The organism is Schleiferilactobacillus harbinensis (genome assembly GCF_008694105.1).
Taxonomy (GTDB): Bacteria; Bacillota; Bacilli; order Lactobacillales; family Lactobacillaceae; genus Schleiferilactobacillus; species Schleiferilactobacillus harbinensis.
Genome location: NZ_CP041364.1, coordinates 1,317,078 through 1,374,748, shown reverse-complemented (window position 1 = coordinate 1,374,748; position 57,671 = coordinate 1,317,078). Strand labels below are relative to the sequence as shown.

The 57,671-nt window shown below is 52.7% G+C and carries 56 protein-coding genes and 1 tRNA gene (1 of these 57 only partly in view); 32 read left to right on the top strand and 25 right to left on the bottom strand.

Annotated features, from left to right (window positions below; translation table 11 throughout):
* From FMM01_RS07075 to FMM01_RS07065, 3 genes are all read left to right on the top strand, one after another.
* Positions 1–497, top strand: the 3' portion of a protein-coding gene (locus tag FMM01_RS07075) for an ABC transporter permease (protein ID WP_027827786.1). The gene continues 157 nt to the left of window position 1, outside the view; 497 of the gene's 654 nt are visible here — the last part of the coding sequence; its start codon lies off the left edge, out of view; its stop codon occupies positions 495–497.
* 308 nt (positions 498–805) lie between these two features.
* On the top strand, positions 806–2,062 hold the full coding sequence (gene tyrS / locus FMM01_RS07070; RefSeq protein WP_150392032.1) for a tyrosine--tRNA ligase: 1,257 nt from the start codon (positions 806–808) through the stop codon (positions 2,060–2,062).
* A gap of 4 nt (positions 2,063–2,066) precedes the next feature.
* A complete protein-coding gene (locus FMM01_RS07065; RefSeq protein ID WP_150392031.1) occupies positions 2,067–3,182 on the top strand; it encodes a VanZ family protein in 1,116 nt (371 codons plus the stop codon).
* Between the two features lie 293 nt (positions 3,183–3,475).
* Here FMM01_RS07065 and FMM01_RS07060 read toward each other — a convergent pair whose 3' ends face one another.
* Together FMM01_RS07060 and FMM01_RS07055 are read right to left on the bottom strand one after the other, a co-directional pair.
* Entirely contained in the window at positions 3,476–4,408 is a 933-nt protein-coding gene (locus FMM01_RS07060; RefSeq protein ID WP_150392030.1) for a glycosyltransferase family 2 protein, read from the bottom strand.
* 3 nt (positions 4,409–4,411) lie between these two features.
* Entirely contained in the window at positions 4,412–4,873 is a 462-nt protein-coding gene (locus FMM01_RS07055; RefSeq protein ID WP_150392029.1) for a GtrA family protein, read from the bottom strand.
* A gap of 302 nt (positions 4,874–5,175) precedes the next feature.
* Between FMM01_RS07055 and FMM01_RS07050 the strand changes: the two genes are divergently transcribed.
* The 6 genes from FMM01_RS07050 (at position 5,176) to FMM01_RS07025 (ending at position 10,199) form a co-directional block, all read left to right on the top strand.
* On the top strand, positions 5,176–6,390 hold the full coding sequence (locus FMM01_RS07050) for a C40 family peptidase (RefSeq protein ID WP_150392028.1): 1,215 nt from the start codon (positions 5,176–5,178) through the stop codon (positions 6,388–6,390).
* Between the two features lie 138 nt (positions 6,391–6,528).
* A complete protein-coding gene (locus tag FMM01_RS07045; RefSeq protein ID WP_027827793.1) occupies positions 6,529–7,119 on the top strand; it encodes a guanylate kinase in 591 nt (196 codons plus the stop codon).
* 180 nt (positions 7,120–7,299) lie between these two features.
* A complete protein-coding gene (locus FMM01_RS07040) occupies positions 7,300–8,037 on the top strand; it encodes an amino acid ABC transporter ATP-binding protein (RefSeq protein ID WP_027827794.1) in 738 nt (245 codons plus the stop codon).
* Positions 8,038–8,053: 16 nt separating this feature from the next.
* Positions 8,054–8,878 carry a transporter substrate-binding domain-containing protein gene (locus FMM01_RS07035; protein WP_150392027.1) on the top strand — a complete coding sequence of 275 codons (825 nt, stop codon included), beginning with the start codon at positions 8,054–8,056 and terminating at the stop codon, positions 8,876–8,878.
* Positions 8,878–9,540 (top strand): amino acid ABC transporter permease, encoded by a 663-nt coding sequence (locus FMM01_RS07030; RefSeq protein WP_027827796.1) that lies wholly within the window; start codon positions 8,878–8,880, stop codon positions 9,538–9,540. Before FMM01_RS07035 ends, FMM01_RS07030 begins: the two co-directional genes overlap by 1 nt.
* Positions 9,541–9,542: 2 nt before the next feature.
* Positions 9,543–10,199, top strand: coding sequence for an amino acid ABC transporter permease (locus FMM01_RS07025; protein WP_063515492.1), 657 nt, complete (start codon positions 9,543–9,545; stop codon positions 10,197–10,199).
* A gap of 79 nt (positions 10,200–10,278) precedes the next feature.
* Here FMM01_RS07025 and hflX read toward each other — a convergent pair whose 3' ends face one another.
* From hflX to FMM01_RS06995, 6 genes are all read right to left on the bottom strand, one after another.
* On the bottom strand, positions 10,279–11,580 hold the full coding sequence (gene hflX / locus FMM01_RS07020; RefSeq protein ID WP_150392026.1) for a GTPase HflX: 1,302 nt from the start codon (positions 11,578–11,580) through the stop codon (positions 10,279–10,281).
* Between the two features lie 127 nt (positions 11,581–11,707).
* Positions 11,708–11,971: a hypothetical protein gene (locus tag FMM01_RS07015; protein WP_027827799.1), complete on the bottom strand. Its 264-nt coding sequence runs from the start codon at positions 11,969–11,971 to the stop codon at positions 11,708–11,710.
* Positions 11,972–12,179: 208 nt separating this feature from the next.
* Entirely contained in the window at positions 12,180–12,845 is a 666-nt protein-coding gene (locus FMM01_RS07010; RefSeq protein WP_027827800.1) for a histidine phosphatase family protein, read from the bottom strand.
* Between the two features lie 80 nt (positions 12,846–12,925).
* Positions 12,926–13,831: a proline-specific peptidase family protein gene (locus FMM01_RS07005; RefSeq protein ID WP_027827801.1), complete on the bottom strand. Its 906-nt coding sequence runs from the start codon at positions 13,829–13,831 to the stop codon at positions 12,926–12,928.
* 54 nt (positions 13,832–13,885) lie between these two features.
* Positions 13,886–16,075, bottom strand: coding sequence for a phosphoketolase family protein (locus FMM01_RS07000; protein ID WP_150392025.1), 2,190 nt, complete (start codon positions 16,073–16,075; stop codon positions 13,886–13,888).
* Between the two features lie 32 nt (positions 16,076–16,107).
* Positions 16,108–17,112, bottom strand: coding sequence for an aldo/keto reductase (locus FMM01_RS06995; protein ID WP_150392024.1), 1,005 nt, complete (start codon positions 17,110–17,112; stop codon positions 16,108–16,110).
* Positions 17,113–17,257: 145 nt separating this feature from the next.
* Between FMM01_RS06995 and FMM01_RS16205 the strand changes: the two genes are divergently transcribed.
* Positions 17,258–17,425, top strand: coding sequence for a hypothetical protein (locus FMM01_RS16205; RefSeq protein WP_155827891.1), 168 nt, complete (start codon positions 17,258–17,260; stop codon positions 17,423–17,425).
* A 14-nt stretch (positions 17,426–17,439) separates the two neighbouring features.
* A complete protein-coding gene (helD, locus tag FMM01_RS06990; protein WP_150392023.1) occupies positions 17,440–19,734 on the top strand; it encodes an RNA polymerase recycling motor HelD in 2,295 nt (764 codons plus the stop codon).
* A gap of 60 nt (positions 19,735–19,794) precedes the next feature.
* Here helD and FMM01_RS06985 read toward each other — a convergent pair whose 3' ends face one another.
* Positions 19,795–20,361: an SGNH/GDSL hydrolase family protein gene (locus tag FMM01_RS06985; protein WP_150392022.1), complete on the bottom strand. Its 567-nt coding sequence runs from the start codon at positions 20,359–20,361 to the stop codon at positions 19,795–19,797.
* Positions 20,362–20,515: 154 nt separating this feature from the next.
* Here FMM01_RS06985 and FMM01_RS06980 point away from each other — a divergent pair, with 154 nt between their 5' ends.
* The 4 genes from FMM01_RS06980 (at position 20,516) to FMM01_RS06960 (ending at position 24,796) form a co-directional block, all read left to right on the top strand.
* Complete coding sequence (locus tag FMM01_RS06980) at positions 20,516–20,713, top strand: hypothetical protein (RefSeq protein ID WP_027827805.1); 198 nt, start codon at positions 20,516–20,518, stop codon at positions 20,711–20,713.
* 99 nt (positions 20,714–20,812) lie between these two features.
* Complete coding sequence (coaA, locus tag FMM01_RS06975) at positions 20,813–21,742, top strand: type I pantothenate kinase (RefSeq protein ID WP_223850013.1); 930 nt, start codon at positions 20,813–20,815, stop codon at positions 21,740–21,742.
* 76 nt (positions 21,743–21,818) lie between these two features.
* Entirely contained in the window at positions 21,819–23,369 is a 1,551-nt protein-coding gene (gene guaA / locus FMM01_RS06970) for a glutamine-hydrolyzing GMP synthase (RefSeq protein ID WP_223850012.1), read from the top strand.
* Positions 23,370–24,166: 797 nt separating this feature from the next.
* Positions 24,167–24,796: a TIR domain-containing protein gene (locus FMM01_RS06960; protein ID WP_150392020.1), complete on the top strand. Its 630-nt coding sequence runs from the start codon at positions 24,167–24,169 to the stop codon at positions 24,794–24,796.
* 65 nt (positions 24,797–24,861) lie between these two features.
* On the opposite strand, the gene FMM01_RS06955 is transcribed toward FMM01_RS06960, so the two are convergent.
* From FMM01_RS06955 to FMM01_RS06945, 3 genes are all read right to left on the bottom strand, one after another.
* A complete protein-coding gene (locus FMM01_RS06955) occupies positions 24,862–25,215 on the bottom strand; it encodes a hypothetical protein (protein ID WP_150392019.1) in 354 nt (117 codons plus the stop codon).
* Between the two features lie 771 nt (positions 25,216–25,986).
* The gene (locus FMM01_RS06950) at positions 25,987–27,096 is read right to left on the bottom strand and encodes an ImmA/IrrE family metallo-endopeptidase (protein WP_150392018.1); all 1,110 of its coding nucleotides are present in this window, start codon (positions 27,094–27,096) and stop codon (positions 25,987–25,989) included.
* A 125-nt stretch (positions 27,097–27,221) separates the two neighbouring features.
* Complete coding sequence (locus tag FMM01_RS06945) at positions 27,222–27,437, bottom strand: hypothetical protein (protein WP_150392017.1); 216 nt, start codon at positions 27,435–27,437, stop codon at positions 27,222–27,224.
* A gap of 156 nt (positions 27,438–27,593) precedes the next feature.
* On the opposite strand from FMM01_RS06945, the gene FMM01_RS06940 reads away from it, so the two are divergent.
* Positions 27,594–28,652, top strand: a complete 1,059-nt coding sequence (locus tag FMM01_RS06940) for an IS30 family transposase (protein ID WP_056989697.1) — start codon at positions 27,594–27,596, stop codon at positions 28,650–28,652.
* A gap of 49 nt (positions 28,653–28,701) precedes the next feature.
* Here FMM01_RS06940 and FMM01_RS06935 read toward each other — a convergent pair whose 3' ends face one another.
* A complete protein-coding gene (locus FMM01_RS06935; RefSeq protein WP_150392016.1) occupies positions 28,702–29,622 on the bottom strand; it encodes an Abi family protein in 921 nt (306 codons plus the stop codon).
* A gap of 321 nt (positions 29,623–29,943) precedes the next feature.
* Here FMM01_RS06935 and FMM01_RS06930 point away from each other — a divergent pair, with 321 nt between their 5' ends.
* Both FMM01_RS06930 and FMM01_RS06925 read left to right on the top strand, forming a co-directional pair.
* Positions 29,944–30,237 (top strand): hypothetical protein, encoded by a 294-nt coding sequence (locus FMM01_RS06930; protein ID WP_150392015.1) that lies wholly within the window; start codon positions 29,944–29,946, stop codon positions 30,235–30,237.
* A gap of 15 nt (positions 30,238–30,252) precedes the next feature.
* Entirely contained in the window at positions 30,253–31,005 is a 753-nt protein-coding gene (locus tag FMM01_RS06925) for an ATP-grasp domain-containing protein (RefSeq protein WP_150392014.1), read from the top strand.
* A gap of 85 nt (positions 31,006–31,090) precedes the next feature.
* On the opposite strand, the gene FMM01_RS06920 is transcribed toward FMM01_RS06925, so the two are convergent.
* The gene (locus FMM01_RS06920) at positions 31,091–31,810 is read right to left on the bottom strand and encodes a hypothetical protein (RefSeq protein ID WP_150392013.1); all 720 of its coding nucleotides are present in this window, start codon (positions 31,808–31,810) and stop codon (positions 31,091–31,093) included.
* 128 nt (positions 31,811–31,938) lie between these two features.
* On the opposite strand from FMM01_RS06920, the gene FMM01_RS06915 reads away from it, so the two are divergent.
* The 6 genes from FMM01_RS06915 (at position 31,939) to asnA (ending at position 38,294) form a co-directional block, all read left to right on the top strand.
* Positions 31,939–32,445, top strand: coding sequence for a GNAT family N-acetyltransferase (locus FMM01_RS06915; protein WP_150392012.1), 507 nt, complete (start codon positions 31,939–31,941; stop codon positions 32,443–32,445).
* A gap of 139 nt (positions 32,446–32,584) precedes the next feature.
* The gene (locus tag FMM01_RS06910; RefSeq protein ID WP_150392011.1) at positions 32,585–32,905 is read left to right on the top strand and encodes a hypothetical protein; all 321 of its coding nucleotides are present in this window, start codon (positions 32,585–32,587) and stop codon (positions 32,903–32,905) included.
* A 31-nt stretch (positions 32,906–32,936) separates the two neighbouring features.
* Positions 32,937–35,471, top strand: a complete 2,535-nt coding sequence (locus FMM01_RS06905) for a M1 family metallopeptidase (protein ID WP_150392010.1) — start codon at positions 32,937–32,939, stop codon at positions 35,469–35,471.
* Between the two features lie 125 nt (positions 35,472–35,596).
* A complete protein-coding gene (locus tag FMM01_RS06900; protein WP_150392009.1) occupies positions 35,597–36,019 on the top strand; it encodes a MarR family winged helix-turn-helix transcriptional regulator in 423 nt (140 codons plus the stop codon).
* Positions 36,012–36,869, top strand: coding sequence for an NmrA family NAD(P)-binding protein (locus tag FMM01_RS06895; RefSeq protein ID WP_150392008.1), 858 nt, complete (start codon positions 36,012–36,014; stop codon positions 36,867–36,869). Before FMM01_RS06900 ends, FMM01_RS06895 begins: the two co-directional genes overlap by 8 nt.
* Positions 36,870–37,286: 417 nt before the next feature.
* Positions 37,287–38,294, top strand: coding sequence for an aspartate--ammonia ligase (gene asnA / locus FMM01_RS06890; protein ID WP_150392007.1), 1,008 nt, complete (start codon positions 37,287–37,289; stop codon positions 38,292–38,294).
* A 45-nt stretch (positions 38,295–38,339) separates the two neighbouring features.
* Here the strand turns inward: asnA and FMM01_RS06885 are convergent, their stop codons facing one another.
* The 3 genes from FMM01_RS06885 to FMM01_RS06875 form a co-directional block, all read right to left on the bottom strand.
* Entirely contained in the window at positions 38,340–39,506 is a 1,167-nt protein-coding gene (locus tag FMM01_RS06885; protein WP_150393246.1) for a MalY/PatB family protein, read from the bottom strand.
* A 17-nt stretch (positions 39,507–39,523) separates the two neighbouring features.
* A complete protein-coding gene (locus tag FMM01_RS06880; protein ID WP_150392006.1) occupies positions 39,524–39,985 on the bottom strand; it encodes a DNA-3-methyladenine glycosylase I in 462 nt (153 codons plus the stop codon).
* Positions 39,986–40,125: 140 nt separating this feature from the next.
* Positions 40,126–41,184 (bottom strand): IS30 family transposase, encoded by a 1,059-nt coding sequence (locus FMM01_RS06875; RefSeq protein WP_056989697.1) that lies wholly within the window; start codon positions 41,182–41,184, stop codon positions 40,126–40,128.
* 410 nt (positions 41,185–41,594) lie between these two features.
* On the opposite strand from FMM01_RS06875, the gene FMM01_RS06870 reads away from it, so the two are divergent.
* A complete protein-coding gene (locus tag FMM01_RS06870) occupies positions 41,595–43,019 on the top strand; it encodes a sugar porter family MFS transporter (protein ID WP_150392005.1) in 1,425 nt (474 codons plus the stop codon).
* 59 nt (positions 43,020–43,078) lie between these two features.
* Here FMM01_RS06870 and FMM01_RS06865 read toward each other — a convergent pair whose 3' ends face one another.
* From FMM01_RS06865 to FMM01_RS06845, 5 genes are all read right to left on the bottom strand, one after another.
* The gene (locus FMM01_RS06865; RefSeq protein WP_150392004.1) at positions 43,079–43,945 is read right to left on the bottom strand and encodes a DNA/RNA non-specific endonuclease; all 867 of its coding nucleotides are present in this window, start codon (positions 43,943–43,945) and stop codon (positions 43,079–43,081) included.
* Positions 43,946–43,958: 13 nt separating this feature from the next.
* Positions 43,959–44,648 carry a sunset domain-containing protein gene (locus tag FMM01_RS06860; RefSeq protein ID WP_150392003.1) on the bottom strand — a complete coding sequence of 230 codons (690 nt, stop codon included), beginning with the start codon at positions 44,646–44,648 and terminating at the stop codon, positions 43,959–43,961.
* 301 nt (positions 44,649–44,949) lie between these two features.
* Positions 44,950–45,198: a GlsB/YeaQ/YmgE family stress response membrane protein gene (locus FMM01_RS06855; protein WP_027827820.1), complete on the bottom strand. Its 249-nt coding sequence runs from the start codon at positions 45,196–45,198 to the stop codon at positions 44,950–44,952.
* 104 nt (positions 45,199–45,302) lie between these two features.
* Positions 45,303–45,376 (bottom strand) — tRNA-Arg (locus tag FMM01_RS06850).
* A gap of 47 nt (positions 45,377–45,423) precedes the next feature.
* Positions 45,424–46,182: a nucleoside phosphorylase gene (locus FMM01_RS06845; RefSeq protein WP_190973477.1), complete on the bottom strand. Its 759-nt coding sequence runs from the start codon at positions 46,180–46,182 to the stop codon at positions 45,424–45,426.
* A 126-nt stretch (positions 46,183–46,308) separates the two neighbouring features.
* Here FMM01_RS06845 and FMM01_RS06840 point away from each other — a divergent pair, with 126 nt between their 5' ends.
* From FMM01_RS06840 to FMM01_RS06820, 5 genes are all read left to right on the top strand, one after another.
* Positions 46,309–46,665 carry a hypothetical protein gene (locus tag FMM01_RS06840; RefSeq protein ID WP_150392001.1) on the top strand — a complete coding sequence of 119 codons (357 nt, stop codon included), beginning with the start codon at positions 46,309–46,311 and terminating at the stop codon, positions 46,663–46,665.
* Positions 46,650–47,483: a YncE family protein gene (locus tag FMM01_RS06835; protein ID WP_150392000.1), complete on the top strand. Its 834-nt coding sequence runs from the start codon at positions 46,650–46,652 to the stop codon at positions 47,481–47,483. Before FMM01_RS06840 ends, FMM01_RS06835 begins: the two co-directional genes overlap by 16 nt.
* The gene (locus FMM01_RS06830; RefSeq protein ID WP_150391999.1) at positions 47,480–48,286 is read left to right on the top strand and encodes a hypothetical protein; all 807 of its coding nucleotides are present in this window, start codon (positions 47,480–47,482) and stop codon (positions 48,284–48,286) included. Before FMM01_RS06835 ends, FMM01_RS06830 begins: the two co-directional genes overlap by 4 nt.
* Before the next feature lie 73 nt (positions 48,287–48,359).
* On the top strand, positions 48,360–50,315 hold the full coding sequence (locus FMM01_RS06825) for a hypothetical protein (protein ID WP_150391998.1): 1,956 nt from the start codon (positions 48,360–48,362) through the stop codon (positions 50,313–50,315).
* Entirely contained in the window at positions 50,312–52,198 is a 1,887-nt protein-coding gene (locus tag FMM01_RS06820; RefSeq protein ID WP_150391997.1) for a coiled-coil domain-containing protein, read from the top strand. Before FMM01_RS06825 ends, FMM01_RS06820 begins: the two co-directional genes overlap by 4 nt.
* Positions 52,199–52,263: 65 nt before the next feature.
* Here the strand turns inward: FMM01_RS06820 and FMM01_RS06815 are convergent, their stop codons facing one another.
* On the bottom strand, positions 52,264–53,799 hold the full coding sequence (locus tag FMM01_RS06815) for a glycosyltransferase (RefSeq protein WP_190973476.1): 1,536 nt from the start codon (positions 53,797–53,799) through the stop codon (positions 52,264–52,266).
* A gap of 11 nt (positions 53,800–53,810) precedes the next feature.
* Positions 53,811–54,626 (bottom strand): lp_1002 family arylesterase, encoded by an 816-nt coding sequence (locus FMM01_RS06810; RefSeq protein ID WP_150391995.1) that lies wholly within the window; start codon positions 54,624–54,626, stop codon positions 53,811–53,813.
* Positions 54,627–54,701: 75 nt separating this feature from the next.
* On the opposite strand from FMM01_RS06810, the gene FMM01_RS06805 reads away from it, so the two are divergent.
* Together FMM01_RS06805 and FMM01_RS06800 are read left to right on the top strand one after the other, a co-directional pair.
* The gene (locus FMM01_RS06805; protein WP_027827828.1) at positions 54,702–55,157 is read left to right on the top strand and encodes a GNAT family N-acetyltransferase; all 456 of its coding nucleotides are present in this window, start codon (positions 54,702–54,704) and stop codon (positions 55,155–55,157) included.
* Positions 55,158–55,245: 88 nt separating this feature from the next.
* Entirely contained in the window at positions 55,246–55,797 is a 552-nt protein-coding gene (locus FMM01_RS06800; protein WP_146995374.1) for a hypothetical protein, read from the top strand.
* Positions 55,798–56,150: 353 nt separating this feature from the next.
* On the opposite strand, the gene FMM01_RS06795 is transcribed toward FMM01_RS06800, so the two are convergent.
* Positions 56,151–57,515, bottom strand: a complete 1,365-nt coding sequence (locus FMM01_RS06795; RefSeq protein ID WP_150391993.1) for a helix-turn-helix domain-containing protein — start codon at positions 57,513–57,515, stop codon at positions 56,151–56,153.
* Positions 57,516–57,671 lie beyond the last annotated feature (156 nt).

Here is a 57,671-nt window from a genome sequence, read left to right as displayed (position 1 = left end):
ACCGCCATCTGGCCGCATGGGTCGTCGGCGCGGCGAATGTGATTCAAACCGTACCTTCCCTGGCGATGGTCTCGATCATCATGCTGGGCTTAGGGCTTGGCGTCAACACCGTCATTTTGACCGTGTTCCTCTATTCCTTGCTGCCGATTATTAAGAATACCGATACCGGGATGCGCAATGTGAATCCGGATATTCTCGATGCTGGGAAGGGAATGGGCATGACCCGGTGGCAGATTTTGCGCCAGATCGAACTGCCCTTGTCCTTGTCGGTCATTATGGCCGGTTTGCGGAATGCGCTGGTCCTGGCTATTGGGGTCACCGCTATCGGCTCCTTCGTCGGCGCCGGCGGTCTGGGCGATATCATCATTCGCGGTACCAACGCCACCAGCGGCGGCGCCATCATCCTCGCTGGGGCATTGCCCACAGCCTTGATGGCGATCATCTCCGATGGGGTGCTGGGCTACCTGGAACGGCACTTCGCGGCGCGGACCCAGTAATTTGCACCATTCGCGGCTTTCTGGTACCATCAAGGCAACATGAATTCCAGTGCGGATCATCGCAGTAGGAATCGTTGCTCCTGATCAGAAAGCAAGCGGGTGCTGTGAGCTTGTCAGTCAACGATGCCGAAGTACAATGAACCAGCAGTGCTGGACGGTCGTTGATCGTTAATCGAACGAAGTTGGCGTCTTGGACGCAAGCTGGGTGGTACCGCGGCAATCAGTCGTCCCAATACACATTTGTATTGGGGCGGCTTTTTTGTTGCGTTACTGCCGACGACCCGTGAAGAAAGGGAGAAATGACACACATGGATTTAATTGAAGACTTGCAATGGCGCGGGGCCATTAATCAGCAAACCGATGCCGAGGGCTTACGGGAAGAACTCAAACAGCATCCCGTAAGTATATATGTTGGGACCGATCCCACGGGGGATTCTTTGCACGTCGGCCACTTGATTCCGTTTATGATGCTCAAACGGTTCCAGGAAGCCGGCAATCACCCGGTGATGCTCATTGGCGGCGGTACCGGCTCCATCGGTGATCCATCGGGGCGCAACAGCGAACGGGTGCTGCAATCCATGGACCAGGTTAAGGAAAACCAGGAAAAGCTGACCAATCAGCTGGTTAAATTGTTTGGCACCCAGGACTTCCAAGTGGTGAACAACTACGACTGGCTGTCTCAGATTTCAATCTTGGATTTCCTGCGGGATTACGGCAAATTATTCTCCGTGAATACGATGCTGAATAAGGAAGTCGTGGCCAGCCGGTTGGAGACGGGAATTTCATTCACCGAATTCACTTACCAGATCCTGCAATCCGTCGACTTTCTGCATTTGTTCCGGCACAACGCCGTGCAAGTCCAAATGGGTGGCGCGGATCAGTGGGGCAACATCACGGCCGGCGTGGATTTGATCCACCGGATCGAGGGCCCGGAGACAAAGGTCTTCGGCTTGACGATTCCGCTGATGCTCAAGGCCGACGGTACTAAGTTCGGTAAATCTGCCGGCGGGGCGGTGTGGCTGGATCCGAAGAAGACCACGCCCTACGAGTTCTACCAATTCTGGCTCAACCAGGATGATCGGGATGTGGTCAAGTACTTGAAGTACTTCACGTTCTTAAGCCATGAACGAATCGATGAACTGGCGGATGCCGTTCAGGAGGCCCCGGAAAAGCGGGAGGCCCAACGAACGCTGGCACAAGAAGTGACAAAGTTCGTCCACGGTGAAGACGCGGTGGTCACTGCCGAGAAGATCTCCCATGCGCTGTTCTCCGGCGATCTGCGGGCCTTGACGGCGGACGAAATTGCCCAGGGCTTCAAGGATGTACCCTCTGTGGACGTGCCCAGCGGCCAGACTGGCATCGTGGAGTTCCTGGTGGATCTGACCCATATTGAGCCGTCCCGCCGGCAAGCCCGGGAGGACGTCCAGAACGGGGCAATCTATGTGAACGGTGAACGCCAGCAGAGTCTGGACTTTGTGGTGGATACGGACGCGGCTTTTGGCGGCCATTATGTGATCATCCGCAAGGGGAAGAAGAAGTACACGTTGGTGAAAGTGCAGGCGTAAGACGATGAGCGTTTATGTCAACGACCTGCGCTCGGCGGTCTATGCGTTTCCGGTGTTAGCGTTTATCATCGCGCTGCCGTTTATGTGGTGGCATTATCACAAATACGGCGCGGTGTCCCGCTGGCGGGTCTTTTGGACCTATATCTTCGTTTTCTATCTGCTGTGTGCGTATTTTCTGATCATTCTGCCGCTGCCGGACCGGGCGGTGGTGGCGAAGCTGACCACGCCAAAGTATAATTTGGTGCCGCTGACGTTTATTCGGGAGTTTTTGAAATACAATCCGTTGCAGCTCGGCAACGTGCACACGTGGAAGGCAGCGCTGCTGGCGCCTACCGTAATTCAGCCGGCGTTCAACGTGGCGCTGACGATTCCCTTTGGGGCCTTTTTGCGGTATTACTTCCATCGGCCATGGTGGCAAGTGATCATCAGCAGTTTCTGTCTGTCGCTGTTCTTTGAATTGACGCAGCTCAGCGGGCTGTACGGCGTTTATCCGCGGCCGTACCGGTTGTTCGATGTGGACGACTTGCTGCTGAATACCACGGGCGGCTGGATCGGGTGCGGCTTGGCCCGGCTGGTGATGCCGATTTTGCCGACGGACGCGCAGATGGATCACAGTGCGGCCAAGCACGCAGAAAATGTCTCGATGTGGCGGCGGCTGGCGGGGTTCGTTGTGGACTGGCTGGCAGCGCTGCTTCTGGCTACGCTGATTGGCGTGGCTGTGAGCTTGATTGGGCGTGTTTCAGCACCGGGTTGGCTGACGTGGGCGGTACTGTTCCTGTGGCTAGTGGGACCGCCGACGTTTGGCCGACAGACGCTGGGGATGCGCACGGTGCGCTTGCAAATGCGGACGATGCAGGACAACCCAGTGCATTGGTGGCAGCCGGCGGTGCGGTTCCTGGTGGGGTATGGCGTGCCGGTGGGAGTGCTGTACGGCACTGCGGAGTGTGTCAATGCGATCAACGGGATCGGCTTCAGCCGGTTTACCTGGGCTGGTGTTGGGATGTTGGCGGGGTTGTTGGTGCTGTCGCTGATGTTCGGTGATTGGTTGTTGGCGTTTGTCATGCGGAGTCATTTGCTGGTGTTTGAGTGGGTGACGCGGACGAAGCTGGTGAACAAATAGGTTGGTCGTTGATTGCCGTGCCAATGCTACGCAAGCTGAAGCGCAAGCTGAAGCGCAAGCTAGTGCGAAGCCGAAGGCGTAGCTAGCCATGACGGCGTTTTGAGCCCGCTTCGCGGTCTCAAAATCGCCTAACCACATCGGCGGCAAAGCCGCCGTGTGGTTTCCATGGCTGAGCCCCATCCGCCTCCGCTTGCTTCGCATTGGCACTAGATTCGTCGAAACTGACACATTCAAAAAGAAGCATTCACGCTGAATTCATTTCAAGCGAGAATGCTTCTTTGTTTGGATTCGGATTATTTTTTCTCCTGTACAATGTAAATGGGGCGGTGTTTGACTTCTAGGTAGATGTTGCCGATGTATTTGCCGACAATGCCGAGGCAGAGGAGTTGGAGGCCGCCGACGGCGAGGAAGATGGAGACCATGCTGGGCCAGCCGGGGGTGGGGTCGCCGTTGATCATGGCCCGGACGATGATGAAGATCAAGGCGCAGACGGCGCCGACGAAGGACAGCAGGCCAACGAAGGAGGCAATGGCCAGGGGAGTCTCAGAGAAGGCGACGATGCCGTCCAGGGAGTATTTGAACAGGCTCCAGAAGGACCAGTGGGTCTCACCGGCAACGCGTTCCACATTTTCATAAGGGATGTACTTGGTCTTGAAGCCGACCCAACCGAAGATGCCTTTAGAGAACCGGTTGTATTCCGTGACGGACAGGATAGCATCCTTGACCTGCTTGGTCATCAGCCGATAATCTCGGGCACCGTCAACGATTTCTGTTTTCGAGATCTTATTGATCAGCCGGTAGAACATCCGGGCAAAGAAGGAGCGAATCGGTGGTTCGCCAGCCCGGGTGACCCGCCGGGTGCCGACGACGTCGTAGCCCTCATCAAGGATGCCGGAGAGCATCTGCGGCAGCAAATCAGGCGGGTCTTGCAGGTCCACGTCCATCACGGCAACATAGTCGCCGCCGACATTCTGCAAGCCGGCGTAAAGGGCGGCCTCCTTGCCAAAGTTGCGGGAGAAAGAAATATAATGAACGTGGTCTGGATCTTTTTCCTGTAATTGGCGCATTTCCTTCAGCGTGTTATCGGCGGACCCATCGTTGACGAAAAGATATTCGACCGCGTAGTCGGCGAGCTTTTCGTGAATGACTTTTTCCACCGTATCATAAAAAATCGGTAATGCTTCCTGCTCGTTATAACAGGGGACGACGAGACTGATTGTGGCCATTGTTTACTCCTCTTGCTTCTTTTCTGCTGATTCTTGGATATTGGTATTGGCATCACTGCTGTGGAAGATCCACTTACTGAAAACGTAATTCATTAAAATGACCACGACTTGGTCGACGATCTTTGTCAGCATCGCGCTGGCGTGGAGCAGGTCGATACCAACCCACATGATGGCCATGTCAGCCAGGTAGCTTACGCCACGTGCGGCGAAGAACCAAAACATTTCTTTGAAAAAGGCACTTGCCGTCGTGTAGGGTGACCGGAAGACCCAAGTTTTATTGGTGAAAAAGGCAAAAGTCACTGATAAAAACCAGGCGATGGTATTGGCCAGAGCCCAGCCGAGATGCAGCGACGTTTCATGCAGGACCCAAAAAGTGACCAAATTCACCAGGGTGGTCAGCCCGCCGAAGAAGGCGTACATGATGAAATCATGGTACTGGTAGTAGAGATGCCGCAGCTTATCCATAAAATCCTCCCAAATTTCTTCCTTATCAGTTTACCCGTTTAACGCCGGTCAGACAACATAGAGAGCGGCGCTCGTAAACGGGCTCAGGCCGACAGAGGCTAGGGCAGAAGGACAACCGGGCAAAAACCTCAGTGCGGGTTTGTGCCCGGTTGTCCTTCTGCCTACGCCTCTGACCGTCGGCCTTCACCCTCTGGTGACTAAGTAGTAACCTCGCCGTAACCCAACTGTAACCTTGCTCTGCTATTCTTAATCCTGTTGCCGAATCAGTGGCAAACGACAAGCATACGCGGGAGTGGACATCTTTGAAGACAAGTAAACAATTTTTGCGGGTACTGAGCGTTCTAGCATTAAGCGGCACGTTAGCCACCAGCCTGACCAGTGTGGTTCGGGCCGATAACATCAGCGATACCAAGGACAAGATCAGCAGCAACAAGAGCACAACGTCCCAATTACTGGCCAAGATTCAGGATCAGCAAAAGACGCTGGCGAAGCTGAACAATCAAGTTTCTGAAAAAATCAATGATATTGATGCCAACCAAAAAGCAATCGCGTCAGTGACCAAAGAAATCGCCGCCTTCGACACGAAGATTAGTGCTGCCCAGAAGCAGGTCACTGATCGGACCGACGTGTTGAAGAAGCAATTGGTGGCTTTGCAAAAACAAAGCAGCAATTCTATTTCCGGCAATGTTTACGTGGACTTCGTTTTAAATAGCAAGGATTTCTCCGATTTGATCAGCCGTTCCATGACGGTCAATAAGCTGAGTGCCGCTAACAAGGATGCGTTGGATGCCGTCAACGAGGCCAAGCAGCAATTGTCTGACTTGCGTCAAGACAAGGCGGACAGCAAGCAATCCTTAGAGGATAAGCAAGCGACCCTGGTCCAACAGAAGAATGATCTGGAAACTCTGAAGACCAATGCTCAGAAGCAGCAGGACGCCTTCAATAAAGAATTAGAGGACCACAAGGGTGAATTAGCCGCTCTGCAGGCCCAATTGAGCCAGCAGACTGCTGACGCCGCGAAGAAGGCCCAGGAGGACGCGGCTAAGCAGGCCGCGGCCCAAGCGGCAGTCGCTCAGGCCGCAGCCAGCGCGGCAGCCGCTTCGGCGAGCAGCAGTTCTTCGGCCAGCAGCCAAAGCAGCACGGCGACCAGTACCGTAACCACCGGTTCGAACCAAGGCAGCTTGATTGCTAACGTGCAGCAATATCTGGGTGTGCCTTACGTTTGGGGCGGCACTACGCCGGCCGGCTTTGACTGCTCCGGGTTGATCTACTATGCCGCCCAGCAGGCCGGTATGAGCCTGCCGCGGACTTCCCAAGCCCAGAGTACCCTCGGCACCCAAGTCTCCGTCAGCGACCTGCAGGCCGGCGATCTGGTCTTCTGGGGCGGCGTTGGCTCCGCGTACCACGTCGGCATCTATATCGGCAATGGCCAATACATCCACGCCCCGGCGCCTGGTCAAAATGTGACGGTCGGCAATGTGGCTTACTTCCGGCCGGACTTTGGCCGCCGCATCTAATCTGACTATTTATTAATAAAGTCCCACTTTCCGGCTCGTTTCTATTTTTAGAAACGAGCTTTTTCTTTCTCAATCCCCCGTTCCCCGGCATACTTTGGTAGAATAGACTTAGCACATTGTATGAGGAAGGGTTAACGCATGGCTAAAAAGAAGCACAATGAACTGTGGATCATCACCGGGGCGGCGGGTACTGGGAAAAACACCGTCAGTGAGTATTTGTATTCCCAATACGGCATTCCCCGGGTGCTGACCCACACAACGCGGGCTCCGCGGTCAGGGGAGCAGAACGGAGTCTCGTACTACTTCGAAACGCCGGAGACGTTTGCCCAGAAGCACCTGATCGAGCAAGTCACTTATGATGGTCATCAATACGGCTCGTCCCGGGAAGCCTTGCAGAAAGCCTGGGAGAAGCACCGTATCGTCAGTTTGGTACTGGACACCGAAGGCGCAAAGAGTTATATTGAGACCTTTGGCAATCACATCTTCTTGCTGTTTATTACGGTGCGTCATCCCGACAGCCTGCGCCAACGCATGATTGACCGCGGCGATCAGCCCGTGGCCGTTGAAGCTCGGCTGCACAGCCCGGAGTATCAGCGGGATCTTAAATTACCAGAAGAACTGGTCCCGGTCGCCCACCTGATCCACAACGATACATGGGTAGAAGCAAAGCAGGAGATTGACGCCTTACTCAAACGCGAAGCGGTGCGCATGGCGTCCGAAGAGCTCTAAAAATGAGTTTACGATGAGTTGTACTCAGGTATCCTCATCTTTTCGTTAATTGGTTCAAACCGCACCATTAAGCCATTCACATCAGTTGTCACGTATTTTTTCGACAAATTACGTGACAACTGCTTTTTTTATCATGTATTATAGTAATTGTAAGTTCTACAAGAGAAGGGGATGCTGTCCATGTCAATGATTGAGTTTCATGACGTCGAGAAGTATTATGGCAAGTTTCATGCCCTTTACCACATCAATCTCACAGTTGAAAAAGGTGAAGTGGTTACAATAATCGGACCTTCGGGCTCGGGCAAGAGCACCTTGCTGCGGACAATCAATGGCCTGGAACGAATCAGCTCCGGTCAATTGATCGTCAATAATTTTGATTTGGCGGATAAGAAAACGGACATGAACCGGACCCGCAAAAATGTTGGGATGGTTTTCCAGCATTTTAATTTATACGCCAACAAATCTGTCTTAGACAATATCACCTTGGGACCGCGGCTGGTCTTGAAGGAATCCAAGGATAAAGCCGAAGAAGAGGCACGAGCGCTGCTCGATCTAGTCGGTTTATCTGAAAAGGCCAAGAGCATGCCCAACCAGCTCTCTGGCGGCCAGCAGCAGCGGATCGCCATCGCCCGTTCCTTGGCGATGAAGCCCCAAGCGATCCTGTTCGATGAACCGACCAGTGCGCTGGATCCGGAAATGATCGGCGATGTATTGAACGTTATGAAGAAAATTGCCGAGCAAGGCATGACGATGATCGTCGTGACCCACGAAATGGGCTTCGCCGAAGAAGTGGGCGATCGGGTCGTCTTCATGGATAACGGCCACATTCTGGAAGATTCCAAGGACGTCAGAAGTTTCTTTGAGAAACCCAAGGACGAACGGGCGCAGGAATTCTTGAGCAAGGTCATCAACCATTAAGATCGGAGGGACAGGTATGCGCAAATTTAGAAACTGGCTGTGGCTCTTGCCGCTGCTGGCGCTGTCCGTTCTGTTGAGCAGTTGCGGCACCAAGTCCGTGGCCGATGAGGATATCCTGGACCGCGCCCGGGCAACGAATTCCGTCACCTGGGGAGTCAAGAATGATACCCGGCTGTTCGGGCTGATGGACATCAGCAGCGGCGAAATCAAGGGCTTCGATATTGATATCGCCAAAGAAGTATCCCGGCGGATCTTCGGCCAAAACGTTAAGATCAATTTGGTGCCGGTCACCAGTCAGACCCGGATCCCGTTGCTGAAAAACGGGAACGTGGACGCCATCATTGCCACGATGACGAATACACCGGATCGGCAAAAGGTTGTCGACTTTTCAGATACTTACTTCAACGCCGGCCAAGCGCTGCTGGTGAAGAAGGGCAGTCCAATCAAGAGTGTCAAAGACTTGAATAAGAACACGAAGGTCATTGGGGTCCAAGGATCCAACTCCGTGCAAAACATTAAGAAAGTCGCGCCCGACGCGCAGGTCCTGCAACTGAGCGATTACGCCCAGGCATTCACAGCTCTGCAATCAGGTCAGGGCGATGCATTGACGACCGATAACGGGATCCTTTACGGGATGTCCGCCGACAATCCTGATTACGTGGTGGTCGGCGGCACTTTCACTAAGGAACCTTATGCCATTGCCGTCAATAAGGGCCAACGAGATTTTCTGGACCAGATCAACGTCGCGCTGTCGTCCATGCGGACCGATGGCACATATAAGAAAATCGAAGACAAATGGTTCGGCAACATCGCGGGCTTCTCGGATGGGGGGTTGAAATAATGTGGACCATTTTTACCAATAATTTCGGCATGTTTATGGAAGGACTCGGCTATACGCTGGGTGCCAGCTTGCTGTCGCTGTTCTTCAGTTTGATCATCGGGACGATCTTTGCGCTATTGCAGATCAATCCTAGCCGGACGGCGCGCATCTTTGGCCGGATCTATGTGGAATTCTTCCGGAACGTGCCCTTGCTGGTCATCACGATGTTCTTCTACGTCGTGATTCCCCGCCTCGGCATTCCCCTGAGCGGATTTGCGGCCGGGTCCATCGGCTTGACCCTGTACACTTCCGCGTTCATTGCAGAGACCGTGCGGGCGGGCATTCAATCCGTTGACCCGGGCCAAATGGAAGCGGCGCGCAGCAACGGCATGACCTATGTCCAGGCGATGCGCTACATCATTTTGCCCCAAGCCATCAAGATCACCGTCCCGCCGCTGGGCAACCAGTTCATTAACCTGGTCAAGAACTCTTCCGTCTTGGCCTTTGTCGCCGGGTTCGACTTGATGTATCAGGGCAATTTGATTGCCTCCACCACGTTTGAAACTACCACGACGTATGCCATTGTCGGGATACTGTACTTAATCATTACCCTGCCGATGAGTTACGGTATGACTTACCTGGATCATCGCTGGTCTGGTAGAAACACGAGAGAGGAGGCTTAACCATGGGTGATTTTGCAGGTGCTTATCAATGGGTGAATATCCGCTATCTGCTCCAAGGATTGTGGGTCACCGTGGCCTTGTCCGCCGTCTCGATCGTGTTCAGCTTTATCATTGGGTCGGTGCTGGGACTGTTGCGGTACATGAAGATTCCGTTCTTATCTAAAATCGTTGGTTTCGTCATCGATATTATCCGGAACTTGCCGTTGCTGCTGATTCTGTTCTTCACTTACTTCGGCTTGCCCAGCTTAGGAATCCGACTGGATGCCTTACCGGCGGCCATGGTGGCGATGACGGTCTTTGAATCAATGATGCTGGCTGAAATCATCCGGGGCGGGATTCAAGCTGTGGATCCCGGCCAGATGGAGGCTGCTCGGAGTAATGGGCTCTCATACGGTCAGGCGATGTACCATATCATTTTGCCCCAGGCGTTCAAAAAAATGATTCCGGCCATCGTGTCCCAGCTGATTTCGCTGGTCAAGGATACGTCCTTGGCGACGATCATTGTGCTGCCGGAGTTAATGTACCATGGTCAGGTGATTTATGGGCAGAACACGAACTACATGGTGCCGATCTTTATTGCACTGACGGTGCTGTACTTCATCGTCTGCTTCTCGTTGTCGCTGATTTCGCGGTATTTGGACCGGCGATTAGCGGCGTAAGATTGGATTAATTGGACACAACAAATAAGAGGCGATCCCGAGTGGGGTCGCCTCTTGGCGTTGGTAGAAAAACTTTGCCCTACTTCGCCGCTGCTACGGCCGCCTGGACATACTCCGCAAACCGGCCGCGGTCGATGGGGCCGAGCACTGCGGTGACGGCGGTGCCGTCGTCGGTGTAGTGCTCAGACTTCACTTCCGTGTTGTCCCGCAAGTAGTTCACGACGTCGCCCTTGGTGAAGGGCACGAGGAGGTCAGTGGTGACGTAGTCCTTGTAGAGCAGCTCATTCAGGGTCTGACCCAGCAGGCGGATCGAGTTGGGGTCCGTGGCGGACAAGGTCAAGGTCATGCCTTCCCGGTCTGGATAATGGGTATCCGGGCGCAAATCGGCCTTATTGTAGACGGTGAGCATTGGGATATCCTTGACGTCAATGGCATTCAGGGTCTCCTCAGTGGTGGCCATCATTTCCCGGTAGTGGGGATCAGCGAAGTCGACGACTTGGATGAGCAGATCCGCATACCGGGCTTCGGCTAGGGTCGCCTTGAAGGATTCCACCAGATGGTGCGGCAAGTGGGAAACAAAGCCGACGGTGTCGCTGAGCAGGAAATGACGGTGATTGGGCAATTGCAGCTTGCGCACGCTGGTATCCAGGGTCGCGAAGAGCTGGTTTTTGACCATCACCTGTTTGTCGGTCAGTCCGTATTGCTGCAGCATGCCGTTCATCGTTGTGGACTTGCCGGCATTGGTGTAGCCGACCAGCGCGACGGAGGGCAGGGCCTGATGGATCCGGCGATCCCGGCGCGTGTCCTGGGCGCGCATGATCTCCTTCAACTCATTGCGCATGTGCGTGATCCGTTTGCGGATGACCCGCTTGTCCAGTTCCAGCTGGGTTTCACCAGCCCCTCGGTTAGCCGTAGCGCCGCCGCTGGCACCCCGGCCGCCGCCTTGCTGATCCAGGGGATTAGCAGACGGGTGGACTCGGGGCAGGGCGTACTCTTCCCGGGCAATGGCTACTTGCAGCTTGGCTTCCCGAGTTCGGGCCCGAGAAGAGAAGATGCGCAGAATCAATTCCGTGCGGTCCATGACAGACAGCTTGGTGATTTTTTCCAAATTTCGGGTCTGGGACGGGGTCAAATCATCATTGACGACGATGATCGGCACGTCTTCACCCCGGGCTTGGGCGGCCATTTCTTCCACTTTGCCCTTACCGAAGTAAGTGGCGGCGTCAATGTGGTCGGCCCGTTGAGTGACCTTGCTGGAGACGGTCATACCCGCGGCAGTGACCAGTTCGCCCAGTTCAGTCATGGTGTAATCAAAATCCGCCTGTTGGCGGTCTAAGCCGGCGATGATCGTCGGGATGGTTTGTATCGTTGTATCTTGCATTGAATACCTGCTTTCTTAATGCACTCAGTTTCAGGATAGCACAGTGACGCGTTTTCTGGAAAAGAAAAGACCGGGGTCCATACGTCAAGCGTACAGACCTCGGTCTAGAGCAGCCGGATAAATCAGATTAAGCGGCTAAAGGGACCATCATGTAGTGATTCTCGGGGATCAAATTGCCATTGGCGTCCATGACGTCATTCACGTCACTAACGGCCTCGGGCTTGATCATAGAGAACAACGACGTTAAGTATTCGATCACGTCACTGCCCGTAACGTGGCCGGCATGTTCCGCCGCAAAATGGTCCGTAATCAACTCTGTCATCTTGTCCTGTGCTTGCGCTTGGGTCCGTACCAGTACGAATTGTAAAAAGTCATTTTCTAAAGTAGACATCGCGTTAACTCTCCTAGTCTTTTTGTAGTGCATTCTAAGTTCTTGACTGACAGGGACTTTTTTATTCCCTTACGAAACTTCAAGAGAGATTATAGCACATGGATTTGATGTTGCAACCTTTTTTGCTTTACCCGACTTTTACTGGATTTTACCAACCGCGGGAGATAGCGCCGGTAAACGTTTTGTGACGAATTGTTAAGATTCGGTATCACTGCAACAAGCCTGCGGTATTGTTGTAGTATACGACGGTGATACCGCTATCGGTGAGCTGTAATTTGGTGATACTGGCATTCTTCGGACTTTCTTCCACTGGAAATTGGCCTTTGCCGAATTTGTCCGTAATGCTGCGGATGGTGGTGCCATGGGAAACCAAGAGTACATTGTCGCCGTGGCGGTTTTCTTCCCGCAGCATCTTGAAGCCCTTCATCAGCCGGGTCCAATAAGTAACGGCGTTCTCGGCATCATGGAAGGGGTCGGCGGCGTGCATGAAGTCTTTAGTTTCGTCCAATGAATGGTGCTGCAGCAGCGACCCGAAATTCCGCTGACCGTGGGGCATCGCGATGGCGTACCAGGTCTGCGCGGAATCGGCGCCTTCAAAGTAGCCGTAAAATTGTTCCCGGAACAGTGGTGTCGTCTTGTACGGAATGGTGGTATTCAGGTTGTGGCTGAGGATGATGTCCATTGTGTGCTGCGCGCGGGTGGTGTCCGATGAGTAAGCGTGGGTGAAGGTCATGTGGCTCAAACGCTCCCCCACGGTGTGGGCGCCGGCGATCCCTGCGGGAGTGAGGGGCGAATCGCTCCAGCCCTGCATTTTGTTGTATTTGTTGAAATAGGTCTGACCGTGGCGAATCAGATAGACGTTAACTGTTTTCATGGGTTTCCTCCAAAAAGCGGCCCAAACAAAGAAGATTGCTTGGGCCGGCCATACAAAGTGATTTTTTTTGATCCGTATGATTACATTGGGAAACGATTGTTTTCTACATCCAAGATGAATTTCTTCAAGTGGCTGAAGTATACCGGCGGATTATCCATCATGTGGTGATGTCCCGCACTTGGCGTCGTTTCCAAACGGGAATGGGGAATGTCCTCAGCCATGCGCCGAGCGGAACTCAGCGGCATCGTTTCATGTTCGCCAAAAGTCAGCAGCGTGGGCACTTGGATGTTCTTCAACTGACCGCGCAGGTCGAAATCCTTCAGCTTGCCGGTGACCACGAATTCGTTGTCGCCCTGGAAGGCGTTGTACACGGCCGTGGCCATCGTGGGGATCAGATGCTGGATCGGTGACGGGTAGCGGCGGTCAACGTATTCCCGGTTCAACACTTCGACACAGTCCTGATACCGCTTATTGTGCCAGTCGCCATTGGCCTCGCACTGTTCCATGAACTCGACGTCCTCCTTGGGCAGCGCCGCGGCACGGATCTGCTTCAAGTGCGTCAAGTACTCGTCGATGTTATCAATCATGGACGAAATGATCGCGCCTTTCAGGTGCTGACCATACTTCAGCGCGTACATCATCGTCAATGCACCGCCCCAGGATTGACCGATCAGGTAGAAATTGTCCAAGCCCAGTTTTTGCCGAACTTCTTCCACTTCGTCCAAATAATAATCATAGGTCAGGTATTTCTCAGCAATGGCCGGGTCGGAATAGTCCGGTTGATCGGAGTAGAAAGAGCCCAGCTGATCGTACATGGTGACCTGGACGCCGATATCAGAAAGCTCTTCACCGAAGTTTTCCCAGTATTCGTGGTTGCCGCCAGGACCGCCGTGGAGGCAGAGAAGATGGATGTCGCCGCTGCCTTGGGTATTGGTCCAAAGATGGTAGCCATTATCCAGGGTGATGATCGTTGTACCTTGTTTCATATACTGTTGCACCTTTCGTTTGCCAGGGCCGCGGCCCTGTTTCTGTGGATATCTTTATTTTACCTTATCCGGGAGCGGGGACAAGGCCCGTTCAGCGGAAAATAGCGCGTTGTGAGCATGGTACCAAGCGTCGTTGGGCTGACGATCCAGCTGCCGGTACGCGGCCATGGCGAGGCTGTATTGATCCAGCCCGTTCAAGGCGGTCAAAACCGCCGGCGTCGTTACGCCGCCCTGATTGTTGAAGCCATGGAGGTCGAAGGGCGCGTGGTCCCGGCCGTACAGCAGGCTGGCCAGCAAAGCGGGATAACCGGGATAGGCGGCTACCACTGGTACGCCCTGAGGGAAGAGGCTGTTGAAGGTCGCCTCGGCCAACCCGTTGGGGTCCTGCTCAGATTGGCGCAGGACGAGGGGCCGGACAAGACAGACGACGCGAATCGCCAGCGCGGGATCCGCTGTATGGAGCAAGTGGACCGCCCCGATGGTTTCGGCGAAAGGCCGCATCCCGCCAGCCAGCAGCACAATATCCGGCTTTTTCTCCGGATGGATCGTTGCCCACGGGACGGTATCGACACCATTATGCACCAGCGCAGCGGCCTCCGCCGTGGTGAACCAATCAGGCATCGCGCTCTTGCTGGCCACGATCAGGTTGACGTGGTGCTGACTGCGTAGCGCACGGTGGGCACTGGCCAGCAGCATGTTGGTATCCGCCGGCAAATAGATCGTCGCCGTGCTGGCGGGCAGTGAGGCCACAATATCCTGCATCAGCGGGTTCTGGTGGGAGTAGCCGTTATGCCCTTGTTCCCAGACATCGCCAGTGGCCAGCAGATTGAGACTAGGCTCCGTGTCCCTCCACTGGAAGCGCTGGGCCTCCTGCAGCCACTTGCCGTGCTGGGCAACCATACTGCCGACGATGGGAAAGAAGGCCTCATAACTGGTGAACAGCCCCTGTCGGCCGGTGAGGGTGTAGCCCTCCAGCAGACCTTCATCCAGGTGTTCGGACACCACATTGGCCGTGGCCGGCTGATCCAGCTTGTTCAGGTGAACGGAACCGAGTTCGTCGGGGCTGAATAGGTGCAGCCGATGTTCCGGCGCCAGACTATTGAGATAGGTGCCGAGAATAGCCGTTGGACTTTCGCTGCGGGCACCGCGCTTAGGCACCGGCCGGTCCGGCAAGTCCGGCAGGCGCCAGCGATGGAAGTGGTGGTGGGCCGCCGGGTGGTTCGTGATCCGCCGTTCTTTGGGCGGCAGCAAGTCGAGAAAGGCGGGGCTGAGGGCGCCCTCAGCGGTGAATAGAGCGGTCGGTCGATGCGGCTGGAGCCATTTGGTTAACGCCGCCAAGCCAGCCGCCGGGGCATCTGGATCAATGGCGATCGGCAGCTGATGACTAGCCGCTTCGCCGGCCTCCGGCCCCGTCCAGCCCTTGGGCGTGGTCAAGATCAATACCGGCAGGGGTTGGTCAACGCCTCTCTGCCAAGCCGCCATCTTATCCCAGGCTTGGGCGAGTGCCAGATACAGGGCGTGGTGAATGTCCTGGCCGGGGGTCAAAGAGACCCATAGCGGTGCCCAGCCTTGGCTGTCAAAGAAGGCCTCAACGGCCTCCGGCGCCATTTCGCTGAAGACGGTCCGGGACGCCATGGCAAAACCATTGCGCAGTAGGATGGGGAAAACCGCGCCGTCATGCTGCGGGTTCAAAACCCGGCTGACCTGCCAACTCGCCGCCAACGGCCCGGTCTCGGCCTCGCCGTCACCGATCAAGGCCACCGCCCGGGTCCCTGGACTGTCCAGCACGGCGCCAGCCGCATGGGCCAGCGTGTACCCCAGCTCGCCGCCGGTCTGGATCACGCCGGGCACATCCGGCCCAGGATGGGTCGCATGATGCAGGGTGGCAAACCGGCGAAACAGCGTCAGCAAGCCCGCCTTGGTTTGGGGCACTTCAGGATACGCCTTGGTGTAGCTGCCCTCTAAGAAACTGTTCAGCAGCGGCACTTGGCCGCCGTGACCGGGACCGGTGACCACCAAAGCAGAGGTGTCGTAGTTTTTAAACAGCTGATCCAGCCCGGCCCACACTAAATTCTGGGCTGGGGCGGTACCCCAATGGCCCAGCGGCGGCTGCTTCAAGTCGCTGGCAGTCAGCGGCCGGTCCAAGAGAATGTTGTCCTTTAAGTACAGAATTGCGGCACTTAGATAATTCAGCGTGTGAAAAATAGTTGCCGCGGCTTGTGTCTCGTTCTCATCAGTACGCACTATGCCATCCCACTTTCTATGACCCGAAAGACTTAACGATTCAGAATCGCCTCAATGGCTGCTAATTCATCCGCCGTAAAGGTCGTCTGGTTCCCGGCCTTAATATTGCTTTCCAAATGATCCACGCTGGTCGTGCCGATGATCACACTGGTCACCACCGGATCCCGCAGGAGCCAGGACAGCGCCATTTCGGACAGGGTTTGGTCCCGGTTTTGGGCGATTTTCTTTAAGTCGTTTAATTGGGCGACGACGTGATCTTTGCCCTTGGCGAAAGTCTCCGTATTCGACCAGTGAATCGGGAAGTCGGCAGGGATGCCGGCCAAGTAGCGGTCGGAAAGCAAGCCCTCGGATAGCGGTCCATAAGCCACGAGCCCAGCGTCCAAGTCTTTCATCGTTGCTAGGAGATTGTCCTTCTCCGCTGTGCGATTAAACATGTTGTAAGAGACTTGATTGACCACGAAGGGTGTGCCAAGCTTCTGGAACCAGCCGACCATTTCCTTGGTTTGAGCGGCGGTGTAGTTAGAAATACCGATATACAATGCTTTCCCGGCGCGAACAACGGCGTCCAAGGCCCGAGCGGTTTCTTCGAACTTCACCTTTGGGTCTGGCCGGTGGCTGTAGTAAATATCCACATAATCCAATCCCATTTTTTCCAGACTGGTATCGATGCTCTGCATCACGGCCTTGCGGCTGCCGAATTCACCGTAAGGGCCGACGCCGTATTTGAAACCGACCTTGGTGGTGATCACCAGCTCATCCCGATAAGGCTTCAGGTTGCGGCGGTAAATGTCGCCGAAGAGCCGCTCGGCACTGCCGATTTCTGGTTTGCCGTAGTTATTGGACAAGTCGAAGGAGAAAACGCCCTCGTCAAAGGCCTTCAGGATCACCTTTTCCCGGTCCAGTACAGGATCGCTGCTGCTATAGTGGCGCCACAAACCCAGGGAGACGGCCGGCAATTGCAGACCGGTATCCCCGGCACGGCGAATCGCGGTCCGATTATCGTAGCGGGTATCATCAGCCCGATAAACTTCTGTCATTTGAAAAACCTCCTATTTGTCTGTGTCTCCTTTATTCTATGGTTTACGCAAAATGTAAGCAAGGCACACCCTTGTGTAAAAATTTGCGAACAGTCTCGAAATCTGATAAACTATTTAATTAAAATTGTGCGATGGAGGGCATTGATTGAACAAAAAATCGCTATTTCTGGGCGGCATCACGCTGATTGGCTTAATCATCGGCATCATCACCCGGCATTATGCACTTTGGACCCTGGGCGCGCTTGCCCTGGGGTACGTCTTTACTTTCTGGCTGCCGCGTCTGTGGACAGCCTGGCAGCATCGTCGTCAGTGAAAGGACTGAGGTTTATGGCACAGGACGAAAAGGCGCTGGAACAGCGTCATCTGGATACGGTCTTGGAAAAGTTAGACACAGCAGAAAAAAAGCTGGAGAAACAAATTCACCGGGCCAAATCCGAAGAAAAAAATATTGATAAACATTTCAATGATGATGTCCACCTCTCCTTTGGCAGCGATACGACAACGATGGAGACAGCAATCACCATCCATCAGCAGCAGCAATTGCTCCAGGAACGGGACAACGCCTGGCGCAACTCCGATTTACAGCTGAAGACCGTGCAGCGGCTGCAAAAGTCTCCGTACTTTGCCCGGGTAGACTTCAAAGAGTCCGGCGAACCCCGCCGGGAGACGATTTATATCGGCCTGGGGTCGTTCAGCGATCGTAATGATCATTTCTTGATCTACGATTGGCGGGCGCCGATTTCTTCTATCTACTATGACGGCGGCTTGGGCCACGTGACCTACCAAACCCCGGACGGCGAACAGTCAGTGGACGTGTCGCTGAAGCGGCAGTTCATCATCAAAGGCGACCAAATCGTCAATTTGTTCGATACCACCGAAACCATCGGCGATCAGATGCTTTTGGAAGTGCTGGGGGAAAAGTCCAGCACCCAGATGAAGTCCATTGTGACGACGATTCAGCAGGAGCAGAACAAAATCATTCGGGATACCGATTCCGATCTGCTCTTCGTGCAAGGGGCCGCCGGGTCTGGGAAGACCTCGGCGATCCTGCAGCGGGTGGCCTATTTGCTGTATCGCTATCGGGGCAACCTGACCAGCAGTCAGGTGATCATGTTCTCACCGAACCAATTGTTTAATGACTATATTGAAAACGTCCTGCCAGAACTGGGCGAGCAGAACATGGTTCAGATGACTTACCAGCAATATACCAACCGCCGCCTGCCGGCCTTGGCAGCAGAGAGTCTGCAGCATCAATTCGAAGTACAACTGGATACCGATGCTAAGAAGATCCAGCATTTCAAGCAATCGCTGGAATTCTTCAAGGCGACTCGGACTTACGCGCTGCACTTGAACCATGAGGGCATGCATTTCCGCAATCTGATGTTTCAGGGCAAGCCGTTTTTCACCAAGCAGCGGATCAGCGAGATCTACTACAGTTTCAATGCCAATTACAAGCTGATCAACCGCCTGGAGGCGACCAAGGAACGGCTGGTGAACAGTTTGAACCACCGGATCGACAGCGAGACAAAGGCCGATTGGGTGCAGCAGGCAGTGCAGGATCTGGATTCCGAAGATTTGCAGAAAATGTACCGGACCGTCGACCAGGAATTTGCCAACTCCGATGACGAGTACAAGTTCCTGGCCCGGCAAATCGTCACCAATGCCTTTCAGAAAGTTTATAATGCCGTGCGCCGGAACCATTTCTTCAATATCCGGATTCAGTACATGGCCTTTCTTAAAGCAATTCCGGAGCTGGTCGATCTGGCTAAGTGGGGAATCACGCCGGCCATGTGGGACGCCCACATTGAGCAGATGCGGGCAGTCCTCAGTGACCGCAAAATCGACGCGGACGATGTCACGCCGTTCCTGTACTTATATGACCTGATCACCGGCCACCACACCGACCGCCACATGCGCTTTGTCTTCATCGATGAGATTCAGGATTACACCCCGTACCAGCTGGCCTATCTGCGCTACCGCTTCGGCAAAGCCCGCTTCACGATGCTGGGCGATTTGAACCAAGCCATCTTCACCAAGCAGAGCGATGGCGACTTGCTCGGCGATGTGGCCACACTGTTTGATCCGGAGAAGACCAACGTGGTTCAGCTGACCAAGAGCTACCGATCCACTGAGCAGATCACGAACTTCACGAAGGCATTGCTGGTCAACGGCCAGCGGATCGATGCCTTTGATCGGGCAGGGGACTTGCCGAACGTCTATATCGGCGCGACAGAAGCAGATCTGCTGGTCCGGCTGGAGAAACAAATCGGCACGAATGATAGCTCTGGGCTGACCACCGCCATCATTACCCGGACGCTGGAAGATGCCCAGGCGCTGTATGCTCAGTTGAAAGACGGCGGCGTGGCGGCCACGCTGATCAAATCCGAGAACCAGCGACTTGCTCCGGGCGTGATCATTGTGCCGTCCTTCCTGGCCAAGGGACTGGAATTCGACGCAGTCGTCATGTACCAGGCGAATACCGCCAACTACGGCAGCGAAGATGATCGGCAATTGATTTATACGATTGCCTCGCGGGCAATGCACCGGCTGACGATTCTGGCCAGTCCGGAGCTGGCACCGATTTTAGCGAATGTACCGCAGGACCTGTTTACCCAGGAATAAACGGTAAAAAAATGAGCCTCGCCGGCGGTGCTGCCGGTCGGGACTCATTTTCTGTATTGATTAGCGTTTCTCCATGGCGTGGACGCTGCTGACGATCAAGTCGGCCAGCAGGTCGTAGCCCAGGTCAGTGAAATGCTGACCATCGCTGGCTAAGAGGGCCTGGGGGTCAGGACTAGCCATCATCGCCTGGTGCAGATCCACCAGCAGAACGTTCTCTTTATCTGCGACCTCTTTGGCCGCCTGGGTGTAACCGGCGACGCTGTCCTGGTTGCGGTCCTGGAGCCGCTGGGGATCGCCGAAAGGCGGCGTGAGGAGAATGACAGAATCGGGGCCGATGATTTCAATCATGGTCCGCAGGTTATCGTAAAAATCGTCCGCGGTGACGTTAGTCGTATTGCTGGCGTCGTTGGCACCGTAGCCGATGACGACGAGGTCGTGCTCCCCGGCGGCGGTATCCTGGGTCACCCGGTTCAGCGCCTCGTCGGTGGTCTCACCGGGCACTGCCGCCATGACGATGTCATAGCGGGGCAAGCGGCCGGCTAAACGGTCTTTCAACAGAGCAGACATCTGGCCGTTGCGCCAGCCGGCGAAGATGGAGTCGCCGAGAAGAATCAATTTTGCAGCCATAATTGGACTTCCTTTCTTAACTCATCATCTCAATTCTAGCACGGCTGCGACTTTCGACTGATTTTTAACGACTTGCTTAACCCACTGGATGCTGCGAATGCTTTCGCGATATAATGGCTTTGGAGCAAGAAAGAAAAAATAAGGAGTGAAGCTGATGTTCGCGATCGGCATCAAAGTAAACAACCGGATGATGTATTTGGGCAGCCCAGACCATGAACGGTTCCGTTACGGGCTGCATCGGTTCCCAACGGACGCTAAAGCGTTCAAAACCAGTGAAGAAGCTAAGAAATTTGCGGATGATTACTTCACCCATTCTTCTCGGTGGGAAATTGTGCCGTTGCCGCAAAAGTAAGCATCAGTACTTAACGTCAAAATGCGCGTCACTGCAGCCTGTGGTGACGCTTTTTTTCTGGTAATATGGAACGTAATCTCAGTAGAATTAGGTGATCTTGTGGCAGTAACACGGAACTATTACGAATTCGATCGGGAGCAGTGGGCCAGTTTGCACGGGCCCACGAAGCGGGCCGAAATCACGGACGCCGACTTGCAGTCGGTGAAGGCCTTCAACGATAAGATCTCATTGGCCGACGTGCGGGAGATCTATTGGCCCCTGCGCCGGCTGGTTTATCTGTACTTCAAGAACTTTCGGCAAAAGCGCCAGACCCTGGCTCACTTTCTGGACACCGACGTCGGCCCGTCGCCATTCATCATCGGCATTGCCGGCTCGGTGGCGGTGGGGAAGAGTACGACGGCCCGGCTGCTGGACTTGCTGCTGCAGCGGGCGTATCCCAAGCTGACCGTGCAGACGGTGACCACCGATGGGTTTCTGTATCCCAACGCGATCTTGACGAAGCGGGGGATCCTGGACCGTAAGGGATTCCCGGAAAGCTACGACATGGGCAAGCTGCTTGAAGTATTAGATGCCATCAAAGCCGGGAATCCAGACGTGCTGGTGCCGGCGTACGACCATCAAACCTATGATGTGCTGCCGGACAGCCAAGGCATTCACGTCCGCCAGCCGGATATCCTGATCGTCGAAGGGATCAATGTCCTGCAGCTGCCCAGCAACGCCCAAATCTACGTCAGCGATTTCTTCGATTTTTCCATCTATGTCGATGCGAATCCGGCGCTGGCGGAAGAATGGTACTTGGACCGGTTCGGCCTGCTGCTGGACACCGCGTTCACGGATCCGAACAACTATTACTACCAATACGCTATCGGGGATCGCCAAGCCGCTTTCGCCATGGCCCGCCGGGTCTGGCGCGACGTGAACCTGAAGAACCTGAAAGAATTCATTGAGCCGACCCGGTCTCGGGCCGATTTGGTGCTGCACAAGACCGCCCATCACCGCATTGACGAGGTCGATCTGCGGAAGTACTAGGGTATTGGCAGAGACGGTGCGAGCCGGCGGCAAATATGGTAAAATGTGTTATCAAATCAGCAGAGGAGTGGGATTCTTGGCACCCAGCAATGTGGATGAAATCATTGTGTTGGATTACGGCAGTCAGTACAATCAGTTGATCACCCGGCGCATCCGGGAGTTTGGTATCTTTTCTGAACTTAAGTCCCATAAGATCACGGCGGCAGAAGTGAAGCAAATTGCACCGAAGGGGATCATCTTCTCCGGCGGCCCGAACAGTGTCTACGACGAAGGGGCCTTCGATGTGGATCCCGAGATCTTTGAACTGGGGATTCCCATTCTAGGGATCTGTTACGGCATGCAGCTGATGGCTTACAAGCTGGCCGGCGGCAAAGTAGAACCCGCGGATAACCGGGAATACGGCCACGCCGATATTACCGTCACCGACCCGGAGGCCGTGCTCTTCAAGGGCCTGCCCACCGAACAATATGTTTGGATGAGCCACGGCGATCTGGTTACTAAGGTGCCCGACGGCTTCAAGGACGTCGCCACCAGCCCCAATTGCCCGATTGCCTCCATCGCGGATGATACCCGCAAATTCTACGGCATCCAGTTCCACGCCGAGGTTCAAAACACCGAATATGGTCACGAGATCCTGCACCGCTTCGCCTTCGACGTCTGCCACGCCGAAGCCAACTGGAGCATGCAAGACTTCATCGACCAGCAGATCGAGAAGATCCGGCAGACCGTGGGCGATAAGAAAGTCCTCCTCGGCCTCTCCGGCGGGGTCGATTCCTCCGTCACTGGCGTGCTGCTGCACAAGGCCATCGGCAATCAATTGACCAGTATCTTTGTGGATCACGGCCTGTTGCGGAAGAACGAAGCAGACCAAGTTATGGATAGCTTGGAAGGCAAGTTCGGCCTGAACATTATCAAGGTCGATGCCCAAAAGCGGTTCCTGGATAAACTGGCCGGCGTCAGCGATCCCGAAAAGAAGCGGAAGATCATCGGCAACGAGTTCATCCGCGTCTTCGACGATGAGGCCGCTAAGCTGAACGGCGGGTTTGACTTCCTGGCCCAAGGCACGCTGTACACGGACGTTATTGAGTCTGGGACGGATACGGCCCAAACCATTAAGTCCCACCATAACGTCGGCGGCCTGCCCAAGGACGTGGACTTCCAGCTGATCGAACCCCTGCGGACACTGTTCAAGGACGAAGTGCGGGAGCTGGGCGAGAAGCTGGGCATGCCCCATAGCCTGGTATGGCGTCAGCCGTTCCCCGGCCCGGGTTTGGCTATTCGGGTCGTTGGCGCGGTCACGCCGGATAAGCTGACGATCGTCCGCGATTCTGATGCGATTCTGCGGGATGAGATCGCCAAGGCTGGTTTGGACAAAGATATTTGGCAGTATTTCACCGTTCTCCCGGGCTTCAAGTCTGTCGGGGTCATGGGTGATGGTCGGACGTATGACTACACCATTGGGATCCGGGCGGTGACGTCGATTGATGGGATGACAGCGGACTTCGCGAAGATTCCTTGGGATGTGCTGCAGAAGATTTCTGTGCGGATCGTTAATGAGGTCGCGAATGTTAACCGGGTGGTTTATGATATTACGAGTAAGCCGCCAGCGACTATTGAGTGGGAATAAGAGGTAACAGGTTTTAGCAGCAAGGGTCGCTATGTGCCGGGAGTCGTTTTCCCGCGCCGGGCGACTCTTTTGTGTTTCTTTTGCATCAATGGGGTCGCCATTTTTCTACCCAAAGTCAAGCCTATCAAGGAATTTTTTTTAGTGCATTCAAAGTGTGGATGTTGTATCCGCAATTATGCAAAATATAAGTAATACATGTACTATAGATGGTAGTTTATCCAAATAGACACGTGTGAAGAAAGCTAGTGATTTGGGCGCAAAAGCGTTGTACAACAATTCACGAGAATGTGATATAATTTCTTTCGCGGAATCTGAAGAATGTTCCGCAACGGTCGCTGACTCGCACTCAAAGGAGGTGGTAACGTGAATAAGTTATGTGCGGGAGACAACAAAAGACTTCACCTTCAAATGATCGAGGACATTATCAATCGAATGTCTTCAAATTCTTTTTTAATTAAAGGGTGGTCACTTACGGCAATTGGTGGCTTGATAACACTATTCGTTACAAATCAATCAAAGAGTTGGAGCCACTCGCTACTGTGGCTTACACTCGGATGCTGTCTCCTGTTCTGGACGAGCGATGCTTACTATCTTCGTCAAGAGCGAAGATTTCGTGACCTTTATGAATCAGTCCTTCAACAAAGTGAATCCGAGATTAACTTTTCAATGGCTTTTCTGCCGGTAAAAGAAAGATTTTGGTGTACTTTCGTTCGACCTGTTTTTTTACTATCATACGGAGCAATTCTAGTAAGCATCATTGGCATGCTGTGTGTTTTTAGATAGGAGAGGAAAAAGAGATGGCACATTCAACTTTTATTTTGTATAAGTACTCTGAAACTAAAGATCTTCGTGATCGTATTATTGATTCTCTTGGTGACGATGCACGGTATTATCGAGGTGAAAACAACGATTCAAAAGATATTTCTGATCGTTCAAACGACGCAATTCGTGAGTATTTAAAGGATATGATATATGGAACGTCAGTAACGATTGCGCTAATATCGCCTAACATGACGAACAGTGCGTGGATTAGTTGGGAGCTAGAGTACGCGTTAAAAGATATAAAACGTGGTGATCGTTCTTCACATTCAAATGGCATTGTGGGTGTGATTATGGGTATGCCTGATTCAGGATGGATTCGGAAAACATACCGCCATCCTGATGGAGATGTTTCGTCGTCTTTCTCTGAACAGTTTTTACCGAAGATAATTACTGACAATAGGCTTAATCAAAAGCCTACACAATATGTGTGTAAGCAATGTATGACGGTCGATGCACTTACCGGTTCCTATGTTTCCTTGGTAGACGAGGCTCAATTTCTTGAGGACCCCAATAAATACATCGACAATGCTTTTGATAAAAGCCAGAATTTAGATAATTACGATATAGTTAAGGTTGCTAACATCTCTCATGCTGGTATTCTGTAGACTTATTGGGTCTTTCCTCTCACCAGGGAAGGTATTTGTCTGATGATGAGAACCTGAATGTTACTTTAGTTGTCACTCTCTCTGGAATACTGATAAGCAAACTCCCTCCGATTCTCCCACCTTGTTTGCGGAATCGAAGGGAGTCTTTTTTGTTTCACAAATTGAGGTCCAGACGTTAGAGAAGTTTGACCAAGCTTGACCACAAGGTCAATGATGGCAACCGCGGTAGCAATGAGCCACTTTGTCTGACGAGATTCCAGTGCAGAAAACTTGGCGTCAATGTGTTCTGACATCGTATCGAATTTACTGTCAATCTTTGCACTGAGTGTATCAAAGCGGCCATCAACCCTTGCCGAAAAGGTTGCCACCTCTTTGTCCAAAGCATGAAGTTCATCTTTGGTCGCATATTTGGGATTCATGCTGTCACCCCGTTGGACATTGTGTTTGGTTTCGTCGCTTCAATAGTATTACTTGGTTATTTTGAGGGTGTATCTTGCGGGGCAGGTGTTTGCGGGAAAGAGCTTCCGTCCATTTTCACAACTTTGGGGTTAATCACTTGCGGTGTCCTCCATCGTCCCATGAGCAAAATGCACAGGTGATTTTAATTGTGCAAATGTCTGACTATCAATCAGCAGTTCGCGTATATCCTCCTCGGAGATGGTGGGAAATTGTTGTTGAAGGTCATTGATTGATCCCGGGACCAGGAACGAAAAGCGTATTTCAAAATACGAAGTGGGGGCCAACATCTTTGAAACGTCAGTGAAATCTGGGTTCAGATTCAAGTCGGCGTGAAATTCAAATTCTGAGATATTATCAAACGAGAAATCGTCTGAAAGGGCATATTGCTTTCGATCCGTGATCTGTTCAACCAGCGGTACTGGCCGCGATGAAGCGCCTTACTTTTCTTTGAAGGCGTGAGCAGCGTACTGGTTACGTAAAAACGGATGCGGTCCTCACCCTGAATGTTCGGTCCGAGGCCCGCCTCTCTGCCAGCATGGTACATCTTGACTAGCACAGAATCTAAGGAGAAACGCACGTAGAGGCAGTACAGGGTTGATTGGAATGAAAAACAAGTGCGGACGGATGACCGTCTGGCGAATTGGATACTTGGTAACTCAGCAGCTCAAAAACTGACGTTGAATTAGCTGTGGCCATTGGTTCACTTCCTTATCTGTGAGGATGGCGGTGTTTCAAGCTGAGCAGAAGTGTGTGTCTTGAAATGCAAGGCTATTCAGTGCTTTCAAAGCATTGTCCAGAGCTTTGTAGCTGATACCAAGTAAAGCTGCGGCCTTGGTCGGCAGCACAGTACCGTTCTCTAGAGCCGCAACCAAGGCATATATATACCGGCGGTCGTTGCAACTTAGAGCGGAGTTGTACGGGGCACCTCCTGCGCTCTGTGGCGGTACGACTTCTACATCATCTGTAAGGCCGATTGATCCCAGACCTTGTGCCCTGATGGCGATGGATCGAGGACTGACAATGAAGTATCGTGCAGTTCCGCCAATATTGTTACGATCAACATGCACTCTGAACTTAGGCGGTGGCATGAGGAATGCTGTCGCCACTTGGTTAATGTGCCGTTCTTCAACGACGTTGCAATTATTCCCACTCAATAGTTCATCGGTGCCGTGGAGGATATGGATGAACTCGTGGATCAGGGAGAAGATACGATCGGTGTAACTGTCCTTTTGATTGATAAAAATCAACGGCGCATAGTCATCGAGAAGAACAAATGCCCGGAGTTCATTGACGGCAAGCGGACGATTAGTACCTAAGCCGGCCCCGCCTTTCTGCATCACCAAGATGCCATTGTCGGCAAGCTGATTTCTGAGGTCATTGAATAAATCTTGTGGACTGGAGAAATGGGGCAGTACGAGATAACGATTCACAGCCTTCAATGTTTCGTTGACATCGTTTGCTGGGGCACTGCCAATAAATGCTAGCTTGCGTATGCCAATTTGGCTGTTCTCTTTGAACCAAGCCTGCTTCCGCTGCATCTCATAAATGACGTCCCGCACAGTGAGGCTGACTTGTGCTGGGGCGTTTTCTTGAGTCCGGAAGGCGAGGCGAATATCTTCCAGTTTTGGTGGTTTATTGAGGAGGAGATCACCAAAGGGGATGTGAAGGCGGGTCGCAAAAATGCCGAGCTGTTTGACGGTTGGCTGAAGATAGTGGGTGAAGCTTTCATGCAGCCACTTGGTGTCTTGCAACACCTTGCGCTGGGATTCTGGAGATAAATCGGTGATTTTGAAAGACCAATCAATCAGTTCTTTTTGAACAGTTACGCGATTCTCCGTCATTGCATTGTCTCCATCCTAATGAAATGAATTAGTAAGCCGGTTTGAAGGGATATTCAGGGACTGGTCCATACAAGGGAGCTCGGCTGAGACGACTGTCCGGTGATGGTTGCATCTATCCTTCCCTGTCACTGAAATCCATCCATCCAACGCTGCGATTCTTCATTGCGTTGCTTCCGGCTTTTTTCAATTTCTATTTGGCCGAGTCGTGCGACAAAGTCTTTCGGCAGATGGCAGCTTTTAATGAACTTGTAAAACGTATTGCTGCTCATCTTGGACTGTGTATTTGCCGCTTCCCACGTTTTGAGTTGGTCAATCAAATAAAGAGAGTCAAATTTGTCCATGAGTACCACTAAGGAAAGCAAGAAAGCAAACAAAGCCGGATTTAAAATTGAAGTGCAACACCGATTGAGTTAGACCAATCGACCGGGTTGATTTAACAAAATAGGCCATGAAGACCTATCCTTGAAGCGACTAAACTACCAAGAAAGGTGACCTTCATGACCCACAATCAGTCTAACAGTCTCGGCTCGTACACTCAACTCACAGAGGGCGAGCGCGGAATAATTGATGCGCTTTGGCACTCCCATGAATATTCCATTCGCGATATTGCACACATCATCCATCATTCCCCTAGTACGGTAAGCCGTGAGCTTAAGCGCGGCCGAGTCCAGCAACGGGATTCGAATTATCATTACTACAAGGATTACTTCTTTGATGCTGCCCAACGACAACACGAAGAACGACAGACCCATTCCCACGCCAAGAGCATGTTGGAGAAGTGTACCTACTTCTTTAACTGGCTGACCGCTCAGATCAAGAAGCATGCGTATCGTGAACAAAGTATTGATGGGTACGTGCATCAGTTCCAGCAACTCTGGCCTAATCGTTCGTGCCCCTCAACGCCGACCGTGTATCGCTACATTGATGCCGGACTGTTGTCAGTGACCAACATGGATCTGCCTGAGAAGTTGCGGCGTCGCGAGAAAAGGCCAGGCCGTAGTCATGCGCGTAAGAATAAACGCATCGCTGGAACGTCCATCGACAAGCGGCCCAAACAAATCAATAACCGCTGGTTTGTTGGTGACTGGGAAGGCGACCTGGTGAAGGGGAAGCGTTCTGCCGACCAACCAGCATTACTCACCCTGACAGAACGTGTCACACGTTATGAGCTGATCTACAAGATCCCAAACTATCACGCCCGGACTTGCTTAGAGGCCATGCAATACGTTCTGAACACACATGATCCTTATCTATTCCACTCCATCACCTTCGACAACGGTTCTGAGTTCGCCCTCTTGGACCAACTCAGAGGAACAAAGATCTACTACTGCCATCCCTATACACCCAGTGAACGTGGCAGTAACGAGAATGCCAACGGCTTGATTCGAGAATTCATTCCAAAGGGTCAATCACTATGGGAAGTCTCTAAGGAGAAGATTCGTAAGATCCAAGATGTCTTAAACCACCGGTTAAGGAAGTGCCTTGGATACCGCAGCGCAATCGCGGCGCTCCAGGCCTCCCCCCTGGGCCTGGAGGAATCCCTGCCCACTACCTAAACCAATTCACACTAAACCAATTCACATGGATGAGTCTTCACTGTTGCACTTAATTTGACAATTCGGGGAAAGCAAACAAATCGTTTTTCCCGAGATTGTCATTGAAAAATTCTGCGTCTGTAAAAGTTTTTTTCCCGACGAATACCCGAAGACTTTTGAAGTTCAATCGTTGACGTGCATGAAAATCAAGGACTCTATGACCGTGCGCGAACGCATTCCAAAAGTCCTTGATAATTGAAATCATATTTCGAACCAGTTCAATCAGCTCACGCACATCTTTTTGAAGCGCCTCGTGAAAATCGGTTTCAGTCTTAGTGTTCAAAACCCGTTTATCTTCCCACTCCTCCACAATGAAATGCTCTGGCTGAGTTTCCCGCCAATCAGTGGGGTCAATATGGATTGGAAGCAGCTCAGCAACCACATACTTGGTCAAATCGGACGGGAACACTGAAAACAGCATCCGTGATTGTCCCAAAGAAAGATTGCTGAACATAATCCACGGTGGAAGGTCGCCATACTCCGCTTTGTAATATGCGGTAGGGTTATCTGTGCATCTTTCAATTTCGGCACGCAAAAATCCAGTGATTTTTTGAGCTTGTTTCTTATTCCTGTATCGTAACGGATCCAGGTAATTATTCATTTTCAGCCCAAAATTCTTTGCTAATGTAAACGCCATGGCTTCTTTAAAGCGTTGCTCGAAGTTGATTGTGAACTTGAAAAGGATATTGATCAGGTCGTCTTCAACTCGATGGTAGTAGAACAGATCAACCATATGCGTACCGGGCAAATACTCAGTTGTTCCTGATACGAAAAACTCCTCTTTGTACCGATTGACCAAGTTGTAATATCCACGGGCTTTTAATAGTTCAATTGCTAGGCCATCATCATCAATAATCATTCCTTTGTTGCGCAACTTATTCAGCATTTGGGCGTACGAACTGAAACCCACTTCGTCATGTTTTTTCTGCAACGGAAAACACCTCACAGTAATTTCTTACCATGAGGTGTTTTCTCGACCTGAGTTTAGATACAGGCATTTCAACTTGGCCTCATGATATACTAAAAACTTGGGATTGTCAATTTATTCAACATGCCGGACTTTGATTTACCCGACTTGGCCTAAACAGTGTCGGAGTCTACAATGCAAGTAAGATCCTTGGCAGTTCCGGCATTATTGTTCAAATTATACAGGACGGTTAACTTGTCTGTACAGTAATGCGACTGAGACCCATGTAGAGGGAACTTGAGCAATTTGAGGGAACTTGAGCAATTTGAGGGAGGTGCAGGATCAATGATTTGGGAAAGTTATCAGTCTGGAGAGACTGTCGGGCAAACTGGGTCCGAAGGCGGCACTATTCTCAAAGATGAAGAAGTGGCGGACTATGCCCACATCACGCTGGAACAGGCGCGATACTTCGCAATCACCGTGGGACTGTATGGCGTGCTGATGCATACTGCGTTCGCAGCCAGCCTTGAAGAAGCCACTCAAAAGTACAATGCAATGAAAGCCGCCCTTGAAGCAGCCCCAGAAGACAATGACGACTTATACGCGTGGTGCGATGCATTTACTGATCGATTTCAATGACAAGGGGAGAGCTGTATGACAGTCTACGTAAAAGATACCCAGTTTCCAATTGAAGCGAATGTGAATCCGTATAACGCGGCACTTGGTTTCTATCTGCGTGGTGAAGAGGTTATCCACTACCGGGAACAGAAAGAAATTGGCACGTTCACTAAAGATGACATTCTCGTTGATTACGTCACCGAGACCCAAGCGTTTTTGGCGGCGATGGGGATTCAGGTGCCGCATTTTGACTATCCAACAGCGCTTCAGCCGTATATCGGTAGAAATGTCCATCAAGCCAAGCTGGAAGACATCATCAATAATCCGAGTTCTTGGGGCGTCTTCATCAAGCCGGTTTCTACGACGAAATGGTTTACCGGCCGGGTGATCAATCAGGCTCAGGATCTACGGGGGATTGGTATGGCAGAAGACACACGGGTTTGGGTGAGTGACGCTGTGGAGTTTGTTGCCGAATGGCGAGCATACATCCTAGATGGTACGGTAATTGATGTTCGGCCGTATGCCGGCGATTATCATTTTTCCTTTGATGCCACAGTATTGGACACCGCAGTGACTGCTTGGAACGACGCGCCCGCGGCTTACAGTCTCGATATTGGTGCCACACAGGATGGAAAAACGTTGATTGTTGAAGTGAATGATGGGTATGCGCTGGGAAGTTACGGCTTGAGTCCGTATAAGTATGCGGCTTTCTTACAGGCGCGGTGGCAGCAGCTTGTTGCGCCGTTCTTTGCAGAAAACGACGTCTTTGTTGTGCCTGATTCTCTCTGATTATCCAGCACGGAATGAATATGGTGCGGTGGCCGTGATGGTCAAAGAAAGACTGGCGTTTAAAATTTCGCCAGTCTTTTTGATTTTATTCAAATCCGCATTTGGTCAATCCTTGAGCAGTTGCATCCGACAAACTCATGGTTGATACAGAGTTGGCATTGCGCAGACCGCGACAGCCGCGATTGAAATGGTATTTTGATCCGGTGGCTGTGATGTAAACCAGTTGCTGATCGTTGGTGTTCTGCGGAACAGCTGCTTGTGATGATGACGCAGCTTCCTGTTCGGCTTGTGCAATAGATGAGCTGGCTGCAGCAGATGATTCCGCTGCGGCTTTTTCCAGACTGGAGGATTCAGCAGCTTCCGCTCGACTTGATGATTCTTTCGCGGTCAAAGATTCGTACTCGGCCTTTGCACTGCTTTCCTCTTCGGCTGCTGACGATTTTGCTTCGGCTGAGGTCTGTGTTGAGCGAGCAGCATCTTCATGGAGATTTGACGATGGACCAACCAGGGTTGTGCCCGCCATGACGAGTACAATACCGATAATGATGAGCAGCAATGATCCGCCAGCCGTTCGCTTTCTGAACAAGCGCCAGATGCCGGAACCGAGAGCTAGCATGCCGGCCACCGCAATCAGTGTCCCAATGATTGACTTGATACTGATGAAAAACAAGACAGTTGCAATCGCCGTGATGATTTTAGCAGTTCGATTATTTTGCCCAGCCCGAGCTGAGCGGATCCACTGCCAGATACCGTAGATCAGGGCAATGAGACTGACAATTGTAACCAGTGTCCAAATGATCTTCATGGTTCTTCCCCTTTTCAAAAACCGTTGTTATTGATATTCTATCGTATAGATAAAATCTTCACAATAAATTCGGCGACCCAGTATTTCGATATCTGGACCATTTCATTTAGAAAGGGGTCATCAGGAGGATGATTCGCTCAATGCAGCTCAGCGATATTGCGGCGGTCAATGCTAGTTTTGTCCAGCAAGGCTGGCCATTGCGCACGCAGGTCTTGCACCAGTACCTACATGACCAAACAACCCGTCAGCGCCGGGTCTTCATTGCAGAAGAAGCAGGAACCATTGCCGGTTACGTCACATTGCTGCCAGCGGCGCTCACCGGTCCGTTCGCGGATAAACTGCCCGAAATCAGCGACTTCAACGTCTTCACCAAGTTCCAGCGGCACGGTATCGGCAGTACCTTACTAGATGCCGCTGAACAAGCCGCCGCCCAGCTCGCCGCCGCTGTCAGCCTCGGCGTGGGTCTGCATGCTGGTTATGGTCCGGCCCAGCGATTATACGTCAAGCGGGGGTATGTCCCTGACGGCAGCGGCGTTTGGTATCAAGACAAACCGCTGCCGATGAACGCGCCGAGCCGCAATGACGACGATTTGGTGCTCTATATGAGCAAGGCACTGACTCCCGAAACAAATTAGCAGCGACCAACAAGAAGCTGATTGACCGCTTACTTAATTATTTTGCAAAAATAGTCCATTAAATACTAATCCATAATTGACGCCCGTTCGATTGTGGGCAATAATATTGTCATCCCCTTTTCAGGAAGATGGCGAGTAAATGAAGACATGCACTTTAATTAATCGAGAATTGACAGAATTGGAACTGAACGCGCTTTGGCATGCGGCGACGGGCCATACGCTGGCGGCTGGTCACGCCGTCCAGCCCTGCACACTGATTTTGGCCGGTCATGACGCAATTTTTAAACTGGCGCGGTGTGCCCGGTTGAACGGCGGCGATGCTGCCTTTTCTGTTCAGCAGGCCATGCGGGTCACGACGCCTGAATACCTCAATTCAGAGGAGGTAGACAGCATCATCGCCCGGGTCATTCGGTGGAAAAGCGGTTCCCAGGCCCCCGTTTGTAGGCCAAATGTCGTATAATGGCCTTATCCTAACGAATTGAGGGGAAAATATGGCAGAATTGAAGCATTTCTATGAAACATTCCAACCCAAACATTATGATGTCTATATCGACATCGATCGGGAAAAGAAACTGATTTCTGGTAAGACCACGATCACCGGCACCGCCCAGGCACAGGAGATCTCCGTGCACCAGAAGTATCTCAAGGTCTCTGCTGTCCAGGCTGGCAATCAAGACGTGCCGTTCACCACGGACGACCAGGCCGATGCCATCCGTATCACCTTGCCGGCAGCTGGCGACGTGACGGTGGCGATTACTTATACGGCGCCGTTGACCGACACGATGATGGGCATTTATCCATCCTATTATCAGTTGAACGGTGAGAAAAAGCAGCTGATCGGTACGCAGTTTGAAACGAATGCGGCCCGCCAGGCTTTCCCCTGTGTCGATGAACCGGAAGCCAAGGCAACTTTTGATTTGGCCATCAAGTTCGACGAACATCCCGGCGAAACCATCATCAGCAATATGCCGGAGAAATCTGAAAAAGACGGCGTGCACTATTTTGTCACCACTGTCCGGATGTCTACTTACCTGATTGCCTTTGCTTTTGGCGAAATGCAAAGCAAGCTGACCAAGACGAAGAGCGGCGTTGAGATTGGCGTGTTCGCTACCAAGGCGCACCAAGCTAATGAGCTGGACTTTGCCTTGGATATCGCGAAACGGGCAATTGAATTCTACGAAGATTTCTATCAAACGCCGTATCCGCTGCCGCATTCTTATCAATTAGCGCTGCCGGACTTCTCGGCCGGCGCGATGGAGAACTGGGGCCTGGTGACATATCGGGAAGCACTGTTGCTGTTAGATCCGGACAATACCGCGTTGGATACCAAGCAGCTGGTGGCCACGGTCATCACCCATGAATTGGCGCACCAATGGTTTGGTGATTTGGTGACGATGAAGTGGTGGGACGATCTGTGGCTGAATGAAAGTTTCGCCAACATGATGGAGTATGTCTCTGTTGACGCCCTGCAGCCGGATTGGCATATTTGGGAGACGTTCCAGACTTCTGAAGCGCCCGCTGCACTGCAGCGGGATGCCACGGATGGCGTGCAATCGGTCCATGTTGATGTGGAAGATCCGGCCGAAATCGACTCCCTGTTCGATGGGGCCATTGTTTACGCCAAGGGCGCGCGGCTCTTGGTCATGGTCCGGGCACTGATCGGTGACGATGCCTTGCGGGCCGGCTTGAAGAACTACTTTGCGGCTCATCAATACGGCAACGCTACGGGTGCTGATCTGTGGTCCGCTTTGGGGGCAGCCTCCGGTTTGGACATTGGCGCCATCATGCATTCTTGGCTGGATCAACCCGGTTATCCGGTAGTAACGGCCGCGGTCAAAGACGGTCAGTTGACGCTGAGCCAGAAACAATTCTTTATTGGTGAAGGTCAGGACGTTGGCCGGCAATGGCAGATTCCGCTGAACAGCAACTACGATGCGGCGCCAGCCATCATGAAGGACAAAGAAGTGACGGTCGGCGATTATGCTAAGCTGCGGGCCGCCGCCGGCCAACCGTTCCGGGTCAACGTGGGCAATAATTCCCATTTCATCGTGAAGTATGACGACACGCTGATGCAGGACATTTTGACGCATACCGATGAACTGGACGATATCGCCAAGCTGCAGTTGTTACAAGATCTGCGCCTGTTGGCAGACGGCCGCCAGATTTCTTACGCGACGCTGGTCCCGCTGCTTCCCCGGTTCGCGGATAGTCATGCGGCAGTGGTCAACACGGCCCTATATCGCGTCGCAAGCAACCTGAAGCGTTTCGTGACCCCCGATTCGCCGGAAGAAAACCAGCTGAAGGCTTTCTACAATCAGCTGAGTGCGGATCAATTGGCTCGTTTGGGCTGGACGCCTAAGGCCCATGAATCCAACGATGATCAGTTGACTCGGCCATTTATCTTGAGTGCGGCATTGTATGGCAAGAACGGGGCAGCCATTGCTGCTGCCCATGACTTGTTCAAGGCCAATGCGGACAAGCTCGCCAGTTTGCCGGCGGACATTCGCTTTTACGTGCTGGCCAACGAAGTCCATGACTTCGGCAGCGCCGATCTGGTCGATGAGTTGGTGGCGGCTTACCGGGAGACCACCGACGGCAGCTACAAGGGTGATTTGCGCGCCGCTGTGACCCAGACGCCGGACAAGGCGCTCCTGGCTAAACTGATTGGTCTGTTCAAAGATCCCGATACCGTCAAGCCCCAAGACTTGCGTTCCTGGTTCTACGGTATTTTAGCCAACCATCACGGCGAACAGGCGGCTTGGGATTGGCTGCGGAATAACTGGCAGTGGCTGGAAGAAAAGGTCGGCGGCGACATGGAGTTCACGACCTACATCACCGTTGTAGCCAATGTTTTCCGCACCCGGGAACGCCTGAACGAGTTTAAGGCCTTCTTCGAACCGAAGCTGAATACGCCGGGGCTGACTCGGGAGATCCAGATGGATACCAAGGTTATCGCCAGTCGGGTAGACTTGATTGAAGCGGAAAAGGACGCCGTCAATGCGGCTGTAGCTAAAGAAATTCAATAAGTGAGCGGTAATGAAGCGAGCGGTGTTGGAGAAATCCAGCACCGCTTTTTTGACGAGTGGACAAAACCAGCAACGAAGCATATAGTAAGTGTACTTACTATATTGCAAAAGGAAGCGACTCACCAATGCCGACACTAGGCTATACACTCATGGCGATTGCCAAGGACATCAAGTATCAGCTGACCACCGCCCTGGCGGTGGAAAATATTACCAGTCAGCAATGGGCGGTGCTGGCTCAGATTGCCACAGCGCCGGAGCGGCTGACCGCGGCGGCGATCGGCACGATTCTGGATATGGATCGGCCCACCGCGACCGCCATTGTCCATCGGCTGCAGAAAAAGGAATTGGTGGCGAGCCGGCGTTCTCCGGTGGATGGCCGCGCGTATGTCTTGTCCCTGACCACGGCGGGACAGACCGCGTTTCAGCGTTGTGCGACCATTGCCGAGCAGACGTTGCACAGTGTTTTACAGCCATGGACCGCTCCGGAACAACGTCAATTACAGCAGTTGCTGACGAAATTAGAAGGGAAACAACCCACGCATGGATAAAATCTTAGTATTAGGCAGTACCGGCAACATCGGCTGGCCATTGGTCAAGATCCTGCATCAGCGAACGGATTGTACTGTGGTGGCCGGAGTCTGTCATCACGTGCCCCAAACGATGCAGGACTTGGGTGTCGCCACGGTGCATTTCGATTTTCTTGCCCCCAGCACCTTTGCTCCGGCATTGGCGGGGGTGACCAAAGTCTTCTTCGTTCGGCCGCCGCAATTGGCGAATCCCGAACAGGATATGCGGCCGTTTCTGGAAACAGTCAAGGAGCACGGCATCGCCCAGGTAGTGTTTATTTCACTCATGGGGGTTGAAAAAAATCCAATGGTGCCGCACCGGAAAATTGAACAGATGATCACGACGCTTGGCTTGCCGCACACGTTCATTCGACCGAGTTTCTTTATGCAGAATCTGTGTACTACCCATCTGGCAGATATTCAGCAGCACCATGATCTCTTTATTCCCGCCGGCCGGGCCAAGACCAGTTTCATCGATACCGAAGATATCGCGGCGGTGGCCGCCGCGGCACTGACTGATCCCCAATACCTCGGCCAAGCCTTGACTATCACCGGGCCGGCGGCAATCACCTATAATCAAGTGGCTCAGATCATGAGCGAGACACTGGGGGTGCCGATTACTTACAGCCATCCCGGGCTGCTGCAATTTCGCCGGGCCATGATCCGGCGGGGTGTCAAGAAAGAGTTCGTTAATGTCATGGTGATGCTGTATGTGATCACTCGGCTGGGCAATGCCAAGGGCGTCACGGATACAGTGCAGCAGGTTCTCCAGCGCCCGGCCCGGACGGTGGCCCAATTTGTGCAAGCCAACGCAGCGCTGTTTCTTGAGTAACCGCTGCTGGCAGCTCATAAAAATTTCATCTTGGGGGCTTGACATTCTCTTTTTCCATGTTATGATTTGTTACATCAAATAAACGAACGACAAGCGGAAAGACGAGTAGGGTGCGCCATCCGGACAGTGAATCGAGGCTAGTGGGAACTCGAGACGGCAACGGTGAACCTGAATAACACTTTCCGAGTCTCGCGCTGAACGCTTTGCTAGTAGGCCGCGACGTTACCGGTACGTTACCATCCGGAGGCGTATGTTAGTACGCTGTGTGAGGCGGCCTATTTTGGATAGGCAACTTGGGTGGTACCGCGAATTGTCATTCGTCCCTTGAATTGGGGCGAATGACTTTTTGTTTGCCCCGCAAACTAAAACGACCAGAGCCCAGCCGGTGCTGGTCGTTAAAAATTAGGAGGCCGCATTATGCATCTCACGATTCCCAAAGAATACGATCCGAAGTTGTCTGTCCGCCAAACCCAAGAAGCCATCCGTTATATTCGGGAAACCTTCCAAGACGAGTTTGGTAAAGAACTGCATTTATCCCGGTTATCGGCACCGATGTTTGTGGAAAAATCCACTGGCTTGAATGACAACCTGAATGGGGTGGAAAAGCCGGTTTCGTTTGATATGGCCGATCTGCCTGATGAACGGATCGAAATCGTCCATTCCCTGGCTAAGTGGAAGCGGGTGGCGCTCAAACGTTATGGCTTCGGGATGCACCAGGGGCTGTACACCAACATGAATGCCATTCGCAAGGACGAAGACCTGGACAATTTCCACTCGATTTATGTTGATCAGTGGGACTGGGAGAAAGTCATCGACAAAGACGAGCGCAACACGGATACTTTGAAAAAGACCGTCCGGGAAATTTTCAAAGTCATCAAGCACATGGAGCACGAGGTGTGGTACAAGTATCCCCAAGCGGTCCATCATTTACCGGACGAAATTCATTTTGTTACCACGCAAGAACTGGAAGATCGCTGGCCGGACAAGACGCCCAGCGAACGGGAAGACGCGATCACCAAGGAACTGGGCTGTGTTTTTCTGATGCAGATCGGTTGGCCGTTGAAGTCCGGCAAGCGCCACGACGGTCGCGCACCGGACTATGACGACTGGACGCTGAACGGTGATATCCTGTTCTGGTATGAACCGCTGCAGCGGGCGTTGGAGATTTCCAGCATGGGTATCCGGGTGGATAAGGACGCCATGCTGGCCCAGCTGAAGTCCGTGGATGCCGAAGATCGCCTGCGCCTGCCGTATCACCAGATGATCATTAACGAAGAGCTGCCGTACACCATTGGCGGCGGGATCGGTCAATCACGGTTGTGCATGCTGCTGCTGGGAAAGGCCCACGTCGGGGAAGTACAGGCGAGCGTTTGGCCGCAAGCAATGATCGATGAGTGTGCAGCCCATGATATTCATATTTTGTAAATAAAAAAAATCCGAGGAAACGGTCGGCCGTCCTCGGATTTTTTGCTATTCCTGATACTCTTGAATTCCGGTCGCCAACCGCGCCAGCCCGTCTGCCAGCATCGTCTGCGGACAGGCAATGTTCATTCGCAGGAAATGCCGGCCGGCGGCGCCGTAATCCGTCCCGGCCGCCAAGACCAAACCGGTCTTCTCCCGCAGGAAGTCATTCAGCCGGGCACTGTTGCTGGTCACAGCCGTGCAATCCAACCACAACAGATAGGAAGCTTCCGGCACGGCAAATTTGATCTGCGGTAAACGCTGCGCAAGATAATCCTGAGCAAAAACAACATTGTTCCGCAAGTGCGCCTTCAAAGCGGCCAGCCAGGTGTCACCTTCAGAATACGCTGCGATGGTGCCTGGAATCGCCACAAGATTCGGCTCCCCCAGCCAATCCACCGCCAGACCATGCGTGACGATGGCCCGCAGCGCGGGATTGGGAATGGTCACGATGGCCGCGTGCAAGCCGGCCAGATTGAACGTCTTGCTCGGCGATACCGTGGCAATTGTGTGCTGAATCAAATCGGCCGGCAGGGAATCAATGGAGACGTAGTCATGGTCAGCCAATACCAAGTCGCGATGGATCTCGTCGCTGATCAAGGTCACTGAATTATCTCGGCACAGCGTCACGATCCGGATCAGTTCGTCGCGAGACCACAGCTTGCCGATGGGATTGTGCGGGTTGCACAGCAGCATCATGGTCGTTTGGGGATCCGCCAGTTTTTTCTCCAGATCCGCAAAATCAATGGCATAGGATAAGTCATGGGCATCATAAATGAGATTATTCGCTAAAATATGCCGCCTGTTGCTTTCCACGGCGTTAAAAAACATGTTGTATACCGGCGGCTGCAAGACGATATTATCTCCGGGATTGGTCAGCCGCCGAATAATGGCGGCAATCGCCGGCATCACACCGGTGGCAAACAGCATCCACTCCGGCGGACAAGTAAAATGATGCTGGCGCTGATTCCAAGCCGCCACGGTGGTGAACAGTTCGGCCGGCACTTTTTCATAACCGAAAATACCCGCAGCCACTTTGGTCTGCAGCGCCGCTTTGATCTCCGGCGCGGTCTCGAATTCCATATCCGCGATCCACATCGGCAGTTCTGTGTCCTGAACGTTCCATTTGATTGAATTCGTGTGGCGGCGAGGCGGGACAGTGACAAAATCATACATTGGCAAAAAATCTCCTCCTATTTCATTGGGCGCGGGGCGATTCCCGTACCGACAAGCATTAATTGGATGGTGGTTGGACCAACAAAAGTAAAGCCGCGCTGCTTCATGTCCTTGGCGACGGTTTTTCCATCCGCTCCTTGAAATGACCACAAGTAATCCGCAAAGTCTTTGAACTCCGGACTCAGCTGAACGATTGCTCGGGTATTTTGGACGATGGCCCGGATTTTACGCGGATTGCGGATCATCGCCGGGTCATTCTCGATTTCTTCGATCGTTTCTTCATCGTAACCGGCTACTTTCTGGGCATCAAAATGGGCAAAGACCCGGTCGAACTCCGGCAGCTTGCTGGCGGCGGCCTTCCAGCTCAAGCCGGGCTGGAACACGGCGACCACTAAAAATTTGAACAGCACCTGCGGATCATGGGTGGCGTGGCCGAATAATTGATGGTACTCGTTAATTCCGTTTGCTTCTTCTGCCATGATGCGGACCCTCTTTCTTCTTCTATTGTAGGATACCACGCCAGTCGCTGGGATGGGCGCGGGGCGGCAGTCAAATTACGGCTGCTTTCCCGAATTGTCAAATTAAGTGCAACAGTGAAGACTCATCCATGTGAATTGGTTTAGGTAGTGGGCAGGGATTCCTCCAGGCCCAGGGGGGAGGCCTGGAGCGCCGCGATTGCGCTGCGGTATCCAAGGCACTTCCTTAACCGGTGGTTTAAGACATCTTGGATCTTACGAATCTTCTCCTTAGAGACTTCCCATAGTGATTGACCCTTTGGAATGAATTCTCGAATCAAGCCGTTGGCATTCTCGTTACTGCCACGTTCACTGGGTGTATAGGGATGGCAGTAGTAGATCTTTGTTCCTCTGAGTTGGTCCAAGAGGGCGAACTCAGAACCGTTGTCGAAGGTGATGGAGTGGAATAGATAAGGATCATGTGTGTTCAGAACGTATTGCATGGCCTCTAAGCAAGTCCGGGCGTGATAGTTTGGGATCTTGTAGATCAGCTCATAACGTGTGACACGTTCTGTCAGGGTGAGTAATGCTGGTTGGTCGGCAGAACGCTTCCCCTTCACCAGGTCGCCTTCCCAGTCACCAACAAACCAGCGGTTATTGATTTGTTTGGGCCGCTTGTCGATGGACGTTCCAGCGATGCGTTTATTCTTACGCGCATGACTACGGCCTGGCCTTTTCTCGCGACGCCGCAACTTCTCAGGCAGATCCATGTTGGTCACTGACAACAGTCCGGCATCAATGTAGCGATACACGGTCGGCGTTGAGGGGCACGAACGATTAGGCCAGAGTTGCTGGAACTGATGCACGTACCCATCAATACTTTGTTCACGATACGCATGCTTCTTGATCTGAGCGGTCAGCCAGTTAAAGAAGTAGGTACACTTCTCCAACATGCTCTTGGCGTGGGAATGGGTCTGTCGTTCTTCGTGTTGTCGTTGGGCAGCATCAAAGAAGTAATCCTTGTAGTAATGATAATTCGAATCCCGTTGCTGGACTCGGCCGCGCTTAAGCTCACGGCTTACCGTACTAGGGGAATGATGGATGATGTGTGCAATATCGCGAATGGAATATTCATGGGAGTGCCAAAGCGCATCAATTATTCCGCGCTCGCCCTCTGTGAGTTGAGTGTACGAGCCGAGACTGTTAGACTGATTGTGGGTCATGAAGGTCACCTTTCTTGGTAGTTTAGTCGCTTCAAGGATAGGTCTTCATGGCCTATTTTGTTAAATCAACCCGGTCGATTGGTCTAACTCAATCGGCGTTGCACTTCAATTTTAAATCCGGCTTACGGCTGCTTTTTTAGCGGGTTATTCAATTTTCTGAAACCTGGATCAGTGTTATACTAGAGTTGCAGTCGGTTATTGACGGAGCAAGTATTTTTTAGTGAAAGCACCACCATGACTTATCATCTTTTTTAGATATTCAAGTATCAGATGCAATGGGTTACTTTGTGTTTTGCCAGCCGCACGCGATTTGCGGCTATTTTTGTATTCACCAAATCGACTGCTAAAAAAGCAGGAGGCGTTTGTATTTTGCAGAATCAATTGACTATTTACCATGATGTGATGCGGCGATGACTCAAGATTTGACTAAGCCCCAGAGGCGGCGCTTACGAATCATTTCGCTGATCGCCACTTGCGGCGGGCTGCTCTTCGGGTATGATACCGGCGTGATCAACGGGGCGCTGCCCTTTATGGCGCAGCCCAGTGAATTGAATATGAGCCCGCAGATGGAAGGCCTGGCAACCAGCTCGCTGACACTCGGCGCGGCCCTTGGCGCTATGGTCATTGGCCGAATCGGCGACAAGCGCGGGCGGCGCTGGACGATTCGGATATTAGCGGTTATCTTTGCCTTGATGACAACCCTCAGCGCACTGGCTCCCAGTGCTTCAGTCCTCGCGCTGGCGCGCTTGTTTCTAGGCGTCGCAGTCGGCGGGGTATCTGTCTTAGTACCAAGCTTTCTGGCAGAAATTGCCCCGAAAAGCATTCGCGGTCAGATGGTCACTCAGAATGATCTGATGATCGTGACCGGCCAGCTGCTGGCCTTCATCCTGAATGCGGTACTCGGGACGACTTTTGGTACCGTCCACGGTATTTGGCGCTGGATGATCGTGCTGGCCACGATCCCAGCAATCGTGCTGTGGATCGGGATCAACTTTGTCCCAGAATCACCCCGCTGGCTGACGGCCCACGGTAAACAAGGCGAGGCCCTGCGGGTGCTCCACACCATTCGTTCCGACCACGAGGCCCAGTTAGAAATGGCAGAGATGAACCAGGCGATGCAGGCCGAACGAACTACGGCCCGGCCGAGTCTTAAAGACCTGGGTACGCCCTGGATCCGCCGATTGGTGCTGATTGGCATTGGCCTAGGCGTTACCCAACAGATTGCCGGAGTCAACATCATCATGTATTATGGGACGACTATCTTAGAGGCATCCGGATTTGGCCGGGATGGCGCGTTGATCGCCAATATTGCCAACGGGGCTGTCTCGGTGGTTATGTCCCTCGTGGCGATTCGGATCATGGGCAGTGTCAAGCGGCGTACGATCTTGATCACGGGCCTGGTCGGTACTACCGGGGTGATGGCCGGCATCGCCTTGGTCGTGAAGTTTCTCAACGGCAGCGCCATCCAACCCTATGTAACTGTTGGCCTGACGATGCTGTTCCTCGCATTCTTCCAAGGCGCCATTTCACCCATGACTTGGCTGCTGCTGTCAGAAATCTTTCCCGGCCGGCTGCGCGGGCTCGGGATGGGGTTCGCCACGTTCTTCCTGTGGCTCAGCAACTTTCTGGTGGGCGACACCTTTCCCATCTTAGTCCATAACCTGGGTATGGCCGGCTCTTTCGGCGTATTCGTGGGTACGAACCTGGCCGCTTTGGTGTTCGTCATTAAGTGTGCGCCGGAAACGGCGGGCAAGTCTCTGGAAACCATTCAACAAGAGGCAGAAATGACCGGACAGACGCCGCGCTATGCGTTGCGGCATCCAAACAGCCGGTAATGATAGCGACAGAAAATCCCTGGGTACCAGACGGTTCAGTCTGACACCCAGGGATTTCTTTAGCCTTTTACACTGGTACCGTCAGTGTAGTTGATCGTATAGCCCGGTTCGACGTTGAAAATATACACATTGAACCGCACCGTATTATCACCGACGGATTGGGCCCGCATTTGCACGCCGCGGGCAACGAGTTCGTTACCCCGATAGACCGGCTTGACTTGATAGCGGATGAAGTGCTGATTGCTCTGCTTCAAATAGTAGGCAATGTCCATCTCATGAGCCAGCATATGCGGATTATTCAACGATTGCGTTCCGGTAATCAGGTTCTTCGGGTTGTTGTTCTCGCCAGACAACTGAAAACCGATGAGGTGGCTGCGGTTATACAGCCAGCCGTGGGCGGTGCGCTTGTTCCGCCAGCCGGTGGGGTCCCAAGTGAGGGCGGTCCGTTTGCTGGTGGGCATCAAGGACCGGTTTAACAGAGCGTTGGCCGCCTGGGCCCGGTTCAAGCTGTCCAGGTCGGCGTAACTTTCCCAGCCGCCCTTGGCGGTGCTTTGGTCACTGGCTGAAAAACCCGGATCGTTGTTGTTCACGGTGATTTCCGGCGTGCCGGAATAATTCAGCTTGGCCAGGTCTGGGGCGGCAGTGCTTGATGCGGCCGCCGTCGGCTTGGCACTCTCCTGTTTTGGCGCTGCCGGTTGTTTGTTGAGCTTCTTTTCCAGCTCACTGATCACTTCTTTGTCCAAAGACATGGACTCCGCCTGATCTTTGATCTTAGCGGCGGTGTTTTTGTTGGTCTGCGCTAAGCGGCTGACTGTGGTTTGCAGAGACGACTGCTGGGCGGCCTGGTTATCTGGTTGGCCAGTGCTGCAGCCTGCGAAGAAAAAAGCGGCGGCCAGCACCAGCGGCATTAATTTGCGTAATTTCATCGTGTTGGCCTCCCTAGCGCAATGCTTTCCGATAACCAGCGTTGATGGCATCCTGCTCCGTATTAAAGTGGACCGCGTTGGCGGAATTCATCCGGTAGCCGGCCTGACCGGGTACGTGGTAGATCTTGGAGTTGACGTTGCCAACGATAGTTCCGGTTTCGGCGGTATTCATGTCGCCCCGTTGACTTTGGGCCGTCTGGGTTTGCTGGGCGGCAGCAGCGGCTTGGGAACTGCTCGCCGCCGCCTGTTTGCTGCTCTCAGCTGCCGCCGCCAGTGAAGACGATTGGGCAGCGGCAGAAGAAGAGGCCGCCGCCTGGCGTGCAGATTCCTTGCTGGCCGCTTCTGCCTTTGCAGATTCTTTGGCGGCCAGTTCGTCTTCCAAGTCCGAGCGTTTTTTGCTGAGTGATTCCGCCACAGCGTTTTGACTGGACTTCTTGGCGGCTAATGATTTGGCTTCCGCCTGAGCGGCTTTTTCCTTAGCAGTCAGCTTTTTGACACTTGCTGTATTGGCCGTGTTGGCCGACTGGTCTGATGTACCGCAGCCAGCGATGCCGACTGTCAGCAACAGGATGGCAGCTAAAAGCGCCCATCGACCAAACGATTGGCGGCTCCTGAGCCGATGAAAAAAGATCAGCAGACCGACGGCGCCAGCGAAGAGGGCCACGACTCCCCATGGCCCAATACTATGAATGATTTCTCCCACAATTTTTCTCTCCTTGCTTGTCCAATGAATAACATATGTACTCTTATTTTAGCATAGGGCGAGGACCGTGAACCATTGGGGATTAAGAAGAAAATCTAAAATAAGTACGTTCATAAAAGACAATTTGCAGTATAATACAGTCGTCGGGTGGATAACGTTAACTCATTTGCTGCCCCCAAGCCCGACGATAGTCGATCATACTGACGCTGCTTCTCCCCAGTTGCAGCTTTTCCCTCCGATTTAGACGACCGAAGGGAATTTTTTTGCACTCAAAAAGCCGCCAGAATCGGCGGCTTGCGTGTTAATCTGCGCTGCGGCCAACAAAGAACGACACCACAGCAACCAGGATGACAGCACCTAAGATCGACGGGACCAAGGCCATGCCGGCCAATTGCGGACCCCAGCTGCCAAAAATGGCTTGACCAATCGAAGAGCCAATCAAGCCGGCCAGAATGTTGCTGATCCAGCCCATGGACTTGCCTTTACTCGTAATTGCTCCGGCAATTACCCCAATCAATGCGCCAACGATCAATACCCATAACCAATGCATCGAATCACTCCTTATATGAAATTCAATATGAACTATTTAAGTATACCCATTTAAGACCGCTTTGGTAAACAAAAAGCGTGCATTATGCACGCTAAATGTCAAAATGCCCCCCGTGGGGTTCGAACCCACAACCCACGGTTCCGAGGACCGTTGCGCTATCCAGTTGCGCTAGGGAGGCAAGCAACTTCCATGGTAGTGCACCAAAGAAGCGAGAACAAGGCCAAATTAATTCAAATCGGCCAAACAATTGACGCCGAGTGCCAGCACCCGGGTATGCGACGCCCGGCCAAAGTCCCGGGCATCGTAGTTCTCTTGATTAGCCAGTGAATCGGCGGTAAACAAAATTTGACCGAATTTGGCCCCACGGAATTGGGCGATGGCGGCTAAAGCGGCACATTCCATTTCCACGACTTCATAGCCGGTGGCAGTGTATTGCTTGATCAACGCAGGCGTTTCCCGGAAAAAGGCATCGTTAGTCCACGTTTTGACCGGCTTGGCCGGTTGGCCAACACTGGCCAGGCTGGTTTGAATGGCAGCCGCCATGTCCGCATCCAGCCGAATACTCGGCGCTGCCGGTAAATAATGGTAGGAAGTACCTTCATCCCGCAGTGCTTCGGTCACTACCAGCAGGGTGTTTTCCGGTTTATCCAGTAGAACACCGCAGGAACCCACCGCAATAATTTGTTTAGCGCCGTAAGCAATCAAGAAATCAATGATCTGGGCCGAAGCCGGGGCGCCGATCACCGCGGGGCAGATACCAATGGCTTCCCCGTGGAAGCGAATCTGCTGCACCCGGACCACATTCGAGAAAGTCAGCAGAGTGCCGATCTCTTGGGCATGATACTCCGCGTAGAAATCAGCTAAATGATCCGGTGTCACAAAAGCCAGCAGCATTTTTGCCGGAAAGTGATATCCCTCATGCCGGAATGGGTTAATGACCGCCTTTTGGGTCGGATCGTAATTCAAAATAGGTAACTCAGACATCGAATCATCACGCTTTCTGAAAAGACTTAAACCCATGATACCACAAGCCTTTTTCTGGAAACCAGGTCCAGGATATGGGTAAAATAGTGTACACTATTCATATATTGTTGTAGATGGGGGAACACTATGCGGATCACGAAACAAAGCTGGTGGATACTGGGGGTCACCGTCGTACTGACAGCGTTATTTCTAGGCTATTATGGCTGGGGCTATCGGTATTTAAAATTAAAAGAAACCGAACCGCCAACCACGGCGACGACAACGACCACTGCCCCGGTGTATAGTCAGGCGCAGTTTGAGAAGACGATGAAAAGATACAAGGCCTTTGACGCCTTTGCCCGGCTCACGAGTGTGGCTGATATTGAGAGCGGCAAGAGTTCGCTGGGCGGGTACACGGATTTTCCCATTATGCTATGCCCGGAACCAACGCGACGCAATCAATCAGCGTTCAGGATGGCAGTCTCGAAATGTGTACGACTATGACACCCCAAGGTGTGGTCGTGGCGGGTCAATATCTCATTACATCAGCTTACGATCATGACGGCTTCCATAATGCCGTGCTTTACGTCCAAGATTTGAAAACCCGCCGGTATATTAAGACGGTGGTGCTGAAAGGCACGCCGCATGTCGGCGGAGTGGCCTATGACCCGCGCAACCAGCTGGTCTGGGTGTGCAACTGGCGTAATCGCCAGTCTGAACTGGTATCGATCAAGTTGAGCGATATTGAAAAATACGACTTGAATAAAACGAAGAGGCCCATTGCGTATCATCAACGAGCGCTGCTGGAATCAATCACCCGGGCGTCTTTTGTCACTTACGATGCCGGCAAGCTGTATGTTGGTTCGCATCGCACTGGCAACATCCAGCACTATCAGCTGAGCAAGAATGGCCGCTTGACCGGCACCAACTCGATCAAGGTGGGCACGAATATTTTCGAGACGATTACGAACGCCTTGCTGAAGCAGGATATTTTGACCCAAGTCCAAGGAATGGCCTTCTACAAGAATTACATCATTTTGTCCCAATCATTTGGTCCCGGGCGATCCCGGTTGTGGGTCTTTGATAACCGCAATCGGTCGGTCTATCGGGATTCGGATGCGTTGGCCCGATTCTACGCCCCCTCCCACCTGGAACAGATTTCGACCAGCGGCGGGACTCTGTGGGCCAACTTCGAATCGTCGGCGCGGGCATATCGCGGAACCAGCCATGACCACATCGATCGGCTCGTCCACCTGAATTTGGAATCGTTCAAAGCCATCGTTGATGCGGAGCTGCAGCAGAAGGGAGCGGCAACGAAATGACAACTAATCCATCAAAACGCCGGTTATGGCCGTCTCTTTATAGTGAAGAAGAGCCGGTCGGTGATATCAATGCTTGGATCAAGATCCTAGCAACGATCTGGTTCATTTACTTATTGTTTAATACCAAGAATCCGTTGAGTATCTATTTCACGCCATCCTTGACCGAGTTTCAGATGCATGGCAGTCTCGGTTTGGATATCCGGGTGATTGCGGCCGGCCTGCTGTTCCTTGGTTTAGTGCTGGGCAGTGTTTGGTGGGCGTTTGGCGGGCTCGGTGTGCGACGGCTTTTCCCCCAATGGCGGGTGCGGGACACCTTTCTCACCCTCTGGTATGGCTTGCTGACGCTGATCTTTAACGGTATCGGCCGGTTATTTGCGGATTTTGTCCAGGCTCATTATGTCCACAACTCGTCCAGCGCCTTGGATATCGGGGAAATGGCTTCCTGGCATAATTACTGGATCGTGACGGTCCGGTATATTTTGATGATGGCCGGGCAAGTGATCGCCTTGATCTTGATATTCTTAGCCCTCTATCAGCTAGGCAAACGCTTCTTGCCCCAGAATAAGCGGTTCATACCGGAGCTAACCAAGTTTCTGGCCAATATTTTGGCGGCGCTGGCCTATGCCGGCCTGATGACGACGCCAATCAATCCCAACTTCATGCAGAACGTGTGGCTGTCCGGGATGCAGGCGATTCCCATGCTGTGGGCGTACCGGCGCACCCGGAATGTGCTGGTGCCGATTTTGGGCCTCATCATCCTCAACCGCGCTTTCATTGCACTGCTCATCGCGTTTTCTGCCTAACCTGTCTTGCCTAATTGGGGAGCAACATTGGATACTATAGGTAGGAAGCAAAACTTGGGCTGGAGGGGTAGACATGGCAACGGATAAAAAAGGAGCACAATCAGCGGCGATCCAAACGGCGCTGGATGTGATTAACGCAAAGGTCGACCAATTACAGCCGTATTTTGCTCACAGCCAAACCCGATTGGTGCAGGTGGCCAAAGAATATTTGCGGGGGCTGTATGAAGCCTTAGATAAAGTTGGGGGAGAACAGGACCGGGTGCAGGATCAGCTGGCCGCGGTACAGGCCCAGATGCAGCATTATCAGCAGGTGACGGCGACTATTCAACAAGCGGTGGACGATCCCCAGTTATGTCCGCGGCAGCGGCATGCACTGCAGCTGCAAATTGACGAGCTGACTCGGCAGATCAGTGCGCAGACCGAACAAGAGGGCCAGCTGCGCACCCAGCGGGAAACGGCGAAAAATACGGTGCAGTCGCTCCACGGCCAGCAGGACATCCTGCACAGCAGTTTGCAGCGGCAGGAAGACGCCATTCGCCAAGAAACCGATCTGGTCAAGATCACGGAAATGGTTGCTGCCCAAGAATCCCGAGCGGCGGACAGCAACCGGCAATTGGCTGAGCTGGCCCAGAAAGAACAAGCGGCGGCGGCAGCCGTAACGGATCTGACCAGCCAGTTGACTCGAATGAATGGTGACTTGTCGGCGAAGATCAGCCAGCGGGCGGTGCTTGTGAAACAGGCCCACGCGTTAAGCGCAAAGATCAACGCCCCAGTGTCGATTCAGGATCAATTGCGCGACAGTCAGCAGCATCTGACCGATCTGCAGGATCAGCTTAAGGGATTGGAAGATGGCTTGGTCCAGTTGAGCCGGGGGGAAGATCGGCTGACCCAAACGATTGGTCAGGTCCAAAAGACCATGACCAGCGGATTGGTCGATGGCGCCGCGCTGACTCGGGAAGCGGTGCAGCAGGTACCAACAGCGGTCGAGGCCGCCCCAGCGCCGGTCAATCCCAGCGGGGCCGGCCCCACGCCAATTACCAATCAAGCTGTGGCCCCGGCTGCAAGTACCGGTCCTATCCCTTTGACTGACGAGGGTGCATTGGCCATCAATTTGCCGACGACACGGCCGTACTTGATCGTCCTGACCACGCTGCCCACCAAATTGGAGCCCGTTCTGCTCCAGTATTTGCGGGCGTTATTCCAATTCTTAGGCGCCCACCGAATCCAGATTCGCGTGCTCGTGACGAGTTATACGGCTAATTTTGTGGACCGGATCAGCCGCTTCTTGAATGAAGTTGGCACCCAGGCCAATGTGGAATTTGCCTCTCTATTCGATACCCTCCAAGGCGTCGGTAAGACCAAACCATTTGCGGCTAAGGAATTACCGGTAACGGTGCCTTTAAAGCGGGGCAAGGATGACCCGACGATTCGCTCTGGGACCGACGCCGCGGTCGGCGACTATCGGGCGTACTATCGGCCCGATGGTACCCTGAATTGGATCGGTTACAACGTGGACGCTGAGCATTATCTATATGATTACTTTTCTCCCCAGCACTTGCTGCTGTACACCCAGATCATCGTGCACCAGCGGGATGTGAGCGAGGTAACCTATTATCGGCGGGATCGCGGCCCGGTGCTGAAGCTTCAGTACACCAAGGGCACGGCAGCAGTGCAGACTTTCTTCAATCAAGCCACCCAAGATTGGCCGTCAATGGCGGCCTTCATAGCGGATTGGCTGAGTCATGACGAGACCGCTCGGGCAAGCACGGTGGTGGTGCCCGGCGACGACCCATTGTGTCCGGAAATTATCAAAGGGAGCCTGCGGGAGCAGACGATTCCACTATTATCCGATCGGACACTGACCGACCCGAATCTTGGGGCCAAGCTGAGCGGTGTCCACTGGTTGCTGGCGCCTACCCGGCAGGATGTTGACCAAATTCAGCAACTCGCCGGCTGGGCGATCCCAGTCGTGACGATGGATACCCTGACAAGCGCTGAACATGTGGCAAAGGAGCAGAGAAATCAATGAATGCGCAAGATGAATTGAATCAGATCGAATCAACCCTGCATCACTTGGAGCAGGAACGGCTGACCGCGATCCGCCAAATGGGGACGCAGTCCGGTCAATTGCGGCAGCTCGCGGACAAGTTCGAGCAGACGCTGCAGCAGACCAGCGAACAAATTGCGACCCAGCTGGATCGCTTGACCAAATTGGCCGACGACAGTCAAAAGACCAGCGATGATTTAGATGCTGGGATCGCCAGTGACCAGCAGGCCATCGACGAGCCGCCGGATTTTGACGGGCAGATCCAAGCGTTACAGGAAAGAATCGATGACATCAACCGCACGACGATTCCCAATCACCAGCAGGCGCTCCAGCCGCTACTCACCGAGCAGAAGGATCAGCGTCACCAGCAGTCCCTGCTGCAGGATAAAATGCAGGGTATCGTGGCCGAAGAAAATCGGATCGCCATTAAGATCCGGAAGGCCAAGAATCTGGAAGAGATGATTGCCCTCACTGCTGAACAGCAGGGCAGTATTGATTCCCTGCGCGGCCAGCGGGAGGATCTGACTAATCAGATTGGCCAGATTCAAGCCACGCTCCATGATGGCCAAGCGGCTATTGATGCAGTCAATAAGAAAATTGAAGCGGCCCGGGATCAAGTCAAGACTTGGGACACCCAGCGCAGCCAGCTGCAGGAGGCCAAGCGGCGCCGGCCAGCCCAGGTGGCCCGGCTAAAGCAGCAGATCGCGAGTTTAGAGAAGCAAAAAGAACAGGTCAACCGCACAGCCCAGGCCATTGATGACCAGCACCAGCAGGCGCGGGATGTGCAAAATACGTTGAGCGAACAGCTTGCGACGATTCAGCCCCTCTTAAATGTGCTGAGCAAAGATGTGGCTGGGATGGAGACTATCCCGAATATCCCCCAAGCTGCGCCCCGGGTGAGCAATGCAGGCAGTGCGCCGAGTGCGGCGCCATTACATGCTGCTCCATTGACCGCACCGACCCCGGCCCAGCAGCCAGCGCCGCAAACTAAAGTCCGCCCGGCCGCCCTAGTTTTCCCGATGCTGCCCAGAGATCCAGCCCAAGCAGCGATCCTGCGCGGTGTCGTCGGCCGCTTGCTGCAAGCCGGCGAACAGAGCGTTCACCTGTACACGACCGCCTATGAAGAGGAAGACTCCGCCCGGCTGCTGCAGCTGCTGGGGAACGAACAGCCCCAGTCTTTGGCTTGGACGAATATGTATACTGCCTTGCGCCAGACGAAACAACCGGCTGCTGCTCCGGCAAAACTGAACCTGCGGCCTGATTGGCACACCCAGGGGACACCGGACAACGCCACGGTGGGATACCTGGACAGGCAAAATAATTTAATGGCTCGGGTGCAATACCGCTCCAATGGCTCAGTGCGGATGGTGACGTATTTCAATTTGCCGGGCAACGCCCAGCGGCGGGACTTCTGGGACGCAGCTGGCCACGTGGCCGTTACTCAGTCGATCAATGCCAATACTGGCCGGGTCACTAATGAGAACTTCTACCGAGTGGACGGTTCCGTTGTGCTGATCAAGGAGTATGGCACCGACGCAGAGCACATTCATGTGCTGGATGAGCAGCGCAACGTGATCCAGGAATTGGCCAGCGATGTGGAACTCGCCGCTTGGTGGCTGAGTCAGATTTTACCAGCGGACAGCCAATTGATCACTGAGGCTGATCCGATGCTTGTGTTGAATAAGGCACTGCAGGCGCGGACCGACATGACGCTGGTGCCGATTCTAACGCCGGAGTCTACGCCCCAAGCTTGGGCAGAAATCCTTGGCGGGGATTTGGCAATTCAGACGGCGTATGTCAGTGATCCGAACTTGCTGGCGGCGGCGCGGACGACATTGCCTGAAACGGATATTGAAACTTTGTAGCGCACAGCATCAGATACAAATGGCGCCGTCCTGTTTATCAGGATGGCGCCATTATTGTCTGGTATTTACTTAATCGGTGTCTGAGTGTCAATTTTTGCGATGTTCTGCCATGCTTGCCAAACGTTAGCCGACGAGAATTTATTCGTTGCTTCATACGCACCGGTACTCAACTTTTGGTTTAAGAACGGGTCCTTGAAGATGGTAATGATTTTAGCGGCCATATCGTCAATATCCCCATCTTTGATCAGATAGCCGTTCTTGCCGTTTTCAATAATTTCATTAGGACCGTAGTTGATATCGAAGGAAACGAGTGGTACACCGCGACTTTCAGCCTCAATCAGAGCGAGACCGAATCCCTCATTGGCACTGTTTAGGGCCAGTACAGTACTCTCATCATAGACTGGCATGATCTGGTCTGTATATGGGTAAAAATGAACGCTGCCAGCCATGTCCGTCTCTTTAACGGTATTGTTCAAAATGACACCGCTGCACGGATCGGTGACAAAACCGTAAATATCCAAAATAACATCCGGAATTTGTTTCTTGACTAGAGCTGCGACGCGAACCAGCAGATCTAGTCGTTTCTCTGGAGAAATCCGCGCTACAGATAAGATATGATGCTGGCGCGGGCGGTCATTGATTGCAATCCGGTTGCTGCTTGGTTCAATTGAACCGCTGGGGATGACAACCACATTCAAGTCCTTACCGAAACGCTGCTTGATATCGTTGGCCTGGTGATAGGTCGGGGTGATCATCCCGGTGAATTGGCGGGGATGTTGGAGAACATAGGCATAGTTATAATTCAGCTTTGGATCGTGCAGCGGATCGGTCGGATCAGACACATGGACGTTATGGATGTAAACGTAACGCCGCGCTGGCGTTTTCATTCGCGCCAGCGCGGGCGTATTTTCGTATCGGTCACTGATAATCAGGTTGTCCCCGCCGTTTTCTTGATTGATAACGTCCAGAAAGTATGTGATCAAACCGTCATTATTCATAAATATGCGCTGTTCACCCTGATGTTTCAAGAAAATCGATCGGGTAGCGCCTTTACCGTCCAAACGCCAAATAATGATTTGCTCACCAGTATGTGAGAAGAACCGTTGTTCCGTCACTCGGCCATCGGCACCCATGATATTATCCAGCGTCTTAAAGCCGCGATCATCATAGATTTCACTGTGCTTAATAAAGTTGGCAGTTGTACCATACACAATGGAACTGATTTGTCCGCTCTGGACATCTTCGCGGAGTAAAAACTGTTGATCGCCGTCGATTACACGCCAGCCATGCACTTGGATGTTTCCCTCAACCATATCGGTACCCAAGTCAGTTGCGCTGCCAGAATGATTGGCCAACCATTCCTTGACTGTATTTGAACGTTGCGGCACATGCAGATTACCGAGAAAGAAATCAAACATGTTGAGACTCGTATCGTCAGTCAAACCATTTTCTTTAAAGTTGAAATGAAAACGTGAATAGTAGTTCGTCGTGACGATTGTTGCCGGTACTTGGTGCTCCCGAAACAGCTGCAGCCGTTTCATCTCAGAATGCTCAATCCCCGAGCTTTGTTTGCCCACCGTATTGGTGACGAAAAAGTTCATTGTGTTTCCCCCTAGTTTGCCGGAATCGTGTCGATCCCCAAATAACGTAACCATTCCAAAGCCAGCGGTACCCAGTGGGCCACGTGCGGCAAATCAGTACCTGGCCGCCACGCGGTCAAGACATTGCTTAGCGCTAAGCCGTGCGGTCCTTCCACGAAGGTGTGCAACTCCACACTGACATTATCCTTGACTAGAGAAGTCGCATAATCCAACGAATTCAACGGCGAGATAACATTGTCCGTTACCGTGTTCCAGATAAACGTGGGGCTGGCCTGAGCCACATTGTGATTCCGAGCGTCCGTACTCGGCACATCGTCCGTTAACTGATGCATCGGAATCTTATCCTGCGGCGGGAAGTTGTCGTCCAAGCGGGTGACACTGTACCCCAGAATAACGGCCTTGGGTTTTACTGGCTCAGCAATACCGGAATCCTTGGCAAAGGAGTCCTCTGACCGCATCGTATCGTACAAACTCACCACTTGACCGCCAACGGAAAAACCAGCGACAGCAATTTGACTCGGGTCCACCGCCCACTCAGCAGCGTGATCGCGAATATTCGCCAAGGCCTGACCTAAATCATAGACCGGACTTGGCAGCAGGGGCGTCTTTTCGCCGATGAAGTGGTATCGTAAATAAAACGCCTGGAACCCCCGAGCAAAGAAAGCCAACGCCAAGTCCTCTGCCTGATGTTCCGGAATATGGGTGTATGACCCACCCGGGACGATCATGATGGCCGGGTATTTAGTCCGCTTGATCTCCGGATTCGGGGCATGGACAAAGCCCTTGAAGAAAGCTGGTTCAGTCAATGTTTGGCTAATCTCTTGCACGATACAACCGCTCCTTTTCGAATTAATAGCTACCATCTTATTGTAGCGCAGTCACCAAGATGTTTGGAGGATACAATGGAAAACACTGTTCGTTTACGCCAATTTGAAGAAAAAGACGCCGCCGATCTATTTGACTGGGGAAGCAAAGTGAATTTCTCACCGGCAGTCAACTTTTACCCTGTCCGAAGTCTGACGGATGCTCAATTCCGGGTACACGCCTTCGCTCAGGATGACCAGATTCAAGCAATTATGGTCAATCGGCACAACGTCGGGTACTTAGAGTTGCTGGCCCACGATGACGGGGTGAGCGAAGTCGGCTTAATCATTGACCCCGCGTTACGCGGTCAGGGAATTGCTTCAGCGGTGCTCAAACAAATAATAGGAAGACACACGCCAATAGCGGCCGTTGTTGATCGAGAAAATGATCCAGCTAAGGCTCTTTTCAGGAAGCTTGGCTTCCATATTTCCGCAATTTTACCAAGCTGGTTCAAGGCCGATCCCAATAAGTGGGAAATTTGGATATGGAAATAGCCTTGCAAACTGCGGCTGCTTTCTGAAATCATGCTATACTAGTAGTGCATACCACAGGCGATTGCTGAGTGGGGAGAGGAGATTGCAAATGGATTCAGCACTACTATCAAAGGTATTGACAGACCGGATTAAGGGTATTAGGGAGAACCCGGCATTGCAGGCCTTAGCGCAACTGGACGAACCATCCAGCAACGAACCGCGGGTAACGCAATACGTCGCCTACACCGATTTCACGACTGCAGAAAGTAAGAGGCAGACTGCATCGATTTATGTATTCACACCCTATATGAATCTGGATGCCCATCAGCACCCAATCGTGGAATATCAGACGCAGCTGATGTTCCACTTCGATCCGTGGACTAAGTCGATCCACGTGAGTGTTCTGGAAACGCTGGGGGCAGCGTCAAAGCTGGCTTTCTTCGATTATCAAAATCATGGTTTAGCCACTGTGGCGTTGCAAGCCTTGATCGGCTTGGGCCGCAAGAATGGCTTCCATAACATTGACGGTGTGGTATCGTCTTTCGACGGGCACGATGATCTGCTGCGGATCAGCGATGTCTTGCAGAGAGTCGGGTTTACCGTGCAGACTGACCCGGAAAATCCGCATGTTGGCGAGTATTCCTACGGGCTAAGCGCATAAATCTTCACACTTTTATCACTTTTAAGAAGAATTCTTGACGAAATGTGATGTTGACGCCGGCCGCGAGGTTGGTATCATGAAGTTACAAGGAATTGAAATACTTCTTTGGGGGAGGTCGGAAAGTTGATAAGAAAAAGTTCGAGTCAACGGCCTTACTGGAAGAAGATATTGTTCTTTGCTGCATTGTTCTTGTTTCTCGTCGGAATTGTTGTGGGCGTATCACGTGCCTCGGCAATTGCGGCAGCTTCCGCTTCTTTCGCATCCTCAGCAGCCCCGGCCTTAATAAAGTGGTTCTGATACTGCTCCCGCAACCGCACATAAAGCTCGTAATACTGCTTAGAGTTCTCATCAGCTTACCAAATGAACACCTTGCTCGGATCCAGATGCAGCGCATCCTCCAGCAGCTTCGGATTGGCCAAACTGCTGATGATCAAATCTGCATCCGCCGGGTCTGAAGTCTCCGCCATGATGTGCACGAAGCCGATATCGTGGAGGAAGATCTCCAATACCCGGGAGTAGAAGCCGTTGTGCTCAGTCAAAAGATATACCTTGACGTTGTCATCAGACTGCACGGATTGCAGATACGGCGCCAGAAGCAGCACCAAATTATGGTGCAGTTCCTGGCGATAAGGCCGTAACGGCGCAAATTCTGGATTGCCCGTCTCTTGGTCGAAGTACTTGTACATCAGCTTCGACATGGCCGATGTACTCTCATCCAGAAAATAAGCGGAGTTGAAGTCGTCCAGCCCGAAACGGTGACCGGTCATGACCAGGACGGAAACGACCGTCCTGGCGAAGTTGGCCACCAGGAGGTGATTGTCGTTCAGACTGGGCTCATCGTTGCGCTGGTAAGGGCGCAGGAAGTCGAAAAATTTATGAGTGAAGTCCCAGGCAATGCCGCCGATTTTCTTCAAATAGTAGTAAAGCTCAGCGAAGGACTCGTTGCCGTTCTCTCGGGAGCTCAATACGATGTGGAAGTAGAACTGCAGGAATTGGTTCTCGTTATTCAGGGACAGCTTGTCCAGAGTCGGATACATCCGCTGCTCCAACAAGGGGGCGGTGAAGTAATTCTGATCCGGAAAAATCTGCTGGTACGTGGCCATGGAAGTCATGGGGTAGCCGGTGCCCACCCGTGTGCGGCAGAGGCCTAAAAACATGTCGAGCTGCAGCGAGGTGACTGGATCGAATTCTTGCGTTTGGATATCCTTGCGCATCCGGACGACATCGTCGTGTTTGACCGTGTGGAAAGGCCACTCATGCGCATGGAAGGCGACCCAGTAGATCGAGTTCAGGATGAACCGAATCTGCTTTTCGTCCCCCTTGAGCTGCAGGGTCGTGGTTGACCAGTTGATATTGTAGGTTTCGAAGAAGTGGCGCAGTGAGGCAATCTTCCGCAACAGTGTTGATTTCGAAATAAAATGCTGGGCGCAAAAAGATTCTAGGTTTGGCCGGGCCGATTGAACGGCGTAGTCAAAGACCTGGAACTCAACGGAACGTTTGAGTAAGAAGAGGCGGTAACAATCCAGGGGAATGCCCAGGTCGGTACCGTTGATCGTCGCCACGGTATGGGAAACCCGCTCACCGTGGCTGAGTGCATCAATGTCCTCTAATAGGGCCTGAAAGGTGTTGTACGTCTTGGCATAGCTCATGTCCAGCAGCTGGGCCAAATCGTTAATGGTAAACGATCGGCCTTTTTCACGGTTGATCACTTCGAGCATGCGAAACCGTTTTTGTTCAGGCTTGCTAAAAAACAACTTTTCGAATTTGATACAGAGCCCTCCCCCACGTAATAGTAATCGGTATACTGACAATTCAGTATAGCATCTTTGTCAATTTCGGCAAAAACTTCTTGTTGAAACTGACACAATGTGGTT

Bases quoted from the DNA above. Each gene is read 5' to 3' on its own strand.
- FMM01_RS06885 (WP_150393246.1), bottom strand. From the start codon at position 39,506: ATGTATGATTTTGTCACTGTCCCGCCTCGCCGCCACACGAATTCAATC.
- FMM01_RS06930 (WP_150392015.1), top strand. From the start codon at position 29,944: ATGATTTGGGAAAGTTATCAGTCTGGAGAGACTGTCGGGCAAACTGGG.
- FMM01_RS07045 (WP_027827793.1), top strand. From the start codon at position 6,529: ATGGCTAAAAAGAAGCACAATGAACTGTGGATCATCACCGGGGCGGCG.
- tyrS (WP_150392032.1), top strand. From the start codon at position 806: ATGGATTTAATTGAAGACTTGCAATGGCGCGGGGCCATTAATCAGCAA.
- FMM01_RS06995 (WP_150392024.1), bottom strand. From the start codon at position 17,112: ATGACAGAAGTTTATCGGGCTGATGATACCCGCTACGATAATCGGACC.
- FMM01_RS06800 (WP_146995374.1), top strand. From the start codon at position 55,246: ATGGATTCAGCACTACTATCAAAGGTATTGACAGACCGGATTAAGGGT.
- FMM01_RS06825 (WP_150391998.1), top strand. From the start codon at position 48,360: ATGGCAACGGATAAAAAAGGAGCACAATCAGCGGCGATCCAAACGGCG.
- FMM01_RS07040 (WP_027827794.1), top strand. From the start codon at position 7,300: ATGTCAATGATTGAGTTTCATGACGTCGAGAAGTATTATGGCAAGTTT.
- FMM01_RS06960 (WP_150392020.1), top strand. From the start codon at position 24,167: ATGGCACATTCAACTTTTATTTTGTATAAGTACTCTGAAACTAAAGAT.
- FMM01_RS06840 (WP_150392001.1), top strand. From the start codon at position 46,309: ATGCGGATCACGAAACAAAGCTGGTGGATACTGGGGGTCACCGTCGTA.
- hflX (WP_150392026.1), bottom strand. From the start codon at position 11,580: ATGCAAGATACAACGATACAAACCATCCCGACGATCATCGCCGGCTTA.
- FMM01_RS06880 (WP_150392006.1), bottom strand. From the start codon at position 39,985: ATGGCAGAAGAAGCAAACGGAATTAACGAGTACCATCAATTATTCGGC.
- FMM01_RS06955 (WP_150392019.1), bottom strand. From the start codon at position 25,215: ATGAATCCCAAATATGCGACCAAAGATGAACTTCATGCTTTGGACAAA.
- FMM01_RS07015 (WP_027827799.1), bottom strand. From the start codon at position 11,971: ATGTCTACTTTAGAAAATGACTTTTTACAATTCGTACTGGTACGGACC.
- FMM01_RS06905 (WP_150392010.1), top strand. From the start codon at position 32,937: ATGGCAGAATTGAAGCATTTCTATGAAACATTCCAACCCAAACATTAT.
- FMM01_RS06910 (WP_150392011.1), top strand. From the start codon at position 32,585: ATGAAGACATGCACTTTAATTAATCGAGAATTGACAGAATTGGAACTG.
- FMM01_RS07060 (WP_150392030.1), bottom strand. From the start codon at position 4,408: ATGGCCACAATCAGTCTCGTCGTCCCCTGTTATAACGAGCAGGAAGCA.
- FMM01_RS07025 (WP_063515492.1), top strand. From the start codon at position 9,543: ATGGGTGATTTTGCAGGTGCTTATCAATGGGTGAATATCCGCTATCTG.
- FMM01_RS06950 (WP_150392018.1), bottom strand. From the start codon at position 27,096: ATGACGGAGAATCGCGTAACTGTTCAAAAAGAACTGATTGATTGGTCT.
- FMM01_RS06835 (WP_150392000.1), top strand. From the start codon at position 46,650: ATGTGTACGACTATGACACCCCAAGGTGTGGTCGTGGCGGGTCAATAT.
- FMM01_RS06870 (WP_150392005.1), top strand. From the start codon at position 41,595: ATGACTCAAGATTTGACTAAGCCCCAGAGGCGGCGCTTACGAATCATT.
- FMM01_RS06895 (WP_150392008.1), top strand. From the start codon at position 36,012: ATGGATAAAATCTTAGTATTAGGCAGTACCGGCAACATCGGCTGGCCA.
- FMM01_RS06985 (WP_150392022.1), bottom strand. From the start codon at position 20,361: ATGGCTGCAAAATTGATTCTTCTCGGCGACTCCATCTTCGCCGGCTGG.
- FMM01_RS07065 (WP_150392031.1), top strand. From the start codon at position 2,067: ATGAGCGTTTATGTCAACGACCTGCGCTCGGCGGTCTATGCGTTTCCG.
- FMM01_RS06940 (WP_056989697.1), top strand. From the start codon at position 27,594: ATGACCCACAATCAGTCTAACAGTCTCGGCTCGTACACTCAACTCACA.
- FMM01_RS06865 (WP_150392004.1), bottom strand. From the start codon at position 43,945: ATGAAATTACGCAAATTAATGCCGCTGGTGCTGGCCGCCGCTTTTTTC.
- FMM01_RS06795 (WP_150391993.1), bottom strand. From the start codon at position 57,515: ATGCTCGAAGTGATCAACCGTGAAAAAGGCCGATCGTTTACCATTAAC.
- FMM01_RS06900 (WP_150392009.1), top strand. From the start codon at position 35,597: ATGCCGACACTAGGCTATACACTCATGGCGATTGCCAAGGACATCAAG.
- FMM01_RS06815 (WP_190973476.1), bottom strand. From the start codon at position 53,799: ATGAACTTTTTCGTCACCAATACGGTGGGCAAACAAAGCTCGGGGATT.
- FMM01_RS07005 (WP_027827801.1), bottom strand. From the start codon at position 13,831: ATGAAACAAGGTACAACGATCATCACCCTGGATAATGGCTACCATCTT.
- asnA (WP_150392007.1), top strand. From the start codon at position 37,287: ATGCATCTCACGATTCCCAAAGAATACGATCCGAAGTTGTCTGTCCGC.
- FMM01_RS06805 (WP_027827828.1), top strand. From the start codon at position 54,702: ATGGAAAACACTGTTCGTTTACGCCAATTTGAAGAAAAAGACGCCGCC.
- FMM01_RS06820 (WP_150391997.1), top strand. From the start codon at position 50,312: ATGAATGCGCAAGATGAATTGAATCAGATCGAATCAACCCTGCATCAC.
- helD (WP_150392023.1), top strand. From the start codon at position 17,440: ATGGCACAGGACGAAAAGGCGCTGGAACAGCGTCATCTGGATACGGTC.
- FMM01_RS06980 (WP_027827805.1), top strand. From the start codon at position 20,516: ATGTTCGCGATCGGCATCAAAGTAAACAACCGGATGATGTATTTGGGC.
- FMM01_RS06920 (WP_150392013.1), bottom strand. From the start codon at position 31,810: ATGAAGATCATTTGGACACTGGTTACAATTGTCAGTCTCATTGCCCTG.
- FMM01_RS07030 (WP_027827796.1), top strand. From the start codon at position 8,878: ATGTGGACCATTTTTACCAATAATTTCGGCATGTTTATGGAAGGACTC.
- FMM01_RS07035 (WP_150392027.1), top strand. From the start codon at position 8,054: ATGCGCAAATTTAGAAACTGGCTGTGGCTCTTGCCGCTGCTGGCGCTG.
- FMM01_RS06830 (WP_150391999.1), top strand. From the start codon at position 47,480: ATGACAACTAATCCATCAAAACGCCGGTTATGGCCGTCTCTTTATAGT.
- FMM01_RS06845 (WP_190973477.1), bottom strand. From the start codon at position 46,182: ATGTCTGAGTTACCTATTTTGAATTACGATCCGACCCAAAAGGCGGTC.
- FMM01_RS06855 (WP_027827820.1), bottom strand. From the start codon at position 45,198: ATGCATTGGTTATGGGTATTGATCGTTGGCGCATTGATTGGGGTAATT.
- FMM01_RS07010 (WP_027827800.1), bottom strand. From the start codon at position 12,845: ATGAAAACAGTTAACGTCTATCTGATTCGCCACGGTCAGACCTATTTC.
- FMM01_RS06915 (WP_150392012.1), top strand. From the start codon at position 31,939: ATGATTCGCTCAATGCAGCTCAGCGATATTGCGGCGGTCAATGCTAGT.
- FMM01_RS06875 (WP_056989697.1), bottom strand. From the start codon at position 41,184: ATGACCCACAATCAGTCTAACAGTCTCGGCTCGTACACTCAACTCACA.
- FMM01_RS06945 (WP_150392017.1), bottom strand. From the start codon at position 27,437: ATGGACAAATTTGACTCTCTTTATTTGATTGACCAACTCAAAACGTGG.
- FMM01_RS07055 (WP_150392029.1), bottom strand. From the start codon at position 4,873: ATGGATAAGCTGCGGCATCTCTACTACCAGTACCATGATTTCATCATG.
- FMM01_RS06925 (WP_150392014.1), top strand. From the start codon at position 30,253: ATGACAGTCTACGTAAAAGATACCCAGTTTCCAATTGAAGCGAATGTG.